This window comes from Pseudonocardia sp. TRM90224 (assembly GCF_021245725.1).
Classification (GTDB): Bacteria; Actinomycetota; Actinomycetes; order Mycobacteriales; family Pseudonocardiaceae; genus Pseudonocardia.
In genome coordinates, this window is the sequence record NZ_JAJGSX010000010.1 from 168,085 (window position 1) to 225,755 (window position 57,671).

Here is a 57,671-nt window from a genome sequence, read left to right on the forward strand (position 1 = left end):
CGCGATCGCCGATGCCGGCAGCGTCGCCGACTGGGACGGCGCCCGCGGCATGGTCGAGCGCGCGGTCGCGGCGTTCGGCGACCTGCACGCGGTGATCAACAATGCCGCCGTCGAGGTCAACCGAGCTGTCGATCGGCTCACCGAGGCCGAGTTCGACGACGTCGTCGCGGTCAAGCTGAAGGGCACCTTCGCGGTCAGCCACTGGGCCGCCGTGCATTGGCGCGAGCGGCACGTCGCCGGTGCGCGCGTCGACCGCGCGATCCTGAACACGGCCTCCGGCTCCGGGCTGCTCAACCCGCTGCCCGGCCAGTCGAACTACGCCGCCGCCAACGCCGGCGTCGCGGCCATGACGATCGTGCACGCCCTGGAGCTGAGCAGATTCGGCGTGCGGGTGAACTGCGTGAGCCCTTCGATGGTCCGGACCCGGTTGACCGCAGCCGTTCCAGGCATGGACCGGCCGGCCGCCGATTTCGGACCCGACCCGAGGGACCCGATGGTGGTGGCACCGCTGGCGGCGTACCTGGTCGGTGCCGGATGTCCGCTGACCGGCCAGGTCCTGTCCGTTCGCGGAGGTGGGATCGCGGTCGACAACGGCTGGTCGCGAGGTGCTGAGCTGCACACGGACGGCGTGCTCTGGACGGAGTCGGAGCTGGCCGCCGGCCTGTCGACGCTCGACCTGCCCGACCCCTTCGCCACGCTCGCCGACGCGCTCGGCGGTGCGTTGGGTGCGAGCGGCCGGGCGGAGCTGGAGACGATGATCGCGGCGGGTCTCGACGACTGAGCCGCGAATCGCTGGTCAGCTGTCCGCGAGTTTCCGCAAGCAGCTCCGCGAATCTCTTGACGATCTTCCGCGGATCTACGGGCAGATGACCGCGAATTTACAGGACAGGCGTCGCGAATCTCTGCCGAATGGTATGTTGGACGTGTGTATCGGGCCCGCTACCTGGCTGTTCCTCTGGCTGAGGCGCTGGCTGACACGCCGGTGGTTTTCGTAGCCGGCCCGCGTCAAGCAGGGAAGAGCACGCTTGCGCAACACGTCGTCGACGAGGCCGGCGGAACGTGGCTGACGCTGGACGACGCGGATGTACTCGACGCCGCACGGACCGATCCGGTCGGTTTCGTCAGCGGGCGTCGTGGCCTTGTCGGCATCGACGAGGCTCAGCGTGTGCCGGAGCTCTTGCTGGCCATCAAGGCGGAGGTCGATCGGGCGCGCATGCCGGGGCGATTCCTGCTCACGGGATCGACCCGCCTGCTCGGCGCGCCGAAGCTGGCCGATTCCCTCGCCGGCCGGATGGAGGCGCTGACGCTCTGGCCGTTCGCCCAATCCGAGCTCGCCGGGATGGGTGCACCCGCGTTGATCGATTCGGCCTTCGGCGACTCCCTCGCCGACCTCGATCCACCTGCGGTGTCCCGGTCGGACGTCCTGGAGCGGGCTGAAGGCGGGGGATTCCTGCCGGCATTGGAGCGGAGCGGCCTGCGGCGCACAGCGTGGTTCGACAGCTACGTCACGGCGGTTGTCGACCGGGAGGTCCGTGTCCTTGCTGATGCGAGCTACCTCCGCGAGCTGCCGAGGCTGCTCCGCCTCTGTGCGGCTCGGACGTCGGGCGAGCTGAATGTGGCCGACCTGGCGCGCGACCTCGGTCTCCGCCGCTCGACCGTGGAGAGCTACCTCGCGCACCTCGAGGCAGTCTTCTTGATCCAGACCGTGCCTGCGTGGTCGACGAACCTCACCTCGCGGGTGGTGCGTCGGCCGAAGCTGACCATCACCGATTCCGGGCTGGCAGCTCGCTTGCTCGGTGGGCGGCTGCGCCGCGACCCGGAGCTGGCCGGACGGCTCATCGAGACGTTCGTGGTCGGTGAGCTCCGTGCGCAGGCCGAGTGGTCGGAGGCGAGGCCGAACCTGTTCCACTTACGCGACCGCGACGGCGCCGAGGTGGACCTGGTCATGGAGTCCGGCGACGGCCGCGTCGTCGGCATCGAGGTGAAAGCCGGTGCCACCGTGCGTGCCGAGGATCTGCGCGGGCTGCGTCTCCTCGAAAGCCGGTACGGCCCCGACTTCGTCGCCGGCATCGTGCTCTGCACGGTGCCGGAGCCTCGACACCTCGGCGGCCGCCTGTGGATCATGCCGATGTCCGCGCTCTGGCAGCCGACGACGTTGTCACCAGCACCGCCGACCTGATCGACCAGGAAGGTCGCGTTGGGGGCGGTGGGTGCCAGGAAAGCCACTTTCCTGTCCTGTGGCGCCAGGAAAGTGGCTTTCCTGGCAACGTGTGCGTGGCGTGAACCACGGACGGTGACGGGCGTGCTGAGGCGAGGCTATCCTCACGCGGTGCCTGATCCCCTGCTGCACCCCGACCTGCTCCGGATCTCCCGCCGCGGCCTGCTGACCGGCGCCGGAGCGTTGTGTGCACTGGGCGTCCTGACCGCCTGCGGTGCCACCGGCCCCGCTCCCGCGGCCCCCGGCGCGGCGGCAAGCGGGGCGTTCCCGCTGACCGTCGAGCACCTCTACGGGAAGACGACGATCCCGGCCGAGCCGGTGCGGGTCGTCACGGTCGGGTACAGCGACCAGGACCCGCTGCTCGCGCTCGGTGTGCGGCCGGTCGGCGTCACCGACTGGTACGGCGACCACCCGTACGCGACGTGGCCGTGGGCGCAGGACGAGCTCGGCGATGCGAAGCCGGTCGTGATGAACAAGGGTGAGTTCACGGGCACCCCGAACTACAAGTTCGAGGAGATCGCGAAGCTCGAACCCGACCTGATCGTCGGCTACTACACCCAGATGAGCCCGTCGGAGTACGAGAAGCTCACCGCGATCGCGCCGACCGTCGGCCCGCCGCCCGGGTTCCCCGAGTGGGGTGCGCCGTGGGGTGAGTACACCCGCCACGCCGGGCGCACGTTCGGCAAGCTCCCGCGCGCGGAGGAGCTGATCGCCGGCATCGACAAGCAGCTGGCCGACGCCCGCGCCGCGCACCCCGAGTTCGCCGGGAAGTCCGTTGTCGTCGCGGAGCGATCGGAGCCGGGCATCACGTTCGCCAGGTCCCCGAACGACCAGCGATCGCAGCTGCTCACCGGGCTGGGTTTCGTCGTCCCCGACGAGATCAAGCAGCTCTCCGGCGACAAGGACGGCGCGGAGGTCAGCGACGAGCAGATGGGCCTGCTCGACCGGGACGTCCTGCTCTGGAACACCGGGTTCAGCCCCGAGGTGCGCCCGGAGATCGAGCGGGCCCCGCTGTACAGCGGCCTGAACGTCGTCAAGGCGGGCCGGTCGGTGTTCATCGAGGATCCGCTGGTCTCGGCCGCGTGGACGTGGGGGACGGTGCTGAGCCTGCCCTCCGTGATCGACGCGATCGTCGCGCAGGTGGCTGCTGTTGTGAAGTGACAGCGCAGACGGTCGCAGTGCAGAAAGTGACGAACGTTTGAAGCTTGTCGAAGTTTGCCGGATCGCAACCTAGTGTGGCTGGCATGGTCGACCTCCCCGAGCAGACGCCGGCACCTTCCGCGATCCGGCGGGCCCTGCGCAGGGTCCGCGACGGCGTGACCCTCGATGTCACCGAGGCCGCGGTGTTGCTCGCCGCCCGCGGTGACCAGCTCGACGAGCTGCTCACCGCCGCGTCCCGCGTGCGCGACGCCGGGCTCGTCGCCGCCGGCCGCCCCGGTGTCGTCACCTACTCGCGCAACGTCTTCATCCCGCTCACCCGGCTCTGCCGTGACCGCTGCCACTACTGCACGTTCGCCACCGTCCCGCACCGCGTCCCCGCCGCGTTCCTCGAACGCGACGAGGTGCTGGAGATCGCCCGCGCCGGAGCCGCCGCCGGCTGCAAGGAGGCGTTGTTCACGCTCGGTGACCGGCCGGAGGACCGCTGGCCGGCCGCGCGCGAGTGGCTGGAGGAGCGCGGTTACTCCTCGACGATCGACTACGTCCGGGCGTCCGCCATCGCGGTGCTGGAGGAGACCGGGCTGCTGCCGCACCTCAACCCCGGGGTCCTCTCTTGGGAGGAGCTGACGCGCCTCAAGCCCGTCGCTGTCAGCATGGGCATGATGCTGGAGACCACGGCCACGCGGCTGTGGAGCGAGCCGGGTGGCCCGCACTACGGCAGCCCCGACAAGGAGCCGGCCGTGCGGCTGCGGGCGATCACGGACGCCGGCCGGGTCGGCGTCCCGTACACCACGGGCATCCTGATCGGCATCGGTGAGAACCGCACCGAACGCGCTGAGTCGATCTTCGCGATCCGGGCCGCGGCGAGGGCGCACGGGCACGTCCAGGAAGTGATCATCCAGAACTTCCGGGCCAAGCCCGACACCGCGATGGCCAACGACCCGGACGCCGACATCGACGACCTCGCCGCGACGATCGCCGTCAGCAGGCTGGTGCTCGGGCCGAAGATGCGCGTGCAGGCGCCGCCGAACCTCGTCGGCGACGAGTTCGCGCTGATGCTGCGTGCCGGCATCGACGACTGGGGCGGGGTCTCGCCGGTGACGCTCGACCACGTCAGCCCGGAGATGCCGTGGCCGGCGATCGACGAGCTGGCCGCGCGCACCGCAGCCGAGGGCTTCACGATGCGCGAGCGGCTCACCGCCTACCCGCGGTTCATCCGCGCGGGCTCGCCGTGGATCGACACGCGGTTGCACGCGCACGTCGCGGCGCTCGCCGACATGGAGACGGGCCTCGCGCGCCCGGGCGCGACCGTCGAGGGCCGGCCGTGGCAGGAGCCGGACGGCGGATTCGTCTCCAGCGGGCGGACCGACCTCAACACCGCGATCGACACCGAGGGTCGCACGGAGGACCGGCGCGGCGACTTCGAGTCGGTCTACGGCGACTGGGACGCGCTGAAGGAGGAGCTCGCCGCCCACCAGCAGCCCGTGCCGGAGCGGCTGGACTCCGACGTCCGTGCCGGGCTCGCGCTCGCCGCGTCCGATCCGGCGGCGCTGCTCGACCCGGCCAACCACGACGCCGCGATGGCGCTGATCCTCGCCGACGGCCCCGCGTTGGAGGAGCTGACCAGGCTCGCCGACGACGTGCGGGCCGACGTCGTCGGCGACGAGGTCACCTACGTGATCAACCGGAACATCAACTTCTCGAACGTCTGCTACGTCGGCTGCCGCTTCTGCGCGTTCGCGCAGCGTGAGCGCGACGCCGACGCGTTCCGGCTCTCGCTCGACGAGGTCGCGTCCCGTGCCGTCGAGGCGGCGCAGGAGGGTGCGACCGAGGTGTGCATGCAGGGTGGGATCGACCCGCAGCTGCCGATCACCTTCTACGCCGACCTGGTGCGCGCGGTGAAGGCGGCCGTTCCCGGGATGCACGTGCACGCCTTCTCGCCGATGGAGATCGTCAGCGCGGCGTCGAAGGCCGGGGTGTCGATCGAGGAGTGGCTCACAGAGCTGCGCGACGCCGGCCTCGGCTCGATCCCCGGCACGGCCGCCGAGATCCTCGACGACGAGGTGCGCTGGGTGCTCACCAAGGGCAAGCTGCCGGCCGCGCAGTGGCTGGAGGTCGTCGGCACGGCGCACAAGCTCGGCATCCCGTCGTCCTCGACGATGATGTACGGGCACGTCGACGAGCCGCGGCACTGGCTCGGGCACCTGCGCACGCTCGCCGCGTTGCAGGACGAGACCGGCGGCTTCACCGAGTTCGTCCCGCTGCCGTTCGTGCACACCAACGCGCCGATCTACCTGGCCGGGATCGCCCGGCCGGGCCCGACCGAGCGGGACAACCGGGCGGTGCACGCGTTCGCGCGCCTCGCGCTGCACGGCCGGATCGACCACATCCAGTGCTCGTGGGTGAAGCTCGGCGACGACCTTTCTGCGCAGATCCTGCGCGGCGGCGCCGACGACATGGGCGGCACACTGATGGAGGAGACGATCAGCCGGATGGCCGGCTCCGACAACGGCTCGGCCCGCACCGTCACCGAGCTGAAGCAGATCGCCGCGGCCGCCGGCCGCCCCACCCGGCAGCGCAGCACCACCTACCGCGAGGCCGTCGAACGCCTCACCCCCGCCCCGAGCGCGGCCCCGCGCCTCCTCCCGCTCACTACCGCCTAGAAACTTCCCCACCGTTTTGCCAACCTGCAGACCCTGGAGGCCGTGCAAGTAGGCAAAACGGTGGGGAAGTTCGGCCGTGACAACCGAAGGTGGTTGCCCCGGCGTGTCGGTGGTTGGTCCTCGCCGCCGCTGTGCCGGTTCGATCCGGGGTGTGCGGGGTGGGCGTGACTTCGAGTGGCTGTTCCGGGCGTACACGGTCAGCACGTTGGGGACGTTCCTCGCGTCCGACGCCTTCGCGCTGATCGCGATCCTCGCGCTGGGTGCGAGCGCGGCGCAGGTGTCGCTGATCGGGGCCGTGAGCGGGGCGGTGGCGGCGGTGCTGGCCGTCCCGCTCGGGCCGGTGGTCGAGCACCGCCGCAAGCGGCCGGTGATGGTCGGGGCCGACCTCGTCCGGTTCGGCGCGCTGGCGTCGCTCCCCGTCGCCTACGGGTTCGGCGTGCTGACCTACCCGCACCTGCTGGCGGTGGCGGTGGTCGTGGCGCTGGCCGGGATCGTCTTCACCGCGGCAGCGGGCGCGTTCCTGAAAGGCCTCGTCGCGCCCGAGCACCTCGTGGCGGCGAACGGGCGGTTCGAGGGCGTCATGTGGGTCTCGACGGCGGTCGGCCCGCCGCTCGGGACGTCGCTGATCGGGCTGTTCGGGCCGGTCGTCACGGTGACGCTGGACGCCGCCAGCTACCTGCTCTCCGCGAGCGGGCTGGGCGCGATCAGGGCCGTCGAGCCCGAGCCACCCGCTCGCCCGGAGACGGCGGGCCGGCTCGCCTCGATCGCCGGCGGCTGGCGGGTCGTGGCGGCCGACCCGGTGCTGCGCCTGCTGATGGCCAACGTGGTCGTGGTGAACGCGCTGATCATGGCGGCGGCGCCGCTGCTGGCGTTCCTGATGCTGCGCGAGCTGGGGTTCACGCCGCTCGAGTACGGGCTCTCGCTCGGCCTGCCGTGCATCGCCGGGATCGTGGGCGCGCGGGTCGCCCGGCCACTCGCCGGCCGCGTCGGCACCCGGACCGTGCTGCTCGTGTTCGGGGTCGCGCGGGTCGTCTGGATCGGCGGCCTCGCGTTCGTCGGGCCGGGGCCGGCCGGGCTGGTGCTGGTGATCGCGCTGCACGCCCTGACGATCGCGGCGATCGGGATCTACATGCCGGTGCTCGCGACCGTCCGGCTGGAACGGGTCGACGGCGGCTCGCTGGTCCGGGTGCTGACGGCGTGGACGATCACAACCCGTCTCGGGACGGCCGCGGCAACCGCGGTGTGGGGGCTGCTGGCCTCGGCGATCGGTGTGCGCGGTGCGATCGGGGCGGCGGGCGCGCTGCTGCTCGGCTCGACGTTGCTGCTGCCGTGGCGCCGGCCCGCGTAGCGTGGAGGCGTGGGCGTACTCGGTGAGATGTTCCCCGGGCCGAAGATCCGTGACGAGGCCGGTGAGGCGGGCGACGGCCAGAAGTGGCGGCTCGGCCCGATCGACCTCGACAAGGGTGTCGTGGAGGTGCACCGGCCGGCGCCGGCCGAGGTAGAGGAGCCGGCGCCCGACGAGGAGTAACCGTCATTCCAGCTGGGTGACCGTCCCGCGCCGGCCGTCGACGCGCACCCGCATGCCGGTGCGCAGCGCGCTCGTTGCATCGCGGCAGCCGACGACGGCGGGAATGCCGAGCTCGCGGGCGACGATCGCGGCGTGCGAGAGCAGCGCACCGGTGTCGGTGACGACGGCCGCCGCTCGTGGGAACAGCGGCGTCCACCCGACGTTCGTCACGGCGGTGACGAGCACCTCGCCCGGCCGCAGCTGCGCGCCGTCCTCGACCGTCGGCAGCACTCTGACCAACCCCTCGACGACGCCGGGCGACGCGCCCGTGCCAGCGACCTGCCCGGTGGCAGCCACTTCCGACACGGCGCCGACCTCCGTGTCGTAGCTGCCCCTGACCAGCGGCGGGGGCGGCGGCATCGCGACGTAGTGCGCGTAGGTCGCTTTGCGGAGGGCGATGTCGGCGTCGGCCGGTCGGCCGTGGAGCAGCTCGATCGTCTCGTCGAGCGAGAGGAAGAAGGCGTCCTCGCCGAGGCCCGTGAGCTCGCCGGCCCGCAGCACGAACGCCCGGATCACCCAGAACACCCGCATCGCCTCGGAACGCACCTGCTCGCGCATGCGGGCCGCCGCGGCCCAGCGGTCGAGCGCGCGTCGCACGCGCGTCACCCGCCGCGGGTGCGCTGCCTCGACCTGCCGCAACGCCTCCGCGCGGGCCGCTTCCCGCGCGGCCAGCAGGTCGGCCGGATCCACGGCGTCGGCGAGCAGCGCGAGCTGGGCGTCGCGCCAGCCCGGGTCCTCCGCGGGCCGGGGCATCGAGAGCTCGAACTCGTGCGGCCCGCGGTGGCCGTACCGCTGCGCGTACCCGGCCCAGTCGAGCTCGCCGCGGGCCAGCGCCGCCAGCCCGAGCAGCGGGCCGAGGCTCGCCAGCTCGGCGCCGGCCGAGGTCAACATCTCCGGCTCCATCGCCGCGAGCCTCTTCGGGGTGCTGGCCAGCGCCGATCCGATGCGGTGCACGACGTCCATCAGGTTGCCGACGGTCGCGAAGAGCGGGCCGATCGTCGACCACAGATCGGCGAGCTCCGCGGGCGAGCGGGCGTCCGTGATCGCGCGGTGCAGCTCGGCGCACCGGTCCGGGATGCCGGCGAGCAGCCCGTCGAGGTTGCGGCGGATGGTGCGGGCGCGCACCGCCCCCACCACGGCTCCCTTGCCGAGCGCGATCGCCGTGCCCACCTTCGGCAGCCTGACCAGCGGGATCGTCGTCCCCGCCGGCAGGGTGCCGAAGATCGGCTCGGCGGTGCGCAGCACGGTCTCCGCGGAAATGCCGAACGTCGCCCCGATCGACGCGAGCACGCTCAGGTCGAGGTAGATCCGCCCGCCGATCCGACCGAACGCGCGGTGGCCCGGGACGGCCGCGCCGACGAGCGCGCGCGACACGAACTCCGAGACGGCCGACCACGTGGCCGGCGTCATGACGTCGGGGATCGCCTCGCCGAGGTTGCCGTTGGTCCACAGGTGATCCACATCGCGGCTGTCGTTCCACACCTCGAGGCGGTACGTGCTGGTCATCGTGCTCCTTCGACGAGCCCGGCCGCGAGCCGGTACGCGGCCTGCGCCTGCGCGAGGGCGGTGGTGAGGTAGTCGGCGGTGATCCGGGCCGCCCGGTCGGCCTCGGCGGGCGACAGCGGCGTCCCGCGGTCGAGCAGGCGGTGCGCGGAGTCGGCGACGAGCCACGGCAGCCGCTCGCCGCCGGCGCTCAGCTCGGCAGGCAGCACCGGCGCCGTCGTCAGGAAGCCCATCAGCACGGCCGCCACGGCCGCCAGCAACTCCGTGGTCGGGATGTCGGTGCGGATCAGCCCGGTGGCGCGCAGGGCGTCGAGGTAGGCGGCGAAGCCGCGGGCGGTGCCCTGCTGACCGGCGACCGGTTCGGCGTGCGCGAGCCGGCCCAGCACGTCGAGGTCGTTGCCGATCACGGCCCGCAGCAGCGGCCGGCGCTGCGTGGCCCGCGCGGAGTGCAGGAGGACGTCGTGCACGCCGGCGACCGTCGGCACGGCCGCGTGCACGTCGCTGACCAGCGCGAGCCGCTCGCGGCGCAGCACGGCGGTGAAGAGCGCGTCGCGGCTCGGGAAGTGCAGGTAGATCGTGCCCTTCGCCACACCGGCGGCCGTCGCGACCCGGTCGATCGACGTGCCGGCGTACCCGTGCGCGAGCACGGCGGCCGCGGCCTCGTCGAGTATCCGCTCGGTACGGGCCCGCCACGCCTTGACGTCGCGCCGTCCCGGCGGGCCTGGCCGTCGCCTTCCGTTCACAACTCTGACCATACCTGTTCATCTGGTCAGAATTATCGGCCGGGGCGGGACGCTAACGTCGCAGGCGTGATCGATGCTGCGCTCTTCGACTTCTCCGGCACCCTCTTCCGCCTCGACTACTCCGACGACGTGCTGCTCGCGCTGCTGGGCGAGCACGCCGCCGGTGTCAGCGCCGAGCAGCGCGCCGACCTGCTGCGCAGGGTCACCACACCGCACGGCCTGCACAGCGGGCTCACCGAGGAGGAGGAGCGCGACTGGCACAACCGCGACCTCGACCCCGCAGCCCACGAGCGCGCCAACATCGCGGTGCTGCGGCTCGCCGGGCTTGCCGAGGAGATCGCGACGAGCTTCTACGGCGGGATGAAGGACGCGGCCAACTGGACGCCCTACCCCGACACCGAGGCGACGCTGCAGTTGCTGCGCGAGCGCGGAGTGCGGGTCGCGGTGATCAGCAACATCGCGTGGGACGTGCGGCCGTGCTTCGAGCGCGCCGGCGTCGCCGACCTCGTCGACGAGTACGTGTTCTCCTTCGAGCACGGCGTGCAGAAGCCCGACGAGCGCATCTTCAAGATCGCCTGCGAGCGGCTCGGCGTCGGGCCGGAGCGGTCGCTGATGATCGGCGACTCGGAGGTGGCCGACGGCGCCGCCCGCGACGTCGGCTGCGACTTCGCCCTGGTGCCCCCGCTGCCCACGGCCGAGCGCCCCGACGCCCTCATCACGATCATCCGCGCGGCGCTCGGCTGACCACCCGTCCAAGATCCCCACCGTTTTGTGCACCTGCGCGCCCGCAGAGCGCGCAAGTGCACAAAACGGTGGGAAGTTCGGGGTCAGGTGGGCTCGCGCGCGGTGAGCTCGGCGATCACGGCGTCGAGCCGCTGGACGTAGCGCGGCCAGCCGAACCCCGCAGCGGCGTGTGCGGCGGCCGCCTCGTCGGCACGCGAGCGGGCCTCTGCGATGTCGCCGGCCGCCAGCGCGAGCGCCGCCGACACCGGCAGCGCGGCCAGCCACATCGCGCCCCGCTCGGCCGCGCCGGCGTACACCGTCCGCAGCAGCTCGCCCGCCTCGACGAGCTCACCGCGCGCCACGAGCACGTCCGCGAGGTCGATGTGCGCGACGGCCGCCCCGGAATCGACGTAGGTCAGCGCCGAGCGACAGGCCGCCTCCGCGTCGTCGAGCTTGCCCGCGGCCAGCGCGGCCGCCCCGCGGATCAGCTCGTTGTGCGGCAGCACCTGGCGGTCGTCGAGGCGGCGCGCGTAGTGGTCCGACTCGTCCGCGGCCGCCATCGCGTCGTCGACCCGACCCGCTTCCATCAGCGCCTGCGCGAGGTGGCTGAGCCCGCGCGCGAGGCCGGGCTCGTCGACCCGCTCCCGCGCGACGGCGACAACGGCCGTGTAGCACTCCAGCGCCACGTCGACGTCGCCGGCGTAGAGGTGCGCCGTGCCGAGCGCGTCGGTGAACGCCCACTCGTGCTTGACGTGCCCGAGCTTGTGTGCGAGGTCGCGGCCGGCCTCGAGCGTGGCGATGGCCTCGACGAAGCGGCTCTGCGCGTAGTCGACGAACCCCTGCTGGAAGCGCACTCGCATCACGAGCGACATGTCGTCGACGGTGCCGGCGACCGCCGCGGCCGCGGTGAGCAGCGCCCGCGCCTCGTGCAGCCCGCCGGCCATCATCGTGTGGTGGCCGTGGCTGCTCAGCGCCCTGCCGCGCTCGTGCGGGTTGAGCCCCGGCGCGTCCGCGAGCGCCGCGAAGTGCCGGCGGGCCTCGGTGAACCAGCCACGGGTCGCCCACGGCGTGTGCATCGCGGTGGCCAGCCGCAGCGCGTCGGCCATCCGCTCGGTCCCCGGTGCGTGCGAGAGCGCCGACAGGATGTTCGGCCACTCCGCGAATACGGCGGCGACCGACTCGGCCGAGATGAAGTCGTCGACGGCGGCCGCGGCACGCACGTGCGCGAGGCACCAGGCGAGGTGTTTCGCGAGCGTCGGGTCGGTCTCGCCCGCGGCGTCGAGCTGGGCGAGCGCGTAGTCGCGGACCGTCTCCAGCAGCGTGAACCGGCGCCCGCCGCGCTCGGCGACGACGGTGACGAGGCTGCGGTCGACGAGATCCGCGAGCGCCGGCGCGACGTCGCCCAGCTGGACGGCACCACCCTCGACGACCTGCTCGGCGGCGTCGAGCTCGAACCCGCCCGCGAACACCCCGATCCGGCGCAGCACGGCCTGCGCGGCCGGGTCGAGCAGCTCGTGGCTCCAGTCCAGCGCGGCCCGCAGGCTCGTGTGCCGCGCCCCGGCGTCGCGCGGCCCGCCGACGAGCAGCCGCAGCCGGTCGGTCATCCGGGTCGCCAGCTGCGGCACCGTCATCGTTCGGGTGAGGCCGGCGGCCAGCTCGATGCCGAGCGGGAGCCCGTCGACGGCGGCCAGGATCGTGGCGACGTCGGTGCCCAGCCCGTCCTCCGGCAACGCGCCGGCGGCCACCCGCGCGGAAAGCAGCGCCGCCGCGGCGTCGAGCTCCAGCGGTCCGACCCGTTGCTGCACCTCCTCCGCGATCAGCAGCGGCCGCTGCGACGTGATCAGGATGCTGAGGTCGGGCGCGACCCTGCGCAGCTGGACGACCAGGTCGGCGACCTGTTCGACGACGTGCTCGGCGTTGTCCAGCACGAGCAGCCCGGAACCGAGCGCAGCGGCCAGCGCGCCGAGCCGATCGCCCGCGCCGGGCTCGACGCCGACGGCACCGGCGACGGCGGTCTCGACGGAGTCCTCCAGCCGCAGCGGGGCGAGCTCGACGAACGCCACCGGCAGGTCCCGCTCGGCGACGGCCATCGCGGCCTCGACGGCGAGCCGCGACTTCCCGCTGCCCGGCCCGCCCACGAGGGTGGTCACCCCCGGTGTCGCGAGCGCCGCGAGCAGGTCGGACAGCTCCTGGTCGCGCCCGACGAAGCTCGTCGTCGGCGCAGGAACGGCCGCGGCCCGCCGCCGCTGCTGGCGCGGGACGGTGACGGGCGCCGGCCGTTCCGGCAGCAACGCCGGGTCCTGGCGCAGCAGCCGCATCTCCAGCTCGGCGGTGTCGGGCGCCGGGTCGACGCCCAGCTCGTCCGCGAGATCGCGGCGGAGCCGCGAGAGCCGCTCCAGCGCCTCGGCCTGCCGCCCCGAGCGGTAGAGGGCGATCGCGAGCATGCAGCTGATCGGCTCGTGCAAGGGGTGCTCGTTCGCGAGCCCGGCCAGCTCGGTGGTGAGCTCCGGCCCGGCGCCCAGCTCCAGCTCGGCGCCGAGGCGGGCGACCACGAGGTCGAGCCGCCAGTCGTCGAGCCGTCGGCCGTCCGACTCGGCGAACGGGATCATGCGGAGATCGGCCAGCGACGGCCCGCGCCAGAGCTCGAGCGCCGCAGCCGCGGCGTCCCTGACCCCGACGTGGTCGCCGGCGCGCGCGGCCGCGTGCATCCGGTCGGCGGCCGCCTCGGCCGCGATCAGGTCGGCAGGACCGGAAGCGAGGCGGTACCCGGCGCTGGAACGTGTGACGGCGTCGGAGCGCGGGCCCAGCGCGGTGCGCAGCCGGAACGCGACGACGCGGAGGCGCTCGGCAGGTCTGGTGACCTCCGCGTCCCCCCAAAGATCGGCGGCCAGGCGCCCGTCGGGAACGGGCACGCCGCGGCCCATCGCGAGCCGGACCAGCATCCCCCGTTCGAGCGGCCGGTCGACCGGGTACCGGCCGGCGGCGTCGCTGACGAGCGTGGCACCGAGCACCCGCACGACGAGCTCTTCCCCCGGCACGTCGAACAGCATCCCATTGCGGTCCCACGGCACGGCTCGACGGGCGGGGCTGGGAGGATCGGCGACATGACCGGGACTGACACCGAACGCCGTCCCAGGGTGCTCTCCGGCATCCAGCCGACGGCCGACTCGTTCACATTGGGGAACTACCTCGGGGCGCTGCGCAACTGGGTGGCGCTGCAGGACGACCACGAGGCGTTCTACTTCATCCCGGACATGCACGCGATCACCGTCGAGCACGACCCCGAGCTGCTGCGCCGCCGCACACGGCTCGCCGCCGCGCAGCTGATCGCGGTGGGGCTGGACCCGGCGCGCTGCACGCTGTTCGTGCAGTCGCACGTCCCCGAGCACCCGCGGCTGAGCTGGGTGCTGGAGTGCCTCACCGGCTTCGGCGAGGCCGGGCGCATGACCCAGTTCAAGGACAAGTCGGCCCGTCAGGGCGCCGACCGGGCCACGGTCGGGCTGTTCACCTACCCGATCCTGCAGGCCGCCGACATCCTGCTCTACCAGGCCGACGGCGTGCCGGTCGGCGAGGACCAGCGCCAGCACCTCGAGCTGACCCGCGACCTCGCGCAGCGGTTCAACACCCGGTTCGGCAAGACGTTCGTCGTGCCGGAGCCGTTCATCGTCCGCGAGACGGCGAAGATCTACGACCTGCAGACGCCCGAGAAGCAGATGAGCAAGAGCCTCCCGCCGGCCGGTGGGATCTTCCTGCTCGACGAGCCGAAGGTGAACATCAAGAAGATCCGCTCGGCCGTCACCGACACCGAGCGGGAGATCCGCTTCGACCCCGAGGCGAAGCGCGGCATCTCCAACCTGCTCACGATCTACGCGGCGCTCACCGACCGGAAGATCGCCGAGCTGGAGGGCGAGTACGCGGGCAAGGGCTACGGCGACCTCAAGAAGGACCTTGCCGAGGTCGTCGCGGAGTTCACTGTTCCGTTCCGGGAACGGGTACAGGGCTTCATGGAAGACCCTGCCGAGCTCGACAGGGTGCTGGCCCGGGGGGCCGCCCGTGCACGCGAGATCGCCGGTTCGACGCTGACCGCGGTCCACGAGAGGATCGGGTTCCTGCCGCCGACCGGATGAGGTGATCGAGCGTGGCCGAGAAGGACGCGGCGGCGGACGAGCCGAAGCCGTCACTGCTGGAACGGCTGCGGGCGAAGCACGCCTGGCTCGACCACATGATCAGGGCGGGCACGCGCTACACCGAACGCCACGGCGACCACTACGCCGCTGCGATCACGTTCTTCAGCGTGCTCTCGCTCGTGCCGCTGCTGATGATCGCGTTTGCGGTCGCCGGGTACATCCTGGCCTTCCAGCCCGAGCTGCTTCGCGAGCTGCAGGTCGGAATCGCGAAGAACGTCCCGGCCGGGCTCGACACGATCATCAACCCGGTGATCGAGCAGGCCATCTCGTCGCGCACCGCCGTCGGTGTGGTCGGTCTGCTCGGCGCGCTGTACTCCGGGATCGGGTGGATGTCGAACCTGCGCGAGGCCCTGTCCGAGCAGTGGGCGCAGGTGCCGGAGCCGCCGGCGCTGCCGAAACGGATGCTGTTCGACCTGCTCGCGCTGGTCGGGCTCGGCATCGCGCTCGTCGGCTCGTTCGCGATCACCGGCCTCGCCACCGGGTTCACCACGACCGTCCTGCGGATCATCGGGCTGGCCGAGGAGGGCTGGGCGGAGGTCCTGCTCGCCGTCGTCGGGATCCTGCTCGGGTTGCTGGCCAACTGGCTGATCTTCCTGTGGGTGATCGCGCGGCTGCCGCGTGAGCACGCCACCCTGCGCAGCGCGGCGAAGGCGGCGCTCTTCGGCGCGGTCGGGTTCGAGGTGCTCAAGCAGGTCATGACGTTCTACCTGGGGATGATCGCCGCGTCCCCGAGCGGCGCCGTGTTCGGCTCGTTCCTCGGCCTGCTCGTGTTCGTGTTCTTCGCGTCGCGGTTCGTCCTGTTCGTGACGGCGTGGGCGGCGACGTCGCGCGAGAACGAGCAGGAGGAACCGGCGCCCGTACCGGGCCCGGCCGTCATCCGGTCGGAGGTCGCCGTGCATGCCGGGCCGAGCGGCGGCACGATCGCCGGGCTGCTCGGGGCGGGGGTGCTGACGGGCCTCATCGGCGCGCGCGCGTTCGGACGGCGGCGGTAGGTCCCGCGCGGCGAGCGGGTTGCGGGGGAGGGCAGGAAAGCCACTTTCCTGCCCCCACAGGGCCTGAAAGTGGCTTTCCTGCCCTCCCGGCGGAGCCGGGGGGCCGCGTGTGGGGGTCCCGCTCAGCGTGAGCGGCGGCGGTGCCGCACGAGCAGCAGCGCGCCCGCCAGCATCGCGAGCACCCCGCCCACCCCGAGCAGCACACCCGCCAGCGGCACGGGCGGAGTGGCGGCGAGCGTCGCGGCGGCCGGTGGCGCTCCCGGTGCCGGAGCGGGTAGCGGCGGCGGGGCGTCGACGAGCCGCCCGAACCCGGTGCCGTCGCGGGGCTGGGTGAAGCCCCAGTCGAGCAGCGCCGCGGCCTGCTGCCACATCGGCGTGGGCCGCTGCTCGCCCCTGACCAGCGCGAAAACCAGCCGTCGCCCGTCGCGCTCCGCCGCGCCGACGAGGGTGTGACGGGCGGCGTCGGTGAAGCCGGACTTCGCGCCGAGCGTGCCGGGGTAGTGGCTCAGCATGCGGCTGTCGTTGGAGAGCGTGAACGGCGGGTGCTCGCCCCAGCCGGGGAACGGGACCGTCCGCAGCGAGATCAGCGACGTGAACCGCTCGTCGTGCATCGCGGCCCGGAACAGCAGCGCGAGGTCGTACGCAGAGGCCGACATGCCCGGGGCGTCCAGCCCGGACGGTGATGTGGGCCGGGTGTCGAGCGCGCCGAGCTCGCGTGCGGTCGCCGACGTCGCGGTGAGCATCTGCGGCGTGCCACCGATGGCGCGGGCCAGCGCGGCAGCGGCGTCGTTGCCCGAATTGAGCAGCAGCCCTTCGAGCAGCTCCCGCACGCTGTAGCGGGTACCGGGGCCGATGCCGGCCTTGCTGCCGTCGATCGCGAGGTCGTCGACCGTGCCTTCCACCTGCGAGTCGAGGTCGAGCCGCTGGAGCGCGACGATCGAGGTGAGCACCTTCAGCGTCGACGCCGGGCGGTGCCGGGCGTGCGGGGCGCGCGCGGCGAGAACGACACCGGTGTCGAGGTCGGCGAGGACGAACGCGGCCGCGCCCACCGCCGGCACACCGGCCGGCCCGATGTCACCGCAGCCGCCGAGCGCCGTCCCGCCGACGGGCTCGTCCGGCCAGGGCAGCGCGGCGACCGGCGGCCCCGTCTCCTCGACGGCCGCCGGCGCGGGCGGGACCTCCTGCCCGGGGCAGTGTCCTGCTGCCGGGGGCAGCGCAGGGGGCACGACCAGCGCACCCACCAGCGCAACCACACCCACCCACCGCATGCGCCGACACTACGGCTCCGCGCCGCCCACGATCGGATGATCATGGCCAGCCACCGGCGCCACCACCCGAAGTTCCCCACCGTTTTGCCAACCTGCACGCCGTTCTGCGTGTGCACCTTGGCAAAACGGTGGGGAAGTCACGTGGCCGCCTCCGCCTGCGCCTTCACCGCCGCGACGGTCAGGTGCATCCCGTCGACCATGAGCCGGTCGCGGTCGCGGCCCAGCACCCCGGTCCCGACGAACGCCTTGACCAGCAGGTTGGGCTGCTTGGTGCGCTCGCGCCACTGCGTCAGCCGGGTGCCGTCGCCGTCGGGTTCGAGCCGCCAGCCCCACAGCATGCAGCTCTCGGCGACGCTGAACGTGAAGCTGCGCGGACGCTCGCACTCGACGACGCGGCAGTGCGTCCGCCAGCGCACCAGCCCGTGCACGTTCGAGCCGACGAACCGCGCTCCGACCGCGGGCCCGGTCGCGCCACCGATCCATTTCCCGCCGGTGTTCTCAGGGCTCCACTCGCCCATCCGCGTGATGTCGCTGACGAGCGCCCATACCCGCTCGGGGTCGGCGGCAACGGTCACGGTGACCTCGTCCATGTACCTCTCCGTTCAAAAGGGAGCGCAAGCGTGCGACCGAATGTTGCACACAGCCTCCGAATGCGTACGTGAAGTGATGAGGTGCTCACTCACCGAAGCCGACGATTCGGTCACGCCGAGAAGTCGACCATGTGAACAGGCGCGCCGACCAGATACGGTTCCCCGTCGTCGTGCCGGTCCGAGATCGGGACCAGCCGGAACAGGAAGGCGTCCTCAGTGCGGAACAGACGAGGTTTCGTACTGGCAGCTGCCGTGCTGACCAGTGCATTGGTTCTCGTGGGATGTGCCAGGGACACCGGGTCCACTGCGCCATCGGGTGGAGGGGGCACGCAGGCCGGCGCCTGCACGAAGAACCCCGCCCCCGCAGGTGGTGGCGCCGGCGCGAGCACCGCTCCCGCAGCCGCGAACTCGAACGCGGCCGGCCTGAAGGTCGGGCTCGCGTTCGACATCGGCGGCCGTGGCGACGGCTCCTTCAACGACTCCGCGGCGGCTGGTCTCGAGAAGACCATCTCGGACCTCGGCGTCCAGAAGGGCAACACCAAGGAGCTGTCCGCGGCCCCGAACGAGAGCGAGGACGCCGCGGCGACCCGCCTGCGCGGGCTCGCCTCCGAGGGCTACAACCCGATCATCGCCGTCGGCTTCAAGTACGCGACCGCGCTGAAGACCGTCGCCACCGAGAACCCGAACGTGCGGTTCGCGATCGTCGACGACGGCTCGGTCGAGCTGCCGAACGTCACCCCGCTGCTCTTCGCGGAGGAGCAGGGCTCGTTCCTCGTCGGTGCTGCCGCCGCGCTCAAGACGCAGACCTGCAAGGTCGGCTTCGTCGGCGGCGTCGAGCAGCCGCTGATCCAGAAGTTCGAGGCCGGCTTCGTGCAGGGCGCGAAGGCCGTCGCACCGAACATCCAGATCGACATCAAGTACATCAGCCCGGCCGGCGACTTCACCGGCTTCAACGACGCAGCCAAGGGCCAGGCGATTGCGAAGGGCCAGCTCGACGCGGGCGCCGACATCGTCTACCACGCAGCGGGCGCCTCGGGGCAGGGTGTGTTCCAGGCGGCGAAGGCCGCGGGCAAGTCGGCGATCGGCGTCGACTCCGACCAGTACAACATCCCGGCGTACTCGGGCGTGAAGGACGTGATCATCACGTCCATGCTCAAGCGGGTCGACGTCGCCGTGTTCGACTACATCAACGCCGTCGCGGCCGGGGACACCTCGAAGCTGCCCAAGACCTTCGACCTCAAGGTCGACGGTGTCGGTTACGCGACGTCGGGTGGCAAGATCGACGACATCAAGACCGATCTCGACGCGTACAAGTCGGCGATCATCAGCGGGGCGATCACGGTCGCTTCCAAGCCGTCGTCCTGATTCACGCACGGGTCGGGGGGTCGGAGACGCCACGAGCGGATCCGGCCCCCCGATTCTCGTTCACGTCGAAAGGCAGCAAGGCATGCCCGCCGCCGAATTTGCCGTCGAGCTCGCCGGGATCACAAAACGGTTCCCCGGCGTCGTAGCGAACAAGGACATCGACCTCAAGGTCCGCCGCGGCGAGGTGCATGCCCTCTGCGGGGAGAACGGCGCCGGCAAGTCGACGCTGATGAAGATCCTCTACGGCATGCAGCAGCCGGACGAGGGCACGATCTCCGTCGACGGCAGCGTGGTGCGGTTCCGCTCGCCGTCCGACGCGATCAAGGCCGGCATCGGCATGGTGCACCAGCACTTCATGCTCGCCGACAACCTGACCGTCGCGGAGAACATCCTGCTCGGCGCGGAGGGCATGCACGGCATCGCCGGCGGTGCCCGCGCCCGGATCGCCGAGCTGGCCGAGACGGTCGGGCTCGACGTCGACCCCGGTGTGCTGGTCGAGCGTCTCGGGGTCGCCGACCGGCAGCGCGTCGAGATCATCAAGGTGCTCTACCGCGGCGCCCGCACCGTCATCCTCGACGAGCCGACGGCCGTGCTCGTCCCGCAGGAGGTCGACGAGCTCTTCGAGACGCTGCGCGGGATGCGCGCCGAGGGGTTCACGTTCCTGTTCATCTCCCACAAGCTCGACGAGGTGCGCGCGATCGCCGACGCGATCACGGTGATCCGCCGCGGCATGTCGGTCGGCACCGCCGATCCCGCGACCGTCACGAGCCGCCAGCTCGCCGAGATGATGGTCGGCAGCGAGCTGCCCAGCCCCGAGACCAGGGAGTCCACGGTCACCGACCGGCAGGTCCTCGTCGTCGAGGGCCTCGAGCTGGCCGGCGAGGGCGGGGGCCGGGCCCTGCTGGCCGGCGTCGACCTCGTGGTCCGTGCGGGAGAGGTGCTCGGCATCGCGGGCGTCGAGGGCAACGGGCAGACCGAGCTCGTCGAGACGATCATGGGGATGCGCCGCGCCAGCGCCGGCACGATCACGCTCGACGGCACGGACCTCACCAAACGCACCACCCTGGAACGCCGCGAGGCCGGGATCGGCTACGTCCCGGAGGACCGCACCCGGCACGGCCTGCTCGCCACCCAGTCGCTGTGGACCAACCGGATCCTCGGCTACCAGAGCCGCTCGCCGGTGTCGAAGGGCGGGTTGCTCGGGCTGATCGACAGGGCCGCGACCCGCCGCGACACCCAGCGGATCGTCGACGAGTTCGACGTCCGCACGCCGGGCATCGAGGTCGCCGCCGCCGCGCTCTCGGGCGGCAACCAGCAGAAGCTGGTCGTCGGCAGGGAGCTCTCCGGCGAGCCCGTGCTGCTCATCGCCTCGCACCCCACCCGCGGGGTCGACGTCGGCGCGCAGGCCGGCATCTGGGAGGAGCTGCGCAAGGCGCGCGCCCGCGGGCTCGCGGTGCTGCTCGTCAGCGCCGACCTCGACGAGCTGATCGGGCTGTCCGACACGATCAAGGTGATGCTGCGGGGCAGGCTGGTCGCCGATGCCGACCCGTCGACCGTCACACCGGAGGAGCTGGGAGCCGCCATGACCGGGGCCGACGCCGCGCCCGCGCCGGCAGGAGCCGGCGAATGACCCGCGTCCGCACGGTGCTCCTGCCGCCCGCGCTCGCGATCGTGTTCGCGGCGCTGCTGTGCGCCATCGCGCTCGTGATCAGCGGCGACTCGCCGTTCACCGCGCTGGCCGCGATGATCACGCAGGTCGGGCAGGGCACGACGGCGATCGACATCGTCAACAACAGCGCGATCTACTACATCTCGGCGCTCGCGGTGGCGATCGGCTTCCAGATGAAGCTGTTCAACATCGGCATCGAGGGCCAGTTCCGGCTCGCCGCCTGCGTCGCCGCGATCGTTGGCGGCACGCTCGTGCTGCCGCCGGTCGTGCACACGATCGTGATCCTGCTGGTCGCAGCGGCCGTCGGAGCGGCCTGGGCGGGGATCGCCGCGCTGCTCAAGGCGTACCGCGGGGTCAGCGAGGTCATCTCGACGATCATGCTGAACTTCCTCGCGACCGGGCTCATCGCGTTCCTCATCAGGGACGAGGTGTTCGGCGACCAGCAGGGCAACAACATCTCGACCACGCCGATCCCGCCGAGCGGGCAGTTCCCAGGCATCCCGTTCGGCAGCAGCGGGACGCTCTTCGGCATGGTCTTCGTGGCCGCGCTGCTCGGCCTCGGGTACTGGTTCCTGCTCAACCGCACGCGGTTCGGGTTCGAGCTGAAGGCGTCGGGCGAGTCGCCGACGGCCGCGACCGCGGGTGGCGTCAACGCCCGCCGGATGATCATTATCGCGTTGCTGCTCTCCGGGGCCGTCGCGGGGCTGGTCGGGCTGCCCGAGCTGCTGGGGCGCGACCTCGCCTACACGCTGACCTCGCCGCAGGGGTACGGGTTCACCGGCATCGCGGTCGCGCTGCTCGGGCGCAACCACCCGCTCGGGATCGCGCTGGGCGCGCTGCTGTGGGCGTTCCTCGACAAGTCGGCGCTCGCGCTCGACGCGGTCGGGGTGCCGCGCGAGATCGTCCTGATCATGCAGGGGTCGGTGGTGCTGTCCGTGGTCGTTGCATACGAGATCGTGCGTCGCTACGAGCTGGCGGCCGAGCAACGCAGAGTGGCGGCCGAACTGCGAGCCGCAGCGGAGAAGGTGGCGGCGTGACGACTTTGACGAGCGCTCCGGCCACCGTGCCGCCCGCCGCCCCGAAGGGCCGCCGGATGCCGCCGTGGCTGCGCGCGGTGATCGTCGTCGTGATCGGCGTGCTGATCCTCTCGGTCACCGCGACGCTCACCAACCAGCTCCAGCTCACCTCGCGCGGCACGATGCAGGCCGCGGTGCTGCTGGCGCTCCCGATCCTGTTCGCGGCGCTCGGCGGGTTGTGGTCCGAACGCGCCGGCGTGATCAACATCGGCCTCGAGGGCATGATGGTGCTCGGCACGTGGGGTGCCGCGTGGGCCGGGTACAACTGGGGCCCGTGGGCCGCCGTGATCGGCGGCATGGTGTTCGGCGCGCTCGGCGGGGTGCTGCACGCGATCGCGACGGTGACGTTCAACGTCAACCACATCGTCTCGGGCGTCGCGATCACGCTGCTCGGGTTGGGCATCACGAAGTACCTCTCGACGCTGGTGTTCCTGCCGATCTCGCACAACCCGCGGCAGTCGCCGCTGCTCGAAGGCTTCGAGACGTTCTCGGTGCAGCCGCTCGCCAACGGGCTGCTCGCCGTCGAGAACCAGCAGATAGCCCCGCTCTCGGACTTCGCAGGGCTCATCGGCGGGCTGGTCAGCGGGCTCACCCCGCTCGCGGTGATCGGGTTCGCGCTGGTGCCGATCAGCTACCTCGTGCTGTGGCGCACCCGGTTCGGGCTGCGGCTGCGCTCGTGCGGGGAGAACCCCGTCGCGGCCGAGTCGCTCGGCGTGCACGTCTTCACCTACAAGTACGCGGCCGTCGTGATCTCCGGCGGCCTCGCCGGGCTCGGCGGTGCCGCGCTCACGCTCAACCCCGGCCAGCTCGGTTACCTCGAAGGCCAGACCGGCGGCCGCGGCTACATCGGCCTCGCCGCCATGATCTTCGGCAACTGGCGGCCGAGCGGGCTGCTCGGCGGTGCCGCGCTATTCGGCTACGTCGACGGTGTGCAGCTGCGGGCAGGCGGCGAGGCGGTGCACGCGCTGCTCTACGGCGCGTCGATCCTCGCCGTCGGGCTCGCGCTGCTGTGGGTGGTGCGGCGGCAATGGAAGACGGCCGTGTTCGCCGCCGTCGCGGGGGCCGTGGTCTACGCGATCTACTTCACGATCGACACGGTGCCGCGCGAGTTCGCGACCTACGCACCGCAGCTGGTGACGCTGCTCGTGCTCGCTGCCGCGTCGCAACGGCTGCGCCCGCCCGCGGCGGCGGGTGTCGAGTACCGGCGGGGTGAAGGTGACTGACTGGGACGCGCTGCGCGCCACCGCCGTCGAGGCCGCGGCGTCGGCGTACGCGCCGTACTCGCACTTGAACGTCGGCGTGGCCGCCGTCTGCGACGACGGGCGGATCATCACCGGCTGCAACGTCGAGAACGCCTCCTACGGCCTCGGGGTGTGCGCCGAGGTCACCATGGCGGGCCAGCTGCGGCTGACCGGTGGCGGGCGGCTCGTCGCCGTCGCCTGCCGCTCCGGGACGGGCGAGCTGCTGATGCCGTGCGGGCGCTGCCGGCAGGTGATCTACGAGTTCGGCGGGCCGGAGTGCGAGGTCGACACGCCCAGCGGCCCGAAGCCGATGAGTGACGTCCTGCCCGACGCGTTCGGGCCGGAGCACCTGCCCGGTTAGGGTCGCTGGCATGCATGTCGTCGACGTCATCCACGCCAAGCGCGACTCCCACCGCCTCACCGACGAGCAGATCGACTGGGTGATCGCTGCCTACACCCGCGGCGATGTCGCGGACGAGCAGATGGCGTCGCTCGCCATGGCGATCCTGCTCAACGGGATGGACGCGGCGGAGATCTCCCGCTGGACCCAGGCGATGATCGACTCCGGCGAGGTGCTCTCGCTCGGCGACGTCGGCCGCCCGCTCGTGGACAAGCACTCCACCGGCGGGGTCGGCGACAAGATCACCCTGCCGCTCGCACCGCTCGTCGCGGCCTGCGGCGCCGCGGTGCCCCAGCTCTCCGGACGCGGCCTCGGGCACACCGGCGGCACGCTGGACAAGCTGGAGTCCATCCCCGGCTGGCGGGCGTCGCTGTCGCTGGAGGAGATCGCGGCCCAGCTCGCCGACATCGGTGCGGTCATCTGCGCGACCACCCCGACGCTTGCTCCTGCCGACCGCAAGCTCTACGCGCTGCGCGATGTCACGGGCACCGTCGAGTCGATTCCGTTGATCGCCAGCTCGATCATGAGCAAGAAGATCGCGGAAGGCACGAGCGGGCTCGTGCTCGACGTCAAGGTCGGGTCGGGCGCGTTCATGAAGAGCCTCGACCGGGCGCGTGAGCTGGCCGAGACGATGGTCGCGATCGGCGGCGGGCACGGGTTGGCCACCACCGCGCTGCTCACGGACATGTCGGTGCCGCTCGGCCGCGCGGTCGGCAACGCGCTGGAGGTCGCGGAATCGGTCGACGTCCTGCGCGGCGGCGGGCCGGCCGACGTCGTCGACCTGACGGTTGCGCTCGCCCGCGAGATGCTCGCGCTGGCCGGGATCACCGACGTCGACCCGGCGAAGGTGCTCGCCTCCGGCGAGGCCTACCCGGTGTGGGAACGCATGATCGCGGCGCAGGGCGGCGACCCGACCGCGGCACTGCCGACGGCGAAGCACGTCGAGAACGTCGTCGCCGACCGCTCCGGCGTCATCGCCGGGATCGACGCGCTCGGGGTCGGGGTGGCGGCGTGGCGACTCGGCGCCGGCCGGGCCCGCAAGGAGGACGCCGTGCAGGCCGCTGCGGGCGCGCTGCTGCTCGTGGACATCGGCGAGAGCGTCGAGGCCGGCCAGCCGCTCCTGGAGCTGCACACCGACACCCAGGACGCCGTCGCCGGTGCCCGCGCAGCTCTGGAAGGCGCGCTGCTGATCACGGACGAACCGGCGGAACGCGCGCAGCTCCTGATCGACGCCGTGCGCTCCTAGGAGCGCCCTGAACGACTGGGACCTACTGCGCGGCGCCCAGGAGGCGCCCTCGCGGCGTTGCGCGGACACGTCGATACAACAGCGGTATCGCCGAATCCGCGCGCCTTGCGATGACACCACCTGGACGCCGCTCGCTACGGCCCCAGTCGTTCAGGACCCTCCTAGCGAAAGTCCCCACCGTTTTGGGTGGATGCGCGCCCGTGGGGCGCGCAGGTGCCCAAAACGGTGGGGAAGTTGCGGCTCAGTCGTCGGGGTCGTCGGTGACGGTGTCGCCGACGGACGCGCCGTTGGGCGACTTCACCGAGACCTTGCGGCGGCGCTGCGCCGGGCGGGGCGGGGGCGGCGGCGGGGCCTGCATCGACGGGCCGCGGCCGAGGATGAGCTCGGCGAACGTCGCCATGGCCTCGTCGAGCTGGCCGGCGTTGCGGCGCTCGGACTCGGAGTTGGCACGCGACACCAGGTCGGTGAGCGATGCAGTGTCGGGACGCTCGACCAGCGCGGCGTCGAGCTTGCCGAGCTGGGCCTCGATGGTGCCGCCGAGCGTGCCGAGCCGGCCGGCGACGCCGTCCTCGACGGCGTCGAGACGGCCGCCGAGCGTTTCGAGCCGGTTGCCCAGCGCGTCGAGGCGCTTTGCGAGCGCGTCGAGCGGCTCCGTCGGGTCGACCGCGGGGCGGCCGGCCAGCTCCTCGAGCCTGCGGTGCAGGCCGATGCTGGTGTCGCCGAGGAGGTTGCGCAGACCCTCGCCGGTCTCCTCGAACGCGCGGTTGGCGCCATCGAGCTGCTCGCGGACCATGCGGTCGACACCGTCGATCCGCTCCTTGATCGGCGCGCCGACCGAGGTCGGCATCGCGTCGAGCCGCATCTCGTGGCGGTCGAGGCGGTTGTCGAGGTCGTCGAGCCGCTTGTGCAGCCCGCCGAGGCGGTCGTCGAGCCCGTCCATCCGGCCCGAGACCCCCTCCAACCGCCCGGCCATGCCGTCGAGGCGCCCGTCGAGCTGCGCGAACGGCTTCGCGAGCTTGTCGGGGAGCGACTCCACCGCGCGGCTGACGGTCGCGATCGCGGCGTCCTGCGCGTCGAGCTTCGCGACGGTCTCGTCGAGCCGCTCGGCGAGGACGCTGACCTCGGTGCGGTCCGGCAGCTCGGTGAGCCGCTTGCGGACGGTGCCGAGCGCGTCGAGCGCCGCGAGCCGGGCGTGGATCTCGTCGAGCGAGTCGAAGATCTGCTGCTGCTCGCTGTCGCGGATCTCGGCTGCGCGCATGAGCATGCCGCGCATGCGGTCGAACGAGAGAGTGGAGTCATTGCTCATGGCGGCGGGGAGCTTCCTCTGAGCTGGGTACTGTAGCGGGCACCACAGAGCGTAGCGAGCCGATTCGATCACCCGTCCGCGGCTCCCCAAACGGACGTGCTGTGCCCCGATCGGACCAGTTTTCGCCGCCCATGCGGGTGCCTTCCACCAGGTGTTCTAGCGTTGCTTTTGTGCCTGTGCCGCTGAATGCCGAGACCGTCCGGGATGCACCGAAGGTCCTTTTGCACGACCACCTCGACGGCGGGGTCCGGCCCGCGACCGTCGTCGAGCTCGCCGGCGCCACCGGCTACGAGGGCCTGCCCAGCACCGACGCGACCGAGCTCGGCGCATGGTTCCTCTCCGCGTCGCACTCCGGCTCGCTGGAGCGCTACCTGGAGGCTTTCGGCCACACGGTGGCGGTCATGCAGCGCGCCGATGCGCTCGTGCGGATCGCGGCCGAGTGCGCCGAGGACCTGGCGACCGACGGTGTCGTCTACGCGGAGGTCCGGTTCGCCCCTGAGCTGCACGTCGAGGCCGGGTTGGCGCTCGACGAGGTGGTCGAGGCGGTGCTGGAGGGCTTCCGCGTCGGCACCGCCCGCGCCGCGGAGCGCGGCCGCCGGATCCGGGTCGGCTGCCTGCTCACCGCGATGCGCCACGCCGCCCGCTCGCGCGAGATCGCCGAGCTGGCCGTGCGCTACCGCGACGCCGGTGTGGTCGGCTTCGACATCGCCGGCGCGGAGGCGGGCTTCCCGCCCACGCGCCACCTCGACGCGTTCGAGTACATGCGCCAGCAGAACGCGCACTTCACCATCCACGCAGGTGAGGGCTTCGGGCTGCCGTCGATCTGGGAGGCGCTGCAGTGGTGCGGCGCCGACCGGCTCGGGCACGGCGTGCGGATCGTCGACGACATCACCGTCGACGACGACGGCAACGCCCGGCTCGGCCTGCTCGCCGCGTACGTGCGCGACATGCGGATCCCGCTGGAGATGTGCCCGACGTCGAACGTGCACACCGGCGCGGCGAAGTCGCTCGCAGATCACCCGATCGGGTTGCTCACTCGGCTGCGCTTCCGCGTCACGGTGAACACCGACAACCGCCTCATGTCCGACGTATCTCTTTCGGGTGAGATGTTGGCGCTCGCGGAAACGTTCGGTTACGGGTGGCCCGACCTGCAGTGGTTCACCGTCAACGCGATGAAATCGGCCTTCATCGGGTTCGACGAGCGGCTCGCGTTGATCAACGACGTCATCAAGCCGGGCTACGCCGCACTCATGGCCTGACCACCCGTCCAACGTCCCCACCGTTTTGCCGACCTGCACACCCGAAAGGCCGTGCAGGTTGGCAAAACGGTGGGGAAGTTCGGGTCAGCGGAAGCGCAGCTCGGGCCAGGCCTGCGCCCAGGGGACGGTGCGGCCGGTGCAGAGCCAGACGTCGAGCGTGTCGCCAGGCAGCGGGTGGCACTCGGTGAAGTACGGCCGCAGCCGCGCCGGCTCCTCCACGCCGACCCAGAGGGCGTCGGTCGCCGTCTCCGGCGGCGGGGCGAAGTACCCGTAGCCGCGGTGCGGGCTGTAGGCCGGCGGCGCGCCCGCCCGGCGACCGTAGACGTCGATCGAGGCGGCGATCGGGTAGATGTGGGCGACCACCGCCGTTCGGGCCTGCTGCTGCGGCGGCAGTGCGCGGAACGCGGCCGCGGTGATCTCGCCGGCCGGCTGCATCGCCGTCTCACCCGCTACCAGCGCGGATGCCGGCAGGTAGGGGAGCAGCGGCGCGGGCAGCACGGGCAGCGTCGTGAGCACCCCGGCGGCCGACAGCGCGAACCCGACGGCGGCGAGCACCGCGCGGATCCGCGGTGCGCGGCCGCGCGCCCACGCCGTCAGCTCGACGGCGCCGAGCGCGGTCAGCGCCGGTGTGATCCCGAGCAGGTAGTACGAGCGCCCGTGGATCAGCCCGATCGCCAGGGCGAGGCCGAGCAGCGCGATCGCGAGGTAGCCGGCGGGGTGGCGGCGCGGGGCCCGCAGCACGCGCACCAGGCCGATGATCATCAGCGGCCCCCCGATCAGGCCGGGCAGGATCAACGCGGACGACGCGAAACCGACGGCGCCCTCCCACTCGGCGCGCACGACGTCCGACATCTGCGTGTACGGCCATCCGTTCGCGGCCTGCCACAGCAGCGTCGGAACGGTCAGCACCACGGCGATCGCCCCGCCCGCCCACAGCGCGGGGCGGCGCGGCAGCGCACGGGGGCCGACCAGCAGCACCGCCGCGATGAGCGCCACCCACAGGCCCGGTACCAGGAACTTCGCCTGCAGGCTCACCGCCGTGACCACGCCCGCGAGCAGCAGCAGGCCGTCCCTGCGCATCCGGACCCAGCGCGTGACCAGCCAAAGGATCAGCGTCCAGAGCGCGGGATCGATCGTGTACGTCGCCAGCCAGTGGCTCGCGATCATCGTCCCCGAGACCGCAACCGCGCCGGCGGCGAGCACCTGCGCGCGGCGGCTGCCGCCCAGCTCGCGAGCGATGGCCGCGGCCAGCACGACGGTCGCGGTCGCGGCGATCGTGACGGGCAGTCGGAAGACGACGAGCGAGCCGGGCGCGATCATGTCCATCAGCGCGGCGAGAACGGGGACCAGCGGGGGCTGGTCGAAGTAGCCCCACGCGAGGTGGTCGCGACCGGCTGCGAGGAAGTACAGCTCGTCGAAGAAGTAGCCCGCGCTGTTGCTCGCGACGAGCAGCACGAGCGCGGCGGCCGCGGCGATCAGCAGCACCGGCCGGGTCGCGAAACCCGTGCACTGCGCCGGCGCGTCGGGCCGTGTTCCGATCCCGGTGGTGGTCATGCCGCCATGAGACGGGATCGAGGCCGGTGTTCTGCAGACCCGTCGGTCGGCAGCGGCACCGACGAAAGTAGGTGGGGTGTCCGACCGTCGAGGGTGATCGCGCCCGGCCTGCCGGTCTACCGTGGACGGGTGCGGAACGGCATGCGACCTGCGACACCATGGGTGGTCGTCGCGTGCGCGCTGTTCTTCGTCGGGCTCGACGTGCTGGTGTTCGTGCTCGGCTCGCGCTCGACCGGCCCGCTCGGGCCCTACGCGGCCCTCGTCTTCCGGATCGCGCTCGACCTCGCCTCGATCGCCGTCGTGCGGGCCCCGCGGACCGTGCTCGGCGTGCTGATCGGCGGGTCGGTGGCGCTGCTCGTGAGCGAGCTCGTCGCGCCGGGCGCGCTGGTCGCGACGCCGGTGCTGACCGGCGACCCGCTCACCCCCACGGCCATCGGCGTGGCGATCTGCGTGGCCGTGCAGCTGCGCCACGACCGCACGATGTGGGTGCTCGTCGGGCTGCTGACGCTGCTCGCGACGCGGCCGTGGGACCCGTCGTGGTCGACGATCCCGCTCGGCCTGCTCTACACCGCCGTGCCCGCGCTGATCGGCCGCTTCATGGCCGCGCGGCGCACCCTGGTCGCAGGCCTTCGGGAGCGGGCCGAACGGGCGGAACGGGAGCAGCTGCTGCTCGCCGAGCAGGCCCGTGGCGAGGAGCGCGCCCGGATGGCCGCGGAGATGCACGACGTCGTCACGCACCGGGTGAGCCTGATGGTGTTGCAGGCCGGGGCGATGGAGGTGACCGCGACCGACCCCGCGACCCGCTCGGCGGCCGGTTCGCTGCGCGCCGCCGGCGTCCAGGCGCTCGACGAGCTGCGCGAGATCGTCGGTGTGTTCGGCGGTGAGCGCGTCGGCGCGTCACCCGCGGTCGGGCCGCAGCGACCGCGCGCGCGGCTGGCCGATCTCGTCGACGCGTCGATCGCGGCCGGCGTGCCCGTCGAGCTGGTCTGCACGGGCGCGGAGGGCACCGTCCCGGCGAGCGTCGCGCGCACGGCCCACCGGGTGGTCCAGGAGGCGCTGACGAACGTCCACAAGCACGCTCCGGGCGGCACGGTGTGCGTCGAGGTGCGGTACGGGCCGGACGCGGTCACGGTGGCGGTGCGCAACACGGCGCCCACGCGGGCCGCCGACGGCGCGCTGACCGCGACGGGCTCCGGCAGCGGGCTGCGTGGGCTGCGCGAACGGGTCGAGGTGATCGGCGGGGCACTGCATGCCGCCCCGTCGGCGGACGGCGGGTTCGAGGTGCGGGCGGAGCTGCCGATGGGGGCGCGATGACAGTGCGGGTGCTGGTGGCCGACGACGAGCCGATGGTCTGCGCGCACCTGCGGACGATCATCGGCGCGGCCGGCGACATGGAGGTCGTCGCCGACGCCGCCGACGGCGCGGAGGCCGTCGAGGCGGTCGTCCGGTTCGCGCCCGACGTCGTGCTGATGGACCTGCGGATGCCCGGCGTCGACGGGATCACCGCGATCGCGCGGATCGTCGCGCTGCCCGACCCGCCGCCCGTCGTCGCGCTGACGACGTTCGACGGCGACGACCACGTGCAGCGTGCCCTGCAGGCGGGCGCGGCCGGCTACCTGCTGAAAGCGACGCCGCCGGACGAGCTGGTCGGGCTGGTGCGGGTCGCGGCGCAGGGCCACACCGTGCTCTCCCGTTCGGCCGCGCGACGCCTCGTCGGGCGCACCGGCGACGCCCGCGGGGCGCAGCGCCGGGCGGCCGAGCGGCTGGCGCCGCTGACCGACCGCGAGCGCGACGTCGTCGCCCTGCTCGGCGAGGGCCTCTCCAACACCGACGTCGCCCGCCGGCTCTACCTGACCGAGGCGACCGTGAAGGGCTACGTCTCGCGCGCGCTCGACAAGCTCGGCTGCACCAACCGCACCCAGCTGGGCCTGCTGGCCAGGGAGGCCGGGCTCACTGCCGATTGAGGACGAACTTGCGAGTAGCGGGTGCTGAAGGCTCCGCCTCCAGCCCTCAGCACCCGCTATTGCGCTGCGTGGAACCGGGAGCGCCGCGCTCCCGTCCAAGTGGGCGTGCTCGACGGTGCATTTCGTGGTTCAGCGGCGGTCCGGGCCGGGCTTGTGACACCCGGGCTGCTTCGGGGAGCCCGGTTCCGCCGGCTGTTCCCCGACGTCTACATCCCAGCCGAGCTCGACGCCACGCTGGCCGTCAGGGCTCAGGCGGCCGGGATCCTGATGGCCGGGCGCGGCGCCGTCGCCGGATATGCGGCGGCGGAGCTGACCGGCGCATCGTGCGGCCCGGCGGACGCAGTTGTGGACGTGCTCTTGCTGCGCAGCCGCGCTCAGTCCTACAACACGCCCGGGTTGGAGGTCCGTCGCTGCCGCCTTCGGCCCGGCGACATCTCGAGTTCGGGCGGCATCGACGTCACCGTTCCTGCGCGGACCGCGTTCGACCTGGCCCGCTGGGCGCCGGGGCTCACCGAACGCGTGGTGGCGGTCGACGCGATTGCCCACCGCCACAACCTCACTGCCGGCGGCCTGGAGCGAAGCTGGCTCGCCCACCGCGGCGCGCACGGATACTCGACACTGCCCGAGCTGCTGCGGCTGATCGACCCTCGTGCGGAATCGCCGATGGAATCGCGCATCAGGATGGCGCTGGTCCTCAATGGGCTGCCACCGCCGGCCGTCCAGCACGTCGTCGGCCCCTACCGACTGGATCTCGCCTACCCGTCGGCCCGGCTGGGCATCGAGTACGACGGCCGTCACCACCGCACTCAGGAGCAGGCGCACCACGACCTGAGGAGGGAGGCGGACCTCGCAGCAGCGGGTTGGGTGGTCGTGCGCTTCACCGCATCGACCGTGCTGCACAAGCCGCGAAGCGTCGTGACGCGGGTGCGCTACGAGCTGGGTCGACGAACTGCTTAGCGAGTTGCGGTTGCTCAGGGCTCCTGCGCGAACCCTGAGCACCCGCTACCGAGCTAGTGCACCTGCAGCCGAGCGACGACCTCTTCCACCAGCTCCCGCCACCGGGCCGCTTCCGCGTCGAACGGCGGGCTGGGCTGCAGGCGGGTGGGGTCGGGCTTGGTCAGGAACGAGACGAGCCAGCCGAGCGACTGCGATTCGGCCAGCGCCTCGCGGGCCTCGTCGTCGCGCGCCCAGTCGCCCACGTCGAGCAGCAGCTCGGCGGCCAGCTCCATCTGTGATGCGTCGACGGCGCTGGTGCCCTCGACGATGTCGTGGTCGATCCCGGCGATCGCGTAGTTGTTCAGCTCGTCGACCTCGACGGTCAGCTCACCGACGGTCGCCCGCTCGACGATCTCCGACCAGGTGGAGGCCCGGGCCAGGTCGTGCCCGTCGGCGCCCTCCTCGGAGATCCAGCGGGCGAGTGCGCGCTCCGAGCGGAAGGCGTCGATCTTGCCGGCGGAGCCGAGGAAGACCGCCTTGTCGTTGATGTAGCAGCGGAGGGTGAGGAACTCGCCGTCGCGGGTGGCGATGCGGATGGGGTCGATCCCGACCTCTTCCCAGAACCCGGCCGGCGCGTCGTCCTCCTCGGCCTCGGGTTCGGTGTCCTCGCCGGTCTTGGTGGTGTCGGCGTCCTCGACCTCGTCGTCGAGCACCACCTCCTTCTCGGCGGCGGCGAGCGCGGCGGCATCGACGGTCGGGGTGTCGACCAGGTCGTCGAGCGCGTCGATCACGTCGTCCCACTTGGAGCCGATGGTGTCGACCATCTGCGTCCACAGCCGCGCGCCCTCGCGCCCCACGAACGGCAGCGTGCCCTGGCGCAGCAGCGCGAAGCCGGGCGCCGAGTCGAGCACCTCGGTGACGGATTCGAGCCCGCAGACGTCGGCGATCGAGCGGACCATCTCGGTGATCTCGGCCAGCTCGCCGACCGTCCACGTGTCGGCCTTCTCGGCCGCGATCTCCGGGACACCGACGATGTCGTACTGCTGCGTCTCGTCGGGGGTCAGCTCGGCGACGGTCAGGTCGGGGACGACCGACCACGCCGGGTGGTCGACGAGGTCGTGCTCCCGCGCCGTCCGCACGAACGCTGCGAGCTGGGTGACCTCGGGGAAGACGAAGAGCGAGTCCTCGTCGCCGAGGAACGCCTCCCATTCCTCGCCGTCCTCGCGCCACCGCGGGGCCCACAAGGTGACGAGGTCACCTTCGGTGAGTGAGAGCTGGATCGGGACGATGTCGCTGGCCACGCCGAAAGAGTAGTGCGGTGCCGAGCCGGCGCGATCAGCGCCCGATCGGATGCCAGACGGTCTTGATCTCGCTGTAGGCGCGCAGCCGGGCCGTGCTCGGCGTGCGGGTGTGGTCGGCGTCGGCCGCCGGGCGCGGCAGCACCCGCTTGACGGTGCCGGCCGCGGAGCGCTCCAGGTCGGCCGCGATGTCCTCCGGGGCACCCGCCAGGTCGATCGCCTGCACCTCGGCGTGCGCGGCCAGCCACGGCGCCAGCTCCGCGGTGTTGCCGGTGAGCAGGTTCGCCACCCCGCCCGGGACGTCGGACGTCGCGAGCACCTCGGCGAGCCCGATCGCCGGCAGCGGACGGTCCTGCGATGCGACGGTGACGGCGGTGCAGCCCGTCGCCAGCACGGGTGCGAGCACGTCGATCAGGCCGAGCAGCGACGACGCCTGCGGCGCCAGCACCGCGACCACGCCGGTCGGTTCCGGCGACGACCAGTTGAGGAACGGGCCCGCCACCGGGTTCACCGTCCCGAGGACGGTGGCGATCTTGTCGGTCCACCCGGCGTACCAGACCCAGCGGTCGATCGCGGCGTCGACGGTCGCGGCGGCGCGCTTGCGGGTGGCGCCCTCGGCGGCGACGACGTCGTCGACGAACTGCTCGTGGCGGGCCTGCATCATCTCCGCCACCCGGTAGAGCACCTGGCCGCGGTTGTAGCCGGTGGCACCCGCCCAGCCGGCGCCCGCGCCGCGGGCGGCGCTGACGGCATCGCGCACGTCCTTGCGGGAGGCCAGCGCTGCATGTGCGAGCAGGCGTCCCTTGGTGTCGTGCACGGGGTAGCTGCGACCCGACTCCGAGCGCGGGAACGCGCCGCCGACGTAGAGCTTGTAGGTCTTGGCGACGGCAAGCCGCCCATCCACAGCCATGCTCACGGCACGAGGCTACCGTCACCGGGGCCGGGAACGGGCACGTCGAGGCACACGAGTGCCCACGGCCGGTCCCGCACCCGCGTCATGACCAGCGTCGCCCGCCGCGACCCGGAGAGGCGCAGCTTGCGGTGCAGCGCGTCGACGTCGCCGGCCAGCCCGCGCCGCCGGATGTCGACGGCACCGACGTCCAGCGCGCGCAGCCGCGCCGGCAGCTGCTTCTGGTTCCACGGCGCGGAGTCGATCACCCGCAACGTGCGCGCGAACGGCGTGTGCACGGCACGATCGGCCGTCAGGAACGCGATCTGCTCGTCGATCTTGTGGACGTCGAGGCCGCGGGCGAGATCCTCGACCAGCCCGGCGCGGGTGACGGCCGGGTTCGGGTCGAGCAGGAACTCCGCAGGCTCGCCGACGGCGACGGGGGTGCCCGGCTCGGCGACCAATGTGTCGCCCGCGGGCAGGACGGTCGCCCGCGTGCGTGCCGTGGCCAGCGCAGGCGACCACACGGCGGCCTCCTTCAGCTCACGGTCGACCGCCACGAACTCCAGCTCCCAGCCCTCCGGCACCACGTCGTGCGGGATCCCGGGCGCGGCCTTGATCCCGACCTTGCCCACCCGCCGGGGCAGCTCGAGGCACCACTCCAGCGGCGGCTCGCTCTCGCCGAGCCGCTTGCGCCCGGCGCCGGACCGGCGGGCGGGGTCGACGAACACCCCGTCGACGTCGGCGAGGTCGACGTCGCGGACGTCGGCCTCCCCCGTGTCCACCCGCTCCGCGACACCGTGCACGCGGGCGTTCTGCCGCGCCATCCACACGTGCACCGGGTCGCGGTCGACGGCACGCACTGCGCACTCCGCGGCGATCGCGACGAGGTCGCCGCCGATGCCGCAGCACAGGTCGGCGACGCGGGCGCAGCCCCGGAAGCGCGTGCGGCGGTGGGTCGAGACGACCTCGGCGGAGGCCTGCTCCCAGCCGTCCCTGGTGAAGAACATGTCCGCGGCCAGGCGGAACTTCGCCGAGGCCCGGCGGCGCAGCTCCTGCTGCGCCATCGCGTCGATCACCAGCTGCGTCGGGAACTCGCGCCGCAGCTGCGTGCCCAGCCGCAGGCCCTCGGCCCCGCCGACATCAAGCCCGCGCAACCGCTCCTGCAGCGCCCGCCCCTGCGGCCCGGTCAACGCCTCCAGCCCGGCGATCACGTCCACGGCGCGCACCCGCCGACCCTACGACGCCGGAACTTCCCCACCGTTTTGCCTACTTGCACAGCCGAAACGGCGTGCAAGTCGGCAAAACGGTGGGGACATTCAGGCCGAGAGGTCGAGCGTCGCCAGCTGCGCGCGGGATGCGACGCCGAGCTTCGGGAACGCCTTGTGCAGGTGGTAGCCGACGGTCCGGGGGCTCAGGAAGAGCTGCGCGCCGATGTCGCGGTTGGTCAGCCCCGCCGCCGCGAGCCGGACGACCAGCAGCTCCTGCGGGGTGAGGTCGGCCGGACCCCCCGATGGCCCGGCCGACCTCGTCTCCCCGGTCGCACGCAGCTCGGAACGGGCGCGCGCCGCCCATGGCGCGGCCCCGAGCTGCTCGAACGTCTCCAGCGCCGCACGCAACGGGGCCCGCGCCGCGCTGCGGCGGCGGGTGCGGCGCAGCCACTCGCCGTGCAGCAGGTCGGTCCGGGCCCGCTCGAACGGGCGCGCCCCGTCCGACCGGTGCAGCGCGGCCGCCGCCACGAAGTGCGGCTCCGCGTGGTCGCAGTCGGCGAGCGCCGCGCTGCGCCGGGCGACCGCCCGCGCCCAGGGCTGCCCGACGTGCTCGGCCCACCGCGCGAACCGTTCCGCCACCGTCCGGGCGAGCTCCTCACGACCCGCGCGCGCAGCGGCCTCGACGAGGTCGGGCAGCACGAGCACGTCGCCGTCGAGCTCCGCGAGCCGGTCGGCGGCCTCGTCGAACCGGCCGAGGCCCAGCGCGAGCAGGCCGCGCTGCGCCGGATCGCTCGTCGCGTCGAACTCCGCCTCCTCGCCCGCAACCGCGGCCAGGTGCGCGTGCGCGCGGGTGAGCGCGCCGACGGACTGCTGCTGCCCGGTGTCGCGCGCCAGGCGCAGTCCTTCCGTCACGTCGGTGACGGCGTCGCAGCGCTGCCCGCGGTGCCACCAGGTCGCGGCCAGCACCGCCAGCGCACCCGGCAGCACGTGCAGCTTGCCGGCGTTGCGTCCGCACTGCGCGACCTGCGTGGCGATCGCGTGCGCGCTCTCGTGGTCGCCGAGCAGCAGGTAGCAGTTGGCGATCATCACCATGACCCTGAGGTCGTGGGGGTCGCCGCTCGCCGTCAGCGTGCGCAGCGCCGCGAACGAGCCCTGCAGCGCGGTCTCGTCGCCCAGCTGGCCGGCGGCGACCGTCGCGAGCGCTCGGACGTGCTCCGCGCCGGGCAGCCGCAGCTCGTCGACGGCGGCGACGGCCTGGTCGACGATGCCGCGGGCACGTGCGGCCCAGCCCGCCTCGACCACCCGCATGAGCAGGTCCGATGCCATCTCGGCGTCGTGCTCGGCGACCGCGCGGGCGGCGTCGAGCAGGGGGCGGGCGGCCCGCTCCGGCTCCTTCTCGTCGACGGCGAGCGCCGCCGTGATCCGCGCCAGCTTGGCCAGCTGCACGGGATCGCGCAGGTAGAGGGCCGCGAACCCGGCGAGCGACGCCGCCCACTCGCGCTGGCCCGCGTCGGAGGCGGCTTCGGCGGCCTCGGCGTACCGGCGGCCCTTGCCCGCGGCGTCGGTGCTGAGGCCGGCGGCCTGCTCGCTGGCCGATGCAGCGGCTTCCGGGCTGCCCCGCTCGCGAGCCCGCTCGGCGCTGCGGTCCAGCGCGACCGCGACGTTCTCGTCCGGCTCGACCGCCGCGGCCGCGCGGTGCCACGTCTGCCGGTCGACGTCGTCGGACGCGCCGAGTACCGCCGCCAGTGCCAGGTGCGCGTCCTGCCGTTCCTTGATCGTTGCGCTGCGGTAGACCGCCGCCCGGATCAGCGGGTGCTGGAAGCCGTAGCAGCCCTCCACGAACATCAGCAGCTCCGCGCGCTGCGCCGTCTCGAAGTCGGCGAGGGTGCTGCCCAGCAGCGCGGCCGCCCCGACGACGAGGCCCATGTCGCACGTCCCGTCGGCGGCGCCGACCAGCACCGCGGTGCGGGCCGCGGCGGGCAGTTCGGCGATCCGCGCCATGAACTCGCGCTCCACCCGGCTGCCGCTCGACGTCGCGCCGAGGCGAGGGGTGTCCAACGGCCCGATCGGGACGTTCGACGACCGGCCGGCCAGGTGCGAGTTGGCCAGCTCGATCAGCGCCAGCGGATTGCCCTGCGCCTCGCGCCTGATCCAGTCGACTACGTGTCGTGGCAGGTCGGGGGCGTGCTCGGCGAGCACGGCCGCCGCGGCGGTGGGATCGAGCCGCTGCAGCACCAGCTCGTCGAGACCGCCTGCCGCGAACGCGGGCGCGTGGTCGTCGCGCGCCGCGAAGATCATCAGGACTCCCTCGGCGGCGAGCCTGCGCGCAGCGAACAGCAGGACGTCGGCCGAGGCGCGGTCGAGCCAGTGCGCGTCGTCGACGAGGCAGAGGACCGGCCGGTCCGCCGCGAGCTCCGCCAAGAGCGTCAGCACCGCGAGCCCGACCAGGAAACGGTCGCCGGCCGCCTGTCCGGCGCTGCCCAGTCCCAGCGCCCCGCGCAGCGCGAGCGCCTGCGGCTCCGGGAGCTCGTCGATGCCGCCGAGCACACCCTTGAGGACGAGGTGCAGCCCTGCGTAGGGCAACGTCCGTTCCGTTTCCGCAGCGCCTTCGCAGATCACCAGCATGTCCGGCGCCGCCGCTTGCACGTGCCGGATCAGCGCCGACTTGCCGATGCCGGCCTCGCCACGCACGACGAGCGCGCCGCTCTGCCCCGCGCGGGCCCGCTCCAGCAGCCGCTCGACGGCGAGCACCTCCGCCGTTCGGCCGGGCAGGACGGGCGCGTGCAGCCGATGCACGCTCATGACACCCGCCCCGGCGGAACGAGCAGCGCCAGCAGCCCGACGACGGTGCACACGGTCACGACGGCCGTGCCCACCTGGTAGCCGGCCAGCCCGCCGCCCGCGAGCGTCCAGCCCAGCGCCACCACGCCGGGCCCGACCGTCATCGAGACCGAACGCGCCGTCATGCTGACCCCGCCGGACGTGCCCTCCATGCCGGCCGGGGTGGCCGCCAGCGTCGCCGTGTTGATCGCGGGGTTGAACAGCCCGGCTCCGAACCCGGTGATCGCGAGCCGCCACGCCATGTCGACGAGCCCCGCCTCCGCGTCGAGCGTCAGCAGCGCCCCCATCCCGACGATCATGACGGCCGAGCCGGCCATCGCCACGTACCGCGGCCCCGCCTTGTCGGTGAGCCAGCCGGAGACGACGGAGGCCGGCGCGATCGACCCGACGAAGAACAGCAGCGCGACGCCCGTCAGCTCCGCGCTGCCGTGCAGCACGTCGGCGACGTAGAACGGCAGCAGGAACGCCGTCAGCCCGATCATTAGGCTGGTCGACGCGAGCGCGAGCAGCGCGAACCCGTACGCCCGGCTGCGGACCAGCCCCAGCACCGCGCGGGACGCCGGCAGCCGGCCCCACCAGACGAACAGCGCGACCGTGACCACGCCCGTGGCCGCGGCCAGCACGGGCGTGTCGGCGATGCCCTGCACGGCCAGCAGCAGCGCCGAGATGGCCGCGCCCAGCAGCAGCCCCTCGCGCACGAGCACACCGGAGGGCCGGGGCATCCCGCGGCCGTTGCCGGCCACCGTGCGCCACGCGGTCCAGAGCACGACCAGCACGAGCGGGATCTTGATCAAGAACACCATCCGCCAGCCGAACGCGCCGGCGACCAGCCCGCCGAGCGGCGCGCCGGCCATGCCGCCGAGCGTCATGATCGTGATGATCGATCCGATGGCCTTCCCGCGCTGGTCGGGGCGCACGCTGCCGGAGACGATCGGCATGTACACGGCGACGACGAGCGCGCCGGCCAGCCCTTGCAGCAACCTGGCGGTGATCAGCAGCCAGAACGTCGGCGCGGCGGCCGCGAGGATGCTCGCGGCCCCGACCCCGATCATCGAGACGAGCAGGGACACCCGCGCGTCGGCGCCGTCGGCCCACCGGCCGACCGGGATCGACGCCGCGGCCATCGGGAGCGAGTAGGCGAGCACGACCCACGCCGTCGCGGCGGCCTCGATGCCGAAGTGGCGGCCGATGTCGGGCAGAGCTACGGAAGCCATCGTGATGTCCGAGGTCACGACCAGCATCGCGAGCCCCAGCGCGACGATCGGCGCCCATGACGTGCGGTGCGGCGCGGCGGCGGTCATGACAGGCACCGTAGAAGCTGAAGTTCGGTTGAGGTCAACACTTCGGTCACCCCTGGAACGGGTGGGCCGTGCGGGCCTCCCGCAGCGCGACGGCCCACCAACCGAGCTGGTCGAGCATCGACTTCGCGGCAGCGTTGCACGCGTTCGGGTCGACGGGTTGCGCGTCGGTGTCGAACCGGTCCCACGCGCCGTGGAAGCTGACGGTCTCGCGCACGGTCAGGGCGCTGAGCTCGGCGAACACCCCGCGCAGGTGCTCGACGGCGCGCAGCCCGCCCGACATCCCGCCGTAGGAGACGAACGCGACCGGCTTGGCCTGCCACTCCCGCATGTGCCAGTCGATCAGCGTCTTCAGCGGCGCGGGGTAGCTGTGGTTGTACTCGGGTGTGACGAGGACGAACGCGTCCGCTGCCGCGAGCCGCGCGGTGACGTCCGGATCCGGCGGCGACGTCGCGCCGATGCGGTCGGACAGCCCGGCGTCGGCGAGATCCAGCACGTCGACGTCCATGTCGGCGCGCTGGCGCGCCTGCTCGGCGAACCAGTTCGCGACGGTCGGCCCGAACCGGCCCTCCCGCGTGCTGCCGATGATGACGACGGTGCGCAGTGGCGCCTCGATAGCGGTTCTCATGGGAACGACGCTAGGGAGACGGGGTGCGACGCCGAATCCGTCAAGTGACCGGCCGGGGTGGGCCGGGGCAACCCCGGGGGCCGTGTTGGGCGTCCCCGCTACGCGTCCAGGTACGCCTCCAGGCCGATCCGCCCGCCCTCGCGACCGAACCCGGACTCCCGGTACCCGCCGAACGGCGACGTCGGGTCGAAGCGGTTGAACGTGTTCGTCCAGACGACACCGGCCCGCACCCGCTGCGCCGTCCACAGCGCCTTGGAGCCCTTGTCCGTCCAGATCCCGGCGGAGAGCCCGTACGGGGTGTTGTTCGCCTTCGCGACGGCCTCCTCCGGCGTGCGGAACGTCAGCACCGAGAGCACCGGCCCGAAGATCTCCTCGCGTGCGACGCGCATGGTCTGCTCGACACCGGAGAACACGGTCGGCGGGAAGAAGAGCCCGCGCTCGGGCAGCGGGCACGAGCTGGTCCAGCGCTGTGCGCCCTCCTCGTCGCCGGCCGCGGCGAGGTCGACGATCCGGTCGAGCTGGGCGCGCGAGTTGATCGCGCCGACGTCGGTGTTCTTGTCGAGCGGGTCGCCGACCCGCAGTGTCTCGATCCGGCGGTGCAGCAGCTCGGTGAACTCGTCGGCGATCGACTCCTGCACCAGCAGCCGCGAGCCGGCGCAGCAGACGTGGCCCTGGTTGAAGAAGATCCCGTCGACGACGCCCTCGACGGCCTGGTCGAGCGGCGCGTCGTCGTAGACGATGTTGGCGGCCTTCCCACCGAGCTCCAGCGTCAACCGGCGGCCGGTGCCGGCCAGCGTCCGCTGGATCTCCTTGCCGACGTCGGTCGAGCCGGTGAACGCGACCTTGTTCAGCCCGGTGTTGCGGACGATCGCCGCGCCGACGTCTCCGGCGCCGGGCAGCACGTTCAGCACGCCGGGCGGCAGCTCGGCCTCCGCGGCGATCTCCGCCAGCACCAGCGCGGTGAGCGGGGTGGTCTCGGCGGGCTTGAGCACGATGGTGTTGCCGCAGGCCAGCGCGGGCGCGACCTTCCACGCGGCCATCAGCAGCGGGAAGTTCCACGGGATGACCGAGCCGACCACGCCGAGCGGTTTCGGGGCCGGCCCGAGCCCGGCGTACTCCAGCTTGTCGGCCCACCCTGCATGGTGGAACAGGTGCGCCGACGCCGTCGGCACGTCGACGTCGCGCGACTCGCGGATCGGTTTGCCGTTGTCGAGCGACTCCAGCACGGCCAGCTCGCGGGCGCGCTCGGCGACGATCCGGGCGATCCGGTAGATGTACTTGGCGCGCTCGGCGCCCGGCATCGGGCCCCACGTCGTCTCGAACGCGCGGCGCGCGGCCGCGACGGCCGTGTCGACGTCGGCGCTGCTGGCCGTGCCGACCTCGGCGAGCACCTCCTCGGTAGCCGGGTTCACCGTCTTGAGCGGCTCCCCGCCGCCGTCGACGAACTTCCCGTCGACGAACGGGCGGTACGTCGGCTGCAGGTTCGCGATGGCCGCAGACTCCGGCGCGGGGGCGTAAGTCCAGTCGACCATCATGCGCTCCCGATGTATTCGCTGCCGGAGTAGTGCCCTTCGAGCTGCGCCCTCCGCTGCCGTAGCAGGTCGTTGAGCAGCGACGACGCCCCGAACCGGAACAGGTCGGGGTCGAGCCACTCCGGGCCGGCGACCTCGTTGACGGCCACCAGGTGGCGGATCGCGTCCTTGGTCGCGCGGATCCCACCGGCCGCCTTGACGCCGCGGAGCTCGCCGGTGACGCGGTGCCAGTCGCGCACGGCCAGCAGCATCACCTGCACCACCGGGAGGGTCGCGGCCGGGGAGATCTTGCCGGTGGAGGTCTTGATGACGTCGGCGCCCGCGAGCAGCGCGAGCCACGACGCCCTGCGCACGTCGTCGTAGCCGGCGAGCTCGCCGGTCTCCAGGATGACCTTGAGGTGCGCGCTGCCGCACGCCTCCTTGACCGCGACGATCTCCTCGTACACCTCGCCGTAGCGGCCGGTGAGGAACGCGCCGCGGTCGATGACCATGTCGATCTCGGTGGCGCCGTTCTCCACGGCGAGCGCGGTGTCGGCCAGCTTGACCTCCCGCGACGACCGTCCGGCCGGGAACGCCGTGGCCACCGCGGCGATGTTGACGCCGCTGCCGGCCAGGCGCTCGGCGGCGACCCGGGCGAGGTCGGGGTAGACGCAGACCGCGGCGACCGAGGGCACCTCCGGGTAGTCCGGGTCGGGCCGGCGGGCCTGCGCGCAGAGCGACGCGACCTTGCCGGGGGTGTCGGCGCCCTCCAGCGTGGTCAGGTCGATCATCGAGACGGCCATGTCGATCGCCTGCAGCTTCGATTCCTTCTTGATGCTGCGGGTGGCCAGCGTCGCGGCCCTGCGCTCCAGCCCGACCTGGTCCACACCCGGGAGGCCGTGCAGGAACCGGCGCAGCGACCGCTCGTCGCGGCCGACGTCGGCCAACGCTGGGTGGGGGCTCGACGCGTCGGAGGTCGTCCGTGGCGCGGGAACGGTCCTGGTCACGGACGCCACTCTAGGGCGTTTTCGGGGGATCAGAACCGCGCTGTTCGCGAGGTGCGCGACGAGGTGATCAGCGTCGGTGGTGGCCCGGTGGCTTTCCGGACCTTCCACGCGCGCCCGTGCGCGAACGGCATGTCCTGGGTGTGTGCCGATGTCGGCGGATACGAGTCTCGCCGAGTGCGTGCGTGTGCGCGCCGGTGCGGGGAGCGTGCTGCCGCGAGAGGTGGTGCACCGCCCGCCGTGCGGGAGGAACGGCGGGCGGTCGGTCCCCGGGGAGCGTGTTCGGGGAGCGAAAGCGTGGGTGCGGCGGCGTGGCGCGGGGGGGTGTGCGGGGATCAGGTGGAGCTGTGGAGCCTGACGACGCCGACCGTGACGTCCTCGAGGCCGCCGCGGTCGAAGTCGCGGCGCAGCTGGTCGGCCTTGATCGTCGCGGTGAGGCCGTCGAAAGGTCCGTGGGCGTCGACCTCGCCGGTCTGGGGGTCGACGGCCAGTACGACGTAACCGTCGCACTGAGTGAGCTTCTCCGCCGCCGCGACCAGCGTCGCCTCGTCGGAAGTCGTGTTCTCCTGCACGGGATCACCTCCTAGTCATCTAGTACAGCGTCGGTGGGGCCTCCGGCGTGACAGTGTTTGCGGCAGACCACCCGTTCGGGTCAGGGTGAACCTTGCGATTGATCACCGATTGTCGCGCAACGACGACTCTGAGCTGATGAATCGTGGTGCCGACCGGCAAAATGTGTCGATCTTGACACGCTGAGTGATCGTCGCCGCGTGTGGCGCGCTCTGATCCGGGAGGCCTCCCGGCGTCGTGCGGACGTAGCGTCGGGGGGCACTCCTGTGGTTTCCGTGACGGCCACGAACGGCCCTCTGATTCCCGTTCATCTGCACGATCGATTGCGGATGGTGATCACGGCTTGCCCGGGAGCGTGGTGCGCTCATCCGTCCCGCCACCGGATGACGACGTCCCCCATGCAGCGCTCCGCTCGCCGCTCACGGACTGCCGCGGAAGCGGTCGGGATGCCACTATCGCGACCATGCGCACGCTCCGGACCCCCGAGGAGCGGTTCGCCCGCCTCCCCGGCTTCGATCTCCCGCCCCACTACGCCGACGTCCCCGATCCCGACGGCGGCACGTTGCGGATGGCGTGGGTCGAGGACGGCCCCGCCGGCGGTCCCGCGGTGCTGCTCCTGCACGGCGAGCCGAGCTGGTCGTACCTGTACCGCACGATGATCCCGGTGCTCGCGGGCGCGGGGCTGCGCGCGATCGCGCCCGACCTCATCGGGTTCGGCCGCTCCGACAAGCCCGCCGCACCCGCCGACCACAGCTACGCGCGGCACGTCGAATGGGTGCGCGCCCTCGCGTTCGACGTGCTCGACCTGCGCGCCGTGACGCTCGTCGGCCAGGACTGGGGTGGTCTGATCGGCCTGCGCCTCGCCGCCGAGCACCTCGACCGGTTCGCCGGGCTCATCGCCTCGAACACCGGCCTGCCGACGGGCGACCGCGACATGCCGGAGGTCTGGTGGAAGTTCCGCAGGGCCGTGGAGAAGGCGCCGGAGCTCGACGTCGCGCGGCTCGTCCAGTCGGGATGCCGCACTCCGTTCACCCCGGAGGTGCACGCGGCGTACGACGCGCCGTTCCCCGACGAGACGTTCAAGGTGGCGCCGCGGGCCATGCCGACGCTCGTGCCCACCCGCCCGGACGACCCCGCGACCGAGGCGAACCGGGCGGCGTGGGCCACGCTCACCGCGAGCGACGTGCCGTTCCTCTGCGCGTTCAGCGACGGCGACCCGATCACGGCCGCGATGGAGCCGGTCCTGCGGGCGGCGATGCCGGGCGCCGCGGGCCGTGCGCACCCGACGATCACCGGGGCCGGGCACTTCGTGCAGGAGGACGCCGGCCCGCAGCTCGCGGACGCGGTCGTGCGCTTCGTTACGTCGCTGCGGGTGGGGCCGACCCAGCAGTGAGCGCACCGTCACGCAGCTCGAAGGCCGGTGCCGGGTGGGGATGTCGGGAGCTGGGCGAGTTCGCCGAGCTGGCGCCGATGGGCAACCCGTTCTCGTGGTTGCGGCCCGGCCCGCTGATCTCCTCCCGCAACGACCTGCTCGCCAAGTGGTTCGGCGACCCGACGAACGACATGCGCCGCGAGTGGCTGCGCCGCCTCGACGCCTACGCGCAGGAGGCGGGGCAGCAGCCGCCGGCTCGCGACCGGCTCGTCACACGCTTCGCCGACCGCGACCGGATCTCCGTCGCGGTGCTGGGCGACCCGGGTGAGGGTGACGCGTCGCAGTACGTCGTGGTGCCGGTGCTGCAGCGGGTGGCGGCCGACGCCGACTTCGGGGTCGTCTGCAGCGACGTGATCTACCCGGCGGGTGGAGTGCGCACCTACGAGGGCGGCTTCTACCGGCCGTACGCCGACGTGCCGTTCCCGCTCTACGCGCTGCCCGGCAACCACGACTGGTACGACGGGCTCACCGGCTTCATGACGGCCTTCTGCGACGCGCCGCCCGACGCGGGGGCGCCCTCGTTCGAGGGGTCCGGGCCGGTGTGGAAGCGACTGCTGCGCAAGCTGCTCTGGCGCAGCCCGCCGGCGGCGACCGCGGAGGACGTCGCCGACATGCGCTGGTACCGCGACGCCGAGTCGCAGCAGGCCGGTCAACCGGGGCCGTACTGCGCGATCGACGCCGGGCCGGTGCGGCTGGTGCTGATCGACACCGGCATGGTCGGCGGCATCGACGCGGAGCAGGCGGAGTGGCTGCGTGCGGTGTCGGAGGGCGGGCGCCCGACGATCCTGCTGACCGGCCGCCCCATCTACACCTACGCGCGCCTGCAGCAGAGCCCGATCGAGGGCGGCGGCGACGTCAACGAGATCGTCACCGATCCCGCGTACAACTACATCGCCGTGATCGGCGGCGACGACCACAACTACCAGCGCTACCCCGTGCGGCTGCGTGACGGGCGGACCGTCCAGTACATCGTCGCGGGCGGCTCCGGCGCCTACCTCGCCGCGACCCACCAGATCCCGAACGTCGACCGGCTCGCGCCCGCCGTCTTCGAGGAGGGCTTCCGCTGCTACCCGCTGCGCGGCGACTCGCTGGCGCACTTCAGCCGGCGCTACGACAAGGTGCTGCGGTTCGGCAGCGGCCGGCTGGCGATCTCACCGGACGACGCGACGACGCTGATGGCGAGCCGGATCGGGATCGTCCCGCCCCGACCGGGATCCGCGGTGGTGTCGCGGCGCGCGATCCGGGCGGCGGACAAGGTGTTCCCGCTGCCGGCGAAGGGCACCGACGCCGCCCACAACTTCATGTCGCTGCTCTTCGACACCGACGGGGTGCCGCAGTTCAAGAGCTTCCTGCGGCTCGACGCGACCGCGGACGAGGTGGTGATCTCCTGCTGGGCCGCCACCGGCTGCCGCGAGCACGAGCAGGAGCCGGTGATGGAGGACCGGGTGCGTGCCACCCGCCAACCCGACGGCCGCTGGACCTGGGCGAGCGAGACGCCGGGCCGGCCCGTCCCTTAGAAACCGGCTTTCCGGCGGTGGGTCGGCTCGTTAGCGTCGCTCCCGTGGCCGACTACTTCGCCGTCAACCGGGACAACTGGGACGAGCGCGCGCCCGCCCACGCCGCCTCGCCCGGCTACTCCGTGCGCGAGCTGATCGCCGACCCCGAGCGGCTCAGCGGCGTCGTCCGGTTCGACGTCCCGCGCCTCGGCGACATCGCCGGCCTGCGTGGCGTGCACCTGCAATGCCACATCGGCACCGACACGATCTCCCTCGCGCGCCTCGGTGCACGCATGACCGGGCTCGACTTCTCCTCTGCAGCGGTTGCCGAGGGCAAGCGGATCGCGGCGGCGGCCGGCGCCGACGTGGAGTTCGTGGAGTCCGACCTCTACGGCGCGCCGGACGTGCTCCCGGTCGGTGCGTTCGACCTCGTCTTCACCGGCATCGGCGCGCTCTGCTGGCTGCCGGACATCCGCCGGTGGGCCGGTGTCGTCGCGACGTTGCTGAAGCCGGGCGGGCGGCTGTTCCTCCGCGAGGGGCACCCGATGCTCTGGGCGATCGACGACGAAGCCGACGCACTGCTCGTCGGCTACCCGTACTTCGAGACGCCCGAACCGGCGACGTTCGAGGACGAGAGCAGCTACGTCCCCACCGCCGCCCCGTTCGTGCACACGACGAGCCACTCCTGGAACCACGGGCTCGGCGAGATCGTCACGGCGCTGCTCGAAGCGGGCATGACGATCACGCAGCTCGTCGAGCACGACACCGTCCCGTGGGACGCGCTGCCGGGGAAGATGGTCGAGGGCGCCGACGGCGAGTACCGCCTGCGCGAGCACCCCGAACGCCTCCCGCTCACCTACACGCTGCAAGCGACCAAGGCGTAGCCGCGCAGGCCCTGCAGCCGCCCCGAACTTTCCCCACCGTTTCGGGTGGATGCGCGCCGAAACAGCGCGCATGTGCCCAAAACGGTGGGGAGATCCGGGCTAGACGTGCCCGAACCGGTCGAGGACGTCGGCGAGCGAGCTGCCCTCCCGCAGCGCCGCGCGGATGCGCACCTCGGTGGCGGTCAGCTCCTCCGCCCGCTCCAGCACCGGCAGCACGTGCTCGGCCGGCACGACCAGCACGCCGTCGTGGTCGGCGAGCACGAAGTCGCCCGGCCGCACCTGCACCGTCGGGGTGGTGGCGCCCGGCATCGGGACGGGCTCCTGCCAGCCGGTGACCCGCCAGCGTCCGATCGACTGGATCGGGGTCCGGTACCGCGCGAACACGGGGAAGCCGTGCTCGTCCAGCCATCGGACGTCCCGGACGCCGGCGTCGACGAGCGCGCCGACGCTGCCCCGCTCCGCCATCCCCAGCGCGATCAGCTCGCCGAAGTAGCAGACGCCCTCGCCGCCGCCGGACCAGACGCTGACCTCGTCCGGCCCGATCCCGCCGCACGCCTGCATCTTCGTGGGGTCGCCGCCGCCCTCGTAAGCGGCGTTCCCGCCGGCGATCGTGTACGCCCACCCGGCGAGTCGCTCGCCGGAGAACGGCCGCAGGTCGGGGTGCAGGCCCTGGTGCGGGAGGCCGCGCTCGTCGAGCACGTCGGCGACGTTCGACGTGTCGACGGCGAGGAACCGCTCGCGAACCGCACTTCGATCGATCATCCTGCCGAGCCTACGGCTCCCCGATGGTCAGGCAGCCGCGACCGGAGCCCGGCGGCGCAGCCCCGTCGCCATGACGACCGCCCCGATCACGACGGCGCCCAGCGGTACGAGCAGCCCGATCCGGAACGCCTCGACCTGCGCGAGGTGCGTCGTGTCCCTCGTCGCCGCAACGACGACGGCCGTCACGATCGCCAGGCCGAGCGCGGAGCCGAACTGGAACGACGTGGTCAGCAGCCCGCTGGCCAGCCCCTGCTCCTCCTCGGCCACTCCCTCGGTCGCCGCGATCGTCAACGGCCCGTACGCGAGCGCGAAGCCGGTGCCGAGCACGATCATCGTCGGCAGCATCGCGAGGTAGCCCCAGTCCATGCCCAGCGGGAGGATCAGCAGGTAGGCGACGGCAGCCAGCACCAGCCCGGCGACGGCGACCACGCGGTTGCCGAACCGGTTGACCAGCATCGGCGTGAGCGTCGGGGCGAGCACCGCGTCGAGCCCGGCGAGCAGCAGCGCCAGCCCGGTCGCGATCGGTGTCCAGCCGCGCACCTCCTGCAGGTAGAGCACGACGATGAACTGGAACCCGATGAACGCCCCGACCAGCAGCATCGCCGCGATGTTCGCCCTGACGAGCGCCCCCGACCGCAGGATCCCGAGCCGGACCAGCGGCGACGACGAGCGCCGCTCGATCACGACGAACGCCCAGAGCACCGCCACCCCGGCCGCCAGCGTCACGACCGTGACGAGCACGGGGACCGTCGGCGCGTGCACGATGCCGAGCACCAGCAGCGTCGTCGCGACGGTCAGCGCTGCGGCGCCGGGCAGGTCGAACGCACCCCGCACGCGCTCGACGCGCGGCTCGTGCGGGATCAGCCGCACCGCCGCGACCAGGATCGCCGCCGCGAGCAGCACGGGTGCGAAGAAGACCCAGCGCCAGCCGAACGACGTCAGCAGCCCGCCGATGACGAGCCCGAGCGTGAACCCGCCCGCCGCGGTGCCGGCGTAGATGAGCACGGCCCGGTTGCGGGCCCGGCCCTCCTCGAACATCGTGGTGATGATCGAGAGGCCGGCCGGGGTCATGAACCCGGCCGCGACGCCCGTCGCGAACCGCGCGACCACCAGCATCCAGCCGTTCAACGCGAGCCCGCCGAGCCCGGAGAACGCGATGAACACCACCAGCCAGAGCAGGAACATCCGCCGCCTGCCGAGCAGGTCGGCCGCGCGCCCGCCGAGCAGGACGAACCCGCCGTAGCCGAGGACGTACGCGCTGACCACCCACTGCAGATCGCTGGTCGACAGCCCCAGTTCGGCGCGGATCGGCGGCAGCGCGACGCCCATCATCGAGACGTCGATCCCCTCCAGGAAGATCGACCCGCACAGCACGAGCAGCACACCGAGTGCGCGGCCGCTGAGCCGTTCGGACTTGTCGAGCGTTGTGGACACCAGTTCTCCTAAGTGGGGTCAGTTCCTTCTTGTAACTGGCCCCATCGTCAGGCACCATCAACATCCGTGGAAGAAGGCACTTCGCAGGAACCGACGCACCTGTGCGGAACCGAGGACGAGTACAGCGACGCCTACCAGTGGGACGTCCGCGAGGACTGCGAGGTCCGCCAGATCCTCGACCGGGTGGCGGACAAGTGGTCGTTGCTGGTCATCGCGCTGCTGGACTGCCGCACGCTGCGGTTCACCGAGCTGCGCCGCCGGATCGACGGCGTGAGCCAGCGGATGCTCACCGTCACCCTGCGCCAGCTCGAACGCGACGGGCTCGTGCACCGCACCGTCTACCCGGTGGTGCCGCCGCGCGTCGAGTACGGGCTCACGCCGCTCGGCTCGACCCTGCACGAGACGATCCAGGCGCTCGTCACCTGGACCGAGCAGCACCAGCACGAGATCGCCGACGCCCGCGCGGCCTACGACGCGAGAGCCGCTGGCGAGGAGCAGGTCGCCGCCGCCAGATAGCCTCTCGACCATGGACGTGCGTGTCGTCGACCACCCCCTGGCCAAGGCCCGACTCTCCACGATGCGCGACGCGCGCACGGACAACGCGGCCTTCCGGGCCGCGCTGCGCGACCTGACGCTGATGCTGATCTACGAGGCCACCAGCGACGCGGCCGTCGCGACCGCGCCGCTGATGACCCCGGTCGCCCGGACCACCGGCTACCGGCTGGCCAACCCGCCGCTGCTCGTGCCCGTGCTGCGGGCGGGCCTCGGGATGGTCGACGCGGCGCAGGCGCTGATGCCGGAGGCCCAGATGGGCTTCGTCGGGCTCGCGCGCGACGAGGAGACCCACAAGCCGACCCCGTACATGGAGTCGCTGCCCGAATCGCTCGAGGGCCGCCCGGTGTTCGTGCTCGACCCGATGCTCGCGACGGGCGGCTCGATGGCGCACACCATCCGGCTGCTCACCGAGCGCGGCGCCACCGACGTCACGTCGATCTGCGTGCTCGCGGCCCCGGAGGGCATCGAGCACCTGCGCGGCAGCGGCCTGCCCGTCCGCGTGGTCACGGCGAGCATCGACGAGCGGCTCAACGACTCCGCGTTCATCGTCCCCGGCCTCGGCGACGCGGGTGACCGGCAGTTCGGCGCGGTGTGAGCCGACTTGCGGGTGCTGATGGCTGTCGCGACAGCCGTCAGCACCCGCAAGTCAGCACTGTGCGCACCCGTCGGGGCTCAGCTCGCGACGGTCCGCTCGACCGGCTCGTCCTGGATCCGCCGCCACGGCCGCGCCTGCTCCAGGGCGTAGCCGATCTCGATGAGCGTGCGCTCCTGGCCGTGCGCCGCGCTGAAGTGGACGCCGATCGGCAGGCCTTCGCGTGAACGGCCGGTCGGCAGCGAGATGCCGGGCCCGCCCGCGACGTTGTTGAGCGGCGTGAACGCGACGTAGTTCAACAGCCGCGGCAGCAGCTCGGAGAACGGCACCGTCGGGCTCAGGTGCCCCAACCTCGGCGTGACGTGCGCGAGCACCGGCGAGAGCACCAGATCGTGCTGGTCGAACAGCCGGGCGTAGGTCTGGCGCACCTTGCCGAGCCGGTGCACGATGCCGGGCGTGCGCAGGATCGCGTGCCGGTACCGGTCGCGCAGGCCCTTGCTGAGCCCGTCCATCCGCGCCGGGTCGAAGCCGCGGTCCAGCACGAACTTCCCGCCGGCCGCGACGAGGAACGCGAGCATCCCCCAGTAGTCGACGAAGTCCTCGACGAACGACGTGTCGATCGGCACCGCGGCGGGTTCGATGTGGTGCCCGAGGCTCTCCAGCGTCGCCGCGACCTCCAGCACCGTCGCCTTCGTCTGCTGGCAGGTCCGCACACCGGTCGGTGATTCGACGAGCAGCCCGATCCGCAGCGGCCGGTACGCGGGACCGCGGACCAGCCCGAGCGGGGGCAGCGTCGGGTTCAGCCAGTGCTGCTCGGCAGCGGCGAGGTACGCGGCGGTGTCGCGCACCGAGCGGGTCACCACGCCGTCGGTGACGAGGTTGATCGGGAGCTTGCTGCCGTGCTCGCTGGGCACCACCCGCCCGCGGCTCGGCTTGAGCCCGACGAGCCCGCAGCACGCCGCCGGGATCCGGATCGAGCCGGCGCCGTCGTTCGCGTGTGCGATCGGCACCACCCCGGCCGCGACCAGCGCCGCCGCCCCACCGGACGACGCGCCCGTCGAGAACTCGGGGTCCCACGGGTTGCGGCTGGGCGTCCCGGTCTCGAACTCGGTGGAGGCGTTGAACCCGAACTCGGGCATGCGGCTCTTGCCGAGCACCCGCACGCCCGTGCTGAGGATCTGCTCGGCCACCGCGCCGCTGTGCGGTGCGGGCTTCGGCTGGAACGCGACCGACCCGACGGCCGTCGGCATGCCGAACACGTCGGTGTTGTCCTTGATGAACGTGGGCACGCCCCCGAGCGGCGCGTCCGACGGCCCCATCGGGCCGTTCTCGAACGCGGCGAACGCGATCGCGCCGAGCACGGGATCGACCCTGCGGGCCCGCTCGGCGGCGGCTCTGGCGACCTCGCCGGCGCTGACGCTGCGGCTGCGGATCAACGACGCGACCGCAACGGCGTCGTGGTCGCCGAGCGCGTCGTCGGTGAACGCGTGAACCCTCACCTGGCTCCTCTCCCGACGGCCTGCTTCATGATGGTTGCGGCCGCCATCCGTCCAGCACGGCACGCAGCGCCGCCTCCAGCCGACCGTCCGATCCCGGCGGCAGGAACCCGCGCAGCTGCAGCGACACCCAGCCGTGCACGGTCGTCCAGAGCGTGAGCGACGCCGTGGTGGCGTCGGTGTCGGCGCGCAGGAAGCGCTCGTCGACCGCCCGGTCGACGGCCTCCCGCAACGGCCCGAGCGCCGTCCCCGCCGCGGTGCGCGCCTCCGACGCGGCCGGCAGGCCGGTCCGGCCGGCGAACATCAGCGTGAACAGGTGCGGCTCGCTCACGGCGCTGTCCCGGTACGCGAGGCCCATCTGCACGACGTGGTCGACGGCGTCGACGCCGGGCGCCACCGCGGCCAGCCGCGTGCCGAGCCGGCGGAACGCGTCGTCGAACAACGCCGTGACCAGCCCGGACTTGCCGCCGAACAGCGCGTAGACGGCAGTGGTCGACGTCCCGCACGCCGCCGCGAGTGTCCGCATCGAGAGCTGCTCGACACCTTCTGTCGAGACGATGATGCCCGCGCGTTCCAGCAGGCGTCTGCGCAGCTTCTCGTCATGGAGCTTGGGACGAGCCATGGGCGGCACACTAAGCGGCGCCCTCGGCGCCGGTGACCGCGAGGGTCGCGCCGAGCTCGTAACAGGCCTCGCGAGCTGCGGCGTCGGGCGCTCCGATGATCGTCACCGGGGCGGCGGCGAGCCGCCAGCCCATGCCGCCCGCGATCGTCTCGACCGCCTTCACCGCACCCGCGGTGTCGAGGTTCCCGTGCACGTAGAAGCCGTACGGGAGGCCCGAGGTGTCATCGCCGCAGACGTAGAAGACGGTGTCGAAGAAGTGTTTGACCGCGCCCGCCATGTAGCCGATGTTGGCCGGGGTGCCGATCACGACGGCGTCCGCTTCCAGCAGGTCGCTCGCCGTCGCCGCCAGCGCGGCCCTGCGCACCACCTCGACGCCCTCGATCGCCGGGTCGCCGGCACCACGAACCACCGCGTCGAGCAAATCTGCCGTTGCGGGTGACGGTGTGTGGTGCACGATCAAGAGGCGGGCCACACCGATCATGCTGCCAGCCGCGACCGGCAGCACGGCCAGGCTCGCCGGGGAAGGGGGACCGATGGGCCTGATGGGGTGGTGCCGTGCGGCGGCGGCGCTCGCCTGCGCGGCCGTGCTGCTGATCGGGGTCACCGGCGACACGAGCTCGCGGGCCGTCACGGCCGCGCCCGTGCCGTTGCCGCTGCCGGCACAGCGGGCCGTCGCCGCGTCGCCCGCGCCGCTGCGGATCATGCCCCTCGGCGCCTCCAGCACGGTCGGCGGCGGCAGCCCCGCCACCGCCGGCTACCGCGGCCCGCTGCAGCAGGCGCTGCGCAGCTCGGGCATCGCCATCGACCTCGTCGGCTCGTGCAAGGACGGACCTCCGACCGTCGCCGACCGCGACCACGAAGGCCACGGCGGCTGGTCGCTCGCCCGGCTGGAACCGAACGTGCGCGGTTGGGTCCGCGCGGCCCGCCCCGACGTCGTGCTGCTGCACGGCGGCACCAACGACCTCATCCAGGGCACGCCGGCGCAGGTCGTCGCGCAGCGGCTCGACGCGGTGCTCGCCGACATCGACGCCGAGTCCGACGCGCACGTCGTCGTCGCGGGGGTGTGGGCGCCGCTCACCTCGCGCGCGGCGGCACGGGCCGAGTTCGCCCGGCTCGCCGCGCAGGTCGTCGCCGCCCGCGCGGCCCGCGGCCAGTCGGTGACGTACGTGGACACCTCGTCCTTGCTGGGCCCGCAGCACTTCACCGACGGCCTGCACGCCAACGCCGCCGGCTACCGCCGCATCGCCGCGATGTGGGAGGGCGAGATCCGCTCGTACCTCGCTACGCGACCGCCACCGCACTAGCCGGGCACGAGCAACACGGATCGTGGCGCTGGCCGATAGCGGGTGCTGAGGGCTGTCGCTGCAGCCACCAGCACCCGCTACTCACGAGTATGCCGACGCATGCGGATCACCTAAGTGCCGAGCAACGCCTTCGTCTCGGCGCGCAGGGCGTCGAGCCGTCCCTGCGCCGCCGCCTTCGCCGCGTCGAGCGATCCCGCCTCCGCGACGGGCTCGACGACCTCCAGGTACGCCTTGAGCTTCGGCTCCGTCCCGGACGGGCGGACGACCAGCCGCTCGCCCGCTCGGCGCAGGACGAGCACGTCGGGCGCGGGTCGCTCGGCCGACCAACCCTCCGGCGGCGTCGCGAGCAGCCGCGCGACCGCGGCGTCGCGCGCGGCCGGCTCCATCCGCAGCGACACTCCCTCGGTGCGGTGCACGCCGTGCGCGACGAACAGCTCGTCGAGCCGCTCCTGCAGCCCGCGGCCCGCCGCCTTCAGCCCCGCGGCCAGGTCGCAGGCCAGCACCGCGGCCGCGATGCCGTCCTTGTCGCGCACGGCATCGGGATCGACGCAGTAGCCCAGCGCCTCCTCGTAGCCGAACACCAGCCCCGGTCCGCCGCGGACGATCCACTTGAAGCCGGTGAGCGTCTCCGCGAACCGCGCGCCGTACCCGGCCGCCACCGCCCGCAGCATCGACGACGAGACGACCGTCGTCGCGACGAGCGGATCGGTGTACCCGCCGGACCGCAGCAGGTGATCGCCCAGCAGCACCCCGGTCTCGTCGCCGCTCAGCATCCGCCAGCCGCCGTCGTGCGGCACCGCGAGTGCACAGCGGTCGGCGTCGGGGTCGAGCGCGACGGCCAGGTCGGCGCCGACGTCCGCGGCCAGCGCCAGCAGCTCGTCGGTCGCCCCGGGCTCCTCGGGGTTCGGGAACGCGACCGTCGGGAAGTCGGGGTCGGGCGCCGCCTGCGACCGCACCACGTGCACATCGGTGAACCCCGCTCGCGCCAGCGCCTGCACCGCGGTCGCGCCACCGACGCCGTGCATCGGGGTCAGCGCCACCCGCAACGCCTTCACGTGCCCGCGCGGCAGCGCCGCCACCCGTTCCAGGTACGGCTCGGTGACGTCGACGGTGCCGCTGCCCGCGCTGGTCGGCACGTTGATCGCCGGTGGGGCGGCGGTGATGGCCGCCTCGATCTCCGCGTCGGACGGCGGCGCGAGCTGCGCGCCGTCGGCCAGGTAGACCTTGTAGCCGTTGTCGGCCGGCGGGTTGTGCGAGGCGGTGATCTGCACACCGGCCACGGCACCGAGCGACTGCACGGCGAACGCGAGCAGCGGCGTCGGCAGCGGCCCCGGCAGCACCTCGACCCTGAAGCCGGCGCCGGCGAGCACCTCGGCCGCGGCCGCCGCGAACGCCTCCGAACCGTGCCGCGCGTCCCGACCGACCACGACCAGGCCACGGGCGCCGCCGCGCGCGAGCCACGCGGCCAGGCCGGCGGTGGCCCTGCGCACCACGGCGACGTTCATCCCGGCCGGTCCGGCCCGCACCGGGCCGCGCAGGCCCGCCGTCCCGAAGCGCAGCACCCCGGCCATCCGCTCCTGCAGGTCCTCGACCGCGCCCGGCACCCGGCCCATCGCCGCGGCCAGCACCTTCGTGAGTTCGTCGCGGGTCGCGGGATCGGGGTCGTCGGCGATCCAGCGCATCACCGAATCGCGCAAGGTCGACGAGAGCACGGCTGTCACGAGCGACCGACCAGATCGCGCAGCAACGCCCCCATCCGGCCGGCGGACGCGGCCCCTGCCGCCAGCACCTCGTGGTGGTCGAGCGGCTCTCCGGTGATGCCCGCGGCCAGGTTCGTGACGAGCGACAGCCCGAAGACCTCGCAGCCCTCCGCGCGGGCCGCGATCGCCTCCAGCGCCGTCGACATGCCCACGAGGTCGGCGCCGAGCCCGCGCAGCATGCGGATCTCCGCCGGAGTCTCGAAGTGCGGGCCGGGCAGCGCTGCGTAGACGCCCTCGTTCAGCGAAGGGTCGATCTCCTTCGCGATCGAGCGCAGCTTGGGCGAGTACAGATCGGTCAGGTCGGTGAAGCGGGGCCCGACCAGCGGTGACGTCGCCGTCAGGTTGATGTGGTCGCTGATCAGCACCGGCTCACCGACGTGCATGCCCTCCCGGATGCCGCCCGCGGCGTTGGTCAGCACGACCGTCCGGCAGCCCGCGGCGGCCGCGGTGCGCACGCCGTGCACGACCGGTTCGACGCCCAGCCCCTCGTAGAAGTGCGTGCGGCCGAGCATGACCAGCACCCTGCGCTCGCCGACCAGCACCGAGCGGATCGTGCCGCCGTGGCCTGCGACGGTCGGTGCGACGAAGCCGGGCAGCTCGGCCATGGCCAGCTCGTGGGACGGCTCGCCGAGCAGGTCGGCCGCCGGCCGCCATCCGGAGCCGAGTACGACGGCGACGTCGTGGGCGGGGACGTTCGTTGCGGCGGCGATCGCTGCTGCCGCGTCGGCGGGGGCGCTCATGCCGCGCAGCCTACGTGTGGGTCAGGCCGTGTTTAGGAAGTCAGGGTCGAGCGCGATCAGGACTTTCTAAACACGGCCTAGGCGGGCGGTGCGGCGCTGAACCCGTTGGCGATCCGTTGGAACAGCTCGTCGGAGCCGGAGTGCGCCGCGGCCCTCGGCACAGTCAACGTGACCGTCCAGACGCCCTTGGCGTGCGGCACGATCCGACGCCACGACGTGGTGTCCTTCGAGCCGAACGTCATGTCGAGCTCGCCGTTGCGTCCCGCGGTCGGGATCGGGTTCCCGAGCAGGACGCTGGTCGCGCTAAGCGCCGACGTCTGCGCCTCGTACACCGACGGCGCCGCCTCCACCGTCAGCGCCTCCGCGCCGTCGGGGCTGGTGAAGCTGACCGAGGCGGGGGCACCGTTCGGCTCGTTGCGGTACTCCGTCCAGCCATCGGGGACCGACAGCGTGAACCCGAGATCGTCGACGTAGACGTGCAGCGACGCACCGGGCGCCGTCACGTTCACGGTGGTCAGCGGCGACTGCCCGCCGATGAGGCGGGTGGCGACCCAACCACCGGAGATCCCGACGAGCACCACGAGCGCACCGGCGAGCACGAGCCCGGCCGCGGAACCGGCCGACCGCCGCGGCGGTGGCGGCGGCACGAGCGGCTGGCGCGGCATCGTGCCGAGCGACCCCGGCCCGATCCCGCCACCGCCCCGTGGGGCGACGGGGAGCGGACCCGGGTCGGCGGCGAGCGGCGACGCGGAGAGCGAGGCGTGCGAGCCCGTCACCGGCGAGACCCGCCGAGCCGCCCGCGACTGGGCGGGCACGGTGATCGCCGACTCCATCGTCGGCGCGTCGGGCGAACCCGGGTACATCGGGTCGTCCGGGTCGTCGATGAGCGGGCGCAGCCGGATGCGGACCTGCTCGAGCGGCATCCGCGCGGACGGGTCCTTCACCATCAGCGCCGCGATGACCTCGGCGACGGCGCCGGTCGCGCGGGGGCGCGGCACCTCGCCGTCGACCACCTCGGTGATCGTGGAGACCGGGTCGCCGTGCACGTCGTACGGCGGGCGGCCCTCCAGCGCGGCGAACAGCGTCGCGCCCAGGCCCCACAGGTCGGCGGCCGGCGTGACCGCCTGGCCCGCAGCGACCTCCGGCGCGATGTACGCGGGGGAGCCCAGCACGAGGCCCGCGCTGGTCATGGGGGCGTCGGCGACGTTGCGCGCGATCCCGAAGTCGGTGAGCTTGACCCGGCCGTCGTCCGCGACGAGCACGTTGCCCGGCTTGACGTCCCGGTGGGTGATCCCCGCGCGGTGCGCGGCCTTCAGCCCGCCGGCCGTCGCGTACCCGACCGCGGCCACCTGGCGGGTGGACAGCGCGCCGTGGTCGCCGATCATCTCCGCGAGGTTGCGGGAGGGGACGAGCTCCAGGACGACCATCGGCTCGCCCTCGACGTCGACGACGTCGAACACCGTGATGACGTTCGGGTGCGAGAGCCCACCCAGCGCGCGGGCCTCGCGCATCATGCGCTCGCGCATGTCGGCAGCCTCTTGGGAGGGGATGCCGTGGGGCACCTTCAGCTCCTTGATGGCGACCCTGCGCTGCAGCACTTCGTCGTAGCCGGACCACACCGTGCCCATGGCCCCGCTGCCCAGATGGGAGGACAGGCGATAGCGGCCGCCGATCCGGCGCTCCTGGTCGCCCTCCGGGCTACCCTCCGACACAGTG

General features: G+C 72.8%; 49 protein-coding genes (1 of these 49 running past the window's edge). 25 read left to right on the forward strand and 24 right to left on the reverse strand.

Annotation, left to right across the window (positions count from 1 at the left end):
- The 6 genes from LL648_RS18680 to LL648_RS18705 form a co-directional block, all read left to right on the forward strand.
- On the forward strand, positions 1 to 781 hold the 3' portion of the coding sequence (locus LL648_RS18680) for an SDR family NAD(P)-dependent oxidoreductase (RefSeq protein ID WP_232663866.1). The gene continues 194 nt to the left of window position 1, outside the view; only the last 781 of its 975 coding nucleotides appear in the window; its start codon lies beyond the left edge, outside the window; its stop codon occupies positions 779 to 781.
- A 201-nt stretch (positions 782 to 982) separates the two neighbouring features.
- Positions 983 to 2,179: an ATP-binding protein gene (locus LL648_RS18685; RefSeq protein WP_232663867.1), complete on the forward strand. Its 1,197-nt coding sequence runs from the start codon at positions 983 to 985 to the stop codon at positions 2,177 to 2,179.
- A gap of 150 nt (positions 2,180 to 2,329) precedes the next feature.
- Positions 2,330 to 3,379: an iron-siderophore ABC transporter substrate-binding protein gene (locus LL648_RS18690; RefSeq protein WP_232663868.1), complete on the forward strand. Its 1,050-nt coding sequence runs from the start codon at positions 2,330 to 2,332 to the stop codon at positions 3,377 to 3,379.
- A gap of 83 nt (positions 3,380 to 3,462) precedes the next feature.
- Complete coding sequence (locus LL648_RS18695; protein ID WP_232663869.1) at positions 3,463 to 6,039, forward strand: bifunctional FO biosynthesis protein CofGH; 2,577 nt, start codon at positions 3,463 to 3,465, stop codon at positions 6,037 to 6,039.
- Positions 6,040 to 6,190: 151 nt separating this feature from the next.
- A complete protein-coding gene (locus tag LL648_RS18700; protein WP_232663870.1) occupies positions 6,191 to 7,387 on the forward strand; it encodes an MFS transporter in 1,197 nt (398 codons plus the stop codon).
- Between the two features lie 9 nt (positions 7,388 to 7,396).
- Complete coding sequence (locus tag LL648_RS18705) at positions 7,397 to 7,567, forward strand: hypothetical protein (RefSeq protein ID WP_232663871.1); 171 nt, start codon at positions 7,397 to 7,399, stop codon at positions 7,565 to 7,567.
- 3 nt (positions 7,568 to 7,570) lie between these two features.
- Here LL648_RS18705 and LL648_RS18710 read toward each other — a convergent pair whose 3' ends face one another.
- Both LL648_RS18710 and LL648_RS18715 read right to left on the reverse strand, forming a co-directional pair.
- Positions 7,571 to 9,112 carry a PEP-utilizing enzyme gene (locus tag LL648_RS18710; protein WP_232663872.1) on the reverse strand — a complete coding sequence of 514 codons (1,542 nt, stop codon included), beginning with the start codon at positions 9,110 to 9,112 and terminating at the stop codon, positions 7,571 to 7,573.
- Positions 9,109 to 9,852: a TetR/AcrR family transcriptional regulator gene (locus LL648_RS18715; RefSeq protein ID WP_232663873.1), complete on the reverse strand. Its 744-nt coding sequence runs from the start codon at positions 9,850 to 9,852 to the stop codon at positions 9,109 to 9,111. Before LL648_RS18715 ends, LL648_RS18710 begins: the two co-directional genes overlap by 4 nt.
- 66 nt (positions 9,853 to 9,918) lie before the next feature.
- On the opposite strand from LL648_RS18715, the gene LL648_RS18720 reads away from it, so the two are divergent.
- Positions 9,919 to 10,596 carry an HAD family hydrolase gene (locus LL648_RS18720; RefSeq protein WP_232663874.1) on the forward strand — a complete coding sequence of 226 codons (678 nt, stop codon included), beginning with the start codon at positions 9,919 to 9,921 and terminating at the stop codon, positions 10,594 to 10,596.
- A gap of 83 nt (positions 10,597 to 10,679) precedes the next feature.
- Here LL648_RS18720 and LL648_RS18725 read toward each other — a convergent pair whose 3' ends face one another.
- A complete protein-coding gene (locus LL648_RS18725; protein WP_232663875.1) occupies positions 10,680 to 13,613 on the reverse strand; it encodes an ATP-binding protein in 2,934 nt (977 codons plus the stop codon).
- Positions 13,614 to 13,679: 66 nt separating this feature from the next.
- On the opposite strand from LL648_RS18725, the gene trpS reads away from it, so the two are divergent.
- Together trpS and yhjD are read left to right on the forward strand one after the other, a co-directional pair.
- The gene (gene trpS, locus LL648_RS18730) at positions 13,680 to 14,702 is read left to right on the forward strand and encodes a tryptophan--tRNA ligase (RefSeq protein WP_232663876.1); all 1,023 of its coding nucleotides are present in this window, start codon (positions 13,680 to 13,682) and stop codon (positions 14,700 to 14,702) included.
- 11 nt (positions 14,703 to 14,713) lie between these two features.
- Positions 14,714 to 15,754 carry an inner membrane protein YhjD gene (yhjD, locus tag LL648_RS18735; protein WP_232663877.1) on the forward strand — a complete coding sequence of 347 codons (1,041 nt, stop codon included), beginning with the start codon at positions 14,714 to 14,716 and terminating at the stop codon, positions 15,752 to 15,754.
- A gap of 122 nt (positions 15,755 to 15,876) precedes the next feature.
- Here yhjD and LL648_RS18740 read toward each other — a convergent pair whose 3' ends face one another.
- Positions 15,877 to 17,022: a D-alanyl-D-alanine carboxypeptidase family protein gene (locus LL648_RS18740; RefSeq protein ID WP_232663878.1), complete on the reverse strand. Its 1,146-nt coding sequence runs from the start codon at positions 17,020 to 17,022 to the stop codon at positions 15,877 to 15,879.
- A 137-nt stretch (positions 17,023 to 17,159) separates the two neighbouring features.
- Complete coding sequence (locus LL648_RS18745) at positions 17,160 to 17,612, reverse strand: SRPBCC family protein (protein ID WP_232663879.1); 453 nt, start codon at positions 17,610 to 17,612, stop codon at positions 17,160 to 17,162.
- A gap of 216 nt (positions 17,613 to 17,828) precedes the next feature.
- Here LL648_RS18745 and LL648_RS18750 point away from each other — a divergent pair, with 216 nt between their 5' ends.
- The 6 genes from LL648_RS18750 to LL648_RS18775 all read left to right on the forward strand — a co-directional run bounded on the left by LL648_RS18750 (position 17,829) and on the right by LL648_RS18775 (position 24,609).
- Entirely contained in the window at positions 17,829 to 18,977 is a 1,149-nt protein-coding gene (locus LL648_RS18750; protein ID WP_374112071.1) for a BMP family lipoprotein, read from the forward strand.
- Positions 18,978 to 19,059: 82 nt separating this feature from the next.
- Positions 19,060 to 20,607 (forward strand): ABC transporter ATP-binding protein, encoded by a 1,548-nt coding sequence (locus LL648_RS18755; RefSeq protein WP_232663881.1) that lies wholly within the window; start codon positions 19,060 to 19,062, stop codon positions 20,605 to 20,607.
- Entirely contained in the window at positions 20,604 to 21,683 is a 1,080-nt protein-coding gene (locus tag LL648_RS18760) for an ABC transporter permease (protein ID WP_232663882.1), read from the forward strand. Before LL648_RS18755 ends, LL648_RS18760 begins: the two co-directional genes overlap by 4 nt.
- A 56-nt stretch (positions 21,684 to 21,739) precedes the next feature.
- Positions 21,740 to 22,945 carry an ABC transporter permease gene (locus tag LL648_RS18765; protein ID WP_232663968.1) on the forward strand — a complete coding sequence of 402 codons (1,206 nt, stop codon included), beginning with the start codon at positions 21,740 to 21,742 and terminating at the stop codon, positions 22,943 to 22,945.
- On the forward strand, positions 22,938 to 23,324 hold the full coding sequence (locus tag LL648_RS18770) for a cytidine deaminase (protein ID WP_374112072.1): 387 nt from the start codon (positions 22,938 to 22,940) through the stop codon (positions 23,322 to 23,324). The genes LL648_RS18765 and LL648_RS18770 overlap by 8 nt, the downstream gene beginning before the upstream one ends.
- A gap of 10 nt (positions 23,325 to 23,334) precedes the next feature.
- Positions 23,335 to 24,609 carry a thymidine phosphorylase gene (locus tag LL648_RS18775; protein WP_232663884.1) on the forward strand — a complete coding sequence of 425 codons (1,275 nt, stop codon included), beginning with the start codon at positions 23,335 to 23,337 and terminating at the stop codon, positions 24,607 to 24,609.
- A gap of 241 nt (positions 24,610 to 24,850) precedes the next feature.
- On the opposite strand, the gene LL648_RS18780 is transcribed toward LL648_RS18775, so the two are convergent.
- Positions 24,851 to 25,915: a PA containing protein gene (locus tag LL648_RS18780; protein ID WP_232663885.1), complete on the reverse strand. Its 1,065-nt coding sequence runs from the start codon at positions 25,913 to 25,915 to the stop codon at positions 24,851 to 24,853.
- Positions 25,916 to 26,046: 131 nt separating this feature from the next.
- On the opposite strand from LL648_RS18780, the gene LL648_RS18785 reads away from it, so the two are divergent.
- Positions 26,047 to 27,174, forward strand: a complete 1,128-nt coding sequence (locus LL648_RS18785) for an adenosine deaminase (RefSeq protein ID WP_232663886.1) — start codon at positions 26,047 to 26,049, stop codon at positions 27,172 to 27,174.
- A gap of 84 nt (positions 27,175 to 27,258) precedes the next feature.
- Here the strand turns inward: LL648_RS18785 and LL648_RS18790 are convergent, their stop codons facing one another.
- A complete protein-coding gene (locus LL648_RS18790; RefSeq protein ID WP_232663887.1) occupies positions 27,259 to 28,728 on the reverse strand; it encodes a glycosyltransferase family 39 protein in 1,470 nt (489 codons plus the stop codon).
- Between the two features lie 129 nt (positions 28,729 to 28,857).
- On the opposite strand from LL648_RS18790, the gene LL648_RS18795 reads away from it, so the two are divergent.
- The 3 genes from LL648_RS18795 to LL648_RS45260 all read left to right on the forward strand — a co-directional run bounded on the left by LL648_RS18795 (position 28,858) and on the right by LL648_RS45260 (position 31,649).
- Positions 28,858 to 30,042, forward strand: coding sequence for a sensor histidine kinase (locus LL648_RS18795; RefSeq protein WP_232663888.1), 1,185 nt, complete (start codon positions 28,858 to 28,860; stop codon positions 30,040 to 30,042).
- Positions 30,039 to 30,692, forward strand: a complete 654-nt coding sequence (locus LL648_RS18800; RefSeq protein ID WP_232663889.1) for a response regulator transcription factor — start codon at positions 30,039 to 30,041, stop codon at positions 30,690 to 30,692. The genes LL648_RS18795 and LL648_RS18800 overlap by 4 nt, the downstream gene beginning before the upstream one ends.
- A 153-nt stretch (positions 30,693 to 30,845) precedes the next feature.
- The gene (locus LL648_RS45260) at positions 30,846 to 31,649 is read left to right on the forward strand and encodes an endonuclease domain-containing protein (protein WP_232663890.1); all 804 of its coding nucleotides are present in this window, start codon (positions 30,846 to 30,848) and stop codon (positions 31,647 to 31,649) included.
- A gap of 53 nt (positions 31,650 to 31,702) precedes the next feature.
- Here the strand turns inward: LL648_RS45260 and LL648_RS18810 are convergent, their stop codons facing one another.
- The 9 genes from LL648_RS18810 to LL648_RS18850 all read right to left on the reverse strand — a co-directional run bounded on the left by LL648_RS18810 (position 31,703) and on the right by LL648_RS18850 (position 42,880).
- Positions 31,703 to 32,929, reverse strand: a complete 1,227-nt coding sequence (locus tag LL648_RS18810) for a primosomal protein (RefSeq protein WP_232663891.1) — start codon at positions 32,927 to 32,929, stop codon at positions 31,703 to 31,705.
- A gap of 34 nt (positions 32,930 to 32,963) precedes the next feature.
- A complete protein-coding gene (locus tag LL648_RS18815; protein WP_232663969.1) occupies positions 32,964 to 33,836 on the reverse strand; it encodes an aldehyde dehydrogenase family protein in 873 nt (290 codons plus the stop codon).
- A 2-nt stretch (positions 33,837 to 33,838) separates the two neighbouring features.
- The gene (locus tag LL648_RS18820) at positions 33,839 to 35,044 is read right to left on the reverse strand and encodes a class I SAM-dependent methyltransferase (RefSeq protein WP_232663892.1); all 1,206 of its coding nucleotides are present in this window, start codon (positions 35,042 to 35,044) and stop codon (positions 33,839 to 33,841) included.
- Positions 35,045 to 35,134: 90 nt separating this feature from the next.
- Positions 35,135 to 37,828: an ATP-binding protein gene (locus LL648_RS18825; RefSeq protein WP_232663893.1), complete on the reverse strand. Its 2,694-nt coding sequence runs from the start codon at positions 37,826 to 37,828 to the stop codon at positions 35,135 to 35,137.
- Positions 37,825 to 39,168 carry an MFS transporter gene (locus tag LL648_RS18830; protein ID WP_232663894.1) on the reverse strand — a complete coding sequence of 448 codons (1,344 nt, stop codon included), beginning with the start codon at positions 39,166 to 39,168 and terminating at the stop codon, positions 37,825 to 37,827. The genes LL648_RS18825 and LL648_RS18830 overlap by 4 nt, the downstream gene beginning before the upstream one ends.
- Before the next feature lie 46 nt (positions 39,169 to 39,214).
- On the reverse strand, positions 39,215 to 39,793 hold the full coding sequence (locus LL648_RS18835; RefSeq protein WP_232663895.1) for an NADPH-dependent FMN reductase: 579 nt from the start codon (positions 39,791 to 39,793) through the stop codon (positions 39,215 to 39,217).
- Positions 39,794 to 39,891: 98 nt separating this feature from the next.
- A complete protein-coding gene (locus LL648_RS18840; RefSeq protein WP_232663896.1) occupies positions 39,892 to 41,325 on the reverse strand; it encodes an aldehyde dehydrogenase family protein in 1,434 nt (477 codons plus the stop codon).
- On the reverse strand, positions 41,325 to 42,251 hold the full coding sequence (deoC, locus tag LL648_RS18845) for a deoxyribose-phosphate aldolase (protein WP_255685913.1): 927 nt from the start codon (positions 42,249 to 42,251) through the stop codon (positions 41,325 to 41,327). Before deoC ends, LL648_RS18840 begins: the two co-directional genes overlap by 1 nt.
- Before the next feature lie 392 nt (positions 42,252 to 42,643).
- Positions 42,644 to 42,880 carry a hypothetical protein gene (locus LL648_RS18850; protein ID WP_232663898.1) on the reverse strand — a complete coding sequence of 79 codons (237 nt, stop codon included), beginning with the start codon at positions 42,878 to 42,880 and terminating at the stop codon, positions 42,644 to 42,646.
- 461 nt (positions 42,881 to 43,341) lie between these two features.
- Here LL648_RS18850 and LL648_RS18855 point away from each other — a divergent pair, with 461 nt between their 5' ends.
- Genes LL648_RS18855 through LL648_RS18865 form a run of 3 tightly spaced genes read left to right on the forward strand, consistent with a single transcriptional unit; the run spans position 43,342 to position 46,690 of the window.
- Positions 43,342 to 44,271 (forward strand): haloalkane dehalogenase, encoded by a 930-nt coding sequence (locus LL648_RS18855; RefSeq protein WP_232663899.1) that lies wholly within the window; start codon positions 43,342 to 43,344, stop codon positions 44,269 to 44,271.
- Positions 44,268 to 45,827, forward strand: coding sequence for a metallophosphoesterase family protein (locus LL648_RS18860; RefSeq protein WP_232663900.1), 1,560 nt, complete (start codon positions 44,268 to 44,270; stop codon positions 45,825 to 45,827). The genes LL648_RS18855 and LL648_RS18860 overlap by 4 nt, the downstream gene beginning before the upstream one ends.
- Before the next feature lie 44 nt (positions 45,828 to 45,871).
- The gene (locus LL648_RS18865; protein WP_232663901.1) at positions 45,872 to 46,690 is read left to right on the forward strand and encodes a class I SAM-dependent methyltransferase; all 819 of its coding nucleotides are present in this window, start codon (positions 45,872 to 45,874) and stop codon (positions 46,688 to 46,690) included.
- Between the two features lie 99 nt (positions 46,691 to 46,789).
- On the opposite strand, the gene LL648_RS18870 is transcribed toward LL648_RS18865, so the two are convergent.
- Positions 46,790 to 47,452 carry an RraA family protein gene (locus LL648_RS18870; RefSeq protein WP_232663902.1) on the reverse strand — a complete coding sequence of 221 codons (663 nt, stop codon included), beginning with the start codon at positions 47,450 to 47,452 and terminating at the stop codon, positions 46,790 to 46,792.
- Positions 47,453 to 47,479: 27 nt separating this feature from the next.
- Positions 47,480 to 48,886: an MFS transporter gene (locus LL648_RS18875; RefSeq protein WP_232663903.1), complete on the reverse strand. Its 1,407-nt coding sequence runs from the start codon at positions 48,884 to 48,886 to the stop codon at positions 47,480 to 47,482.
- 66 nt (positions 48,887 to 48,952) lie between these two features.
- Here LL648_RS18875 and LL648_RS18880 point away from each other — a divergent pair, with 66 nt between their 5' ends.
- Entirely contained in the window at positions 48,953 to 49,402 is a 450-nt protein-coding gene (locus tag LL648_RS18880; protein ID WP_232663904.1) for a winged helix-turn-helix transcriptional regulator, read from the forward strand.
- 10 nt (positions 49,403 to 49,412) lie between these two features.
- Positions 49,413 to 50,036 (forward strand): uracil phosphoribosyltransferase, encoded by a 624-nt coding sequence (upp, locus tag LL648_RS18885; RefSeq protein ID WP_232663905.1) that lies wholly within the window; start codon positions 49,413 to 49,415, stop codon positions 50,034 to 50,036.
- Positions 50,037 to 50,113: 77 nt separating this feature from the next.
- Here the strand turns inward: upp and LL648_RS18890 are convergent, their stop codons facing one another.
- Genes LL648_RS18890 through LL648_RS18900 form a run of 3 tightly spaced genes read right to left on the reverse strand, consistent with a single transcriptional unit; the run spans position 50,114 to position 52,623 of the window.
- Positions 50,114 to 51,532 carry an amidase gene (locus LL648_RS18890; protein WP_232663906.1) on the reverse strand — a complete coding sequence of 473 codons (1,419 nt, stop codon included), beginning with the start codon at positions 51,530 to 51,532 and terminating at the stop codon, positions 50,114 to 50,116.
- A gap of 25 nt (positions 51,533 to 51,557) precedes the next feature.
- Positions 51,558 to 52,151, reverse strand: coding sequence for a TetR/AcrR family transcriptional regulator (locus tag LL648_RS18895; protein WP_232663907.1), 594 nt, complete (start codon positions 52,149 to 52,151; stop codon positions 51,558 to 51,560).
- 10 nt (positions 52,152 to 52,161) lie between these two features.
- Positions 52,162 to 52,623, reverse strand: a complete 462-nt coding sequence (locus LL648_RS18900; RefSeq protein ID WP_232663908.1) for a flavodoxin family protein — start codon at positions 52,621 to 52,623, stop codon at positions 52,162 to 52,164.
- Between the two features lie 61 nt (positions 52,624 to 52,684).
- Here LL648_RS18900 and LL648_RS18905 point away from each other — a divergent pair, with 61 nt between their 5' ends.
- Positions 52,685 to 53,455 (forward strand): GDSL-type esterase/lipase family protein, encoded by a 771-nt coding sequence (locus tag LL648_RS18905; RefSeq protein WP_232663909.1) that lies wholly within the window; start codon positions 52,685 to 52,687, stop codon positions 53,453 to 53,455.
- A 110-nt stretch (positions 53,456 to 53,565) separates the two neighbouring features.
- Here the strand turns inward: LL648_RS18905 and LL648_RS18910 are convergent, their stop codons facing one another.
- From LL648_RS18910 to LL648_RS18920, 3 genes are all read right to left on the reverse strand, one after another.
- On the reverse strand, positions 53,566 to 55,137 hold the full coding sequence (locus LL648_RS18910; protein WP_232663970.1) for a phospho-sugar mutase: 1,572 nt from the start codon (positions 55,135 to 55,137) through the stop codon (positions 53,566 to 53,568).
- Between the two features lie 35 nt (positions 55,138 to 55,172).
- Positions 55,173 to 55,955 carry a purine-nucleoside phosphorylase gene (locus tag LL648_RS18915; RefSeq protein ID WP_232663910.1) on the reverse strand — a complete coding sequence of 261 codons (783 nt, stop codon included), beginning with the start codon at positions 55,953 to 55,955 and terminating at the stop codon, positions 55,173 to 55,175.
- 77 nt (positions 55,956 to 56,032) lie between these two features.
- The gene (locus LL648_RS18920) at positions 56,033 to 57,667 is read right to left on the reverse strand and encodes a serine/threonine-protein kinase (RefSeq protein WP_232663911.1); all 1,635 of its coding nucleotides are present in this window, start codon (positions 57,665 to 57,667) and stop codon (positions 56,033 to 56,035) included.
- Positions 57,668 to 57,671: the final 4 nt, after the last annotated feature.

What these genes read in the sequence shown, in the direction of transcription:
- LL648_RS18710 (WP_232663872.1), bottom strand. Translation starts at nt 9,112, where the DNA reads ATGACCAGCACGTACCGCCTCGAGGTGTGGAACGACAGCCGCGATGTG.
- LL648_RS18840 (WP_232663896.1), bottom strand. Translation starts at nt 41,325, where the DNA reads ATGGTCGACTGGACTTACGCCCCCGCGCCGGAGTCTGCGGCCATCGCG.
- LL648_RS18895 (WP_232663907.1), bottom strand. Translation starts at nt 52,151, where the DNA reads ATGGCTCGTCCCAAGCTCCATGACGAGAAGCTGCGCAGACGCCTGCTG.
- LL648_RS18815 (WP_232663969.1), bottom strand. Translation starts at nt 33,836, where the DNA reads ATGGCTGTGGATGGGCGGCTTGCCGTCGCCAAGACCTACAAGCTCTAC.
- LL648_RS18760 (WP_232663882.1), top strand. Translation starts at nt 20,604, where the DNA reads ATGACCCGCGTCCGCACGGTGCTCCTGCCGCCCGCGCTCGCGATCGTG.
- LL648_RS18695 (WP_232663869.1), top strand. Translation starts at nt 3,463, where the DNA reads ATGGTCGACCTCCCCGAGCAGACGCCGGCACCTTCCGCGATCCGGCGG.
- LL648_RS18745 (WP_232663879.1), bottom strand. Translation starts at nt 17,612, where the DNA reads ATGGACGAGGTCACCGTGACCGTTGCCGCCGACCCCGAGCGGGTATGG.
- LL648_RS18765 (WP_232663968.1), top strand. Translation starts at nt 21,740, where the DNA reads ATGCCGCCGTGGCTGCGCGCGGTGATCGTCGTCGTGATCGGCGTGCTG.
- LL648_RS18790 (WP_232663887.1), bottom strand. Translation starts at nt 28,728, where the DNA reads ATGACCACCACCGGGATCGGAACACGGCCCGACGCGCCGGCGCAGTGC.
- trpS (WP_232663876.1), top strand. Translation starts at nt 13,680, where the DNA reads ATGACCGGGACTGACACCGAACGCCGTCCCAGGGTGCTCTCCGGCATC.
- LL648_RS18800 (WP_232663889.1), top strand. Translation starts at nt 30,039, where the DNA reads ATGACAGTGCGGGTGCTGGTGGCCGACGACGAGCCGATGGTCTGCGCG.
- LL648_RS18775 (WP_232663884.1), top strand. Translation starts at nt 23,335, where the DNA reads ATGCATGTCGTCGACGTCATCCACGCCAAGCGCGACTCCCACCGCCTC.
- upp (WP_232663905.1), top strand. Translation starts at nt 49,413, where the DNA reads ATGGACGTGCGTGTCGTCGACCACCCCCTGGCCAAGGCCCGACTCTCC.
- LL648_RS18835 (WP_232663895.1), bottom strand. Translation starts at nt 39,793, where the DNA reads ATGAGAACCGCTATCGAGGCGCCACTGCGCACCGTCGTCATCATCGGC.
- LL648_RS18915 (WP_232663910.1), bottom strand. Translation starts at nt 55,955, where the DNA reads ATGAGCGCCCCCGCCGACGCGGCAGCAGCGATCGCCGCCGCAACGAAC.
- LL648_RS18780 (WP_232663885.1), bottom strand. Translation starts at nt 25,915, where the DNA reads ATGAGCAATGACTCCACTCTCTCGTTCGACCGCATGCGCGGCATGCTC.
- LL648_RS18785 (WP_232663886.1), top strand. Translation starts at nt 26,047, where the DNA reads ATGCGGGTGCCTTCCACCAGGTGTTCTAGCGTTGCTTTTGTGCCTGTG.
- LL648_RS18755 (WP_232663881.1), top strand. Translation starts at nt 19,060, where the DNA reads ATGCCCGCCGCCGAATTTGCCGTCGAGCTCGCCGGGATCACAAAACGG.
- LL648_RS18830 (WP_232663894.1), bottom strand. Translation starts at nt 39,168, where the DNA reads ATGACCGCCGCCGCGCCGCACCGCACGTCATGGGCGCCGATCGTCGCG.
- LL648_RS18855 (WP_232663899.1), top strand. Translation starts at nt 43,342, where the DNA reads ATGCGCACGCTCCGGACCCCCGAGGAGCGGTTCGCCCGCCTCCCCGGC.
- LL648_RS18740 (WP_232663878.1), bottom strand. Translation starts at nt 17,022, where the DNA reads ATGCGGTGGGTGGGTGTGGTTGCGCTGGTGGGTGCGCTGGTCGTGCCC.
- LL648_RS18870 (WP_232663902.1), bottom strand. Translation starts at nt 47,452, where the DNA reads ATGATCGATCGAAGTGCGGTTCGCGAGCGGTTCCTCGCCGTCGACACG.
- LL648_RS18905 (WP_232663909.1), top strand. Translation starts at nt 52,685, where the DNA reads ATGGGCCTGATGGGGTGGTGCCGTGCGGCGGCGGCGCTCGCCTGCGCG.
- LL648_RS18910 (WP_232663970.1), bottom strand. Translation starts at nt 55,137, where the DNA reads ATGCGCTGGATCGCCGACGACCCCGATCCCGCGACCCGCGACGAACTC.
- LL648_RS18825 (WP_232663893.1), bottom strand. Translation starts at nt 37,828, where the DNA reads ATGAGCGTGCATCGGCTGCACGCGCCCGTCCTGCCCGGCCGAACGGCG.